The following is a 56,865-nucleotide window of genomic DNA, read 5'->3' as shown; positions in this document are numbered from 1 at the left end:
CCGACTCGGGCACAGGCGTCGCCTTCACCCGCGACCCCGCGACGGGGCAGCAGGGCGTCTACGGCGACTACCTGCAGAACGCCCAGGGCGAGGACGTCGTCGCGGGCATCCGCAACACGGTGCAGCTCGCGGAGCTGGAGCAGCTCGACAAGGCGTCCTACGACCAGCTCCTGCAGATCATGGAGACCCTGGAGACGCACTACAGGGACCTGTGCGACATCGAGTTCACCATCGAGCGCGGCAAGCTGTGGATGCTGCAGACGAGGGTCGGCAAGCGCACGGCCGCGGCCGCGTTCCGGATCGCCACGCAGCTGGTCGACCAGGGACTCATCGACGAGGCCGAGGCGCTGCAGCGCGTCAACGGAAACCAGCTCGCCCAGCTGATGTTCCCCCGCTTCGACAGCAACGGCGGTGTGCGCGACGCCGACCAGATCGGCTGGGGCATCGCCGCCTCGCCGGGCGCCGCCGTCGGCAAGGCGGTCTTCGACTCCTACACCGCGATCAAGTGGTCCCGCAGCGGCGAGAAGGTCATCCTCATCCGGCGGGAGACCAACCCCGACGACCTGGACGGGATGCTCGCCGCCGAGGGCATCCTCACCTCACGCGGCGGCAAGACCTCGCACGCCGCGGTCGTCGCCCGCGGCATGGGCAAGACCTGCGTGTGCGGGGCCGAGGAGCTGGAGGTCGACACGAAGCGGCGCTGCCTGAAGACGCTCGACGGGCGGGTCGTCGAGGAGGGCGACGTCGTCTCGATCGACGGCTCGACCGGCAAGGTGTACGCCGGTGAGGTGCCCGTCGTGCCCTCGCCCGTCGTCGAGTACTTCGAGGGCCGCATGCACGCCGGCGCGGACGACGCCGACGAACTCGTCAAGGCGGTGCACCGGATCATGGCGTACGCGGACCGCGTCCGCCGGCTGCGTGTCCGCGCCAACGCCGACAACGCCGAAGACGCGGCGCGCGCACGGCGGTTCGGGGCCCAGGGCATCGGCCTGTGCCGCACCGAGCACATGTTCCTCGGCGAGCGGCGCAGCCTCGTCGAGCGGCTCATCCTCGCCGACACGGAGGAGGAGCGGGACGAGGCGCTGGAGGCGCTGCTGCCGCTGCAGAAGGGCGACTTCGTCGAGCTGCTGGAGTCGATGGACGGGCTGCCGGTGACGGTCCGCCTGCTCGACCCGCCGCTGCACGAGTTCCTGCCGGACATCACCGAGCTCTCCGTGCGGGTGGCGCTCGCCGAGTCCCGCAAGGACGCGAACGAGAACGACCTGCGCCTCCTCCAGGCCGTGCACCGGCTGCACGAGCAGAACCCGATGCTGGGGCTGCGGGGCGTACGGCTGGGGCTCGTCGTGCCGGGGCTGTTCACCATGCAGGTGCGCGCCATCGCGGAGGCGGCCGCCGAACGCAAGGCGGGCGGCGGCGACCCCCGCGCGGAGATCATGATCCCCCTGGTCGGCACGGTTCAGGAGCTGGAGATCGTCCGCGAGGAGGCGGAAGCCGTCATCGCGGAGGTCGAGGAGCGGCACGAGGTGGAGCTCAAGCTCACGCTCGGCACGATGATCGAGCTGCCCCGCGCGGCACTGACGGCCGGCCAGATCGCGGAGTCGGCGGACTTCTTCTCCTTCGGCACCAACGACCTCACGCAGACCGTGTGGGCCTTCAGCCGGGACGACGTGGAGGCCAGCTTCTTCACCGCGTACCTGGAGAAGGGGATCTTCGGGGTGTCGCCGTTCGAGACGATCGACAAGGACGGCGTGGGCGAACTCGTACGGCGGGCCGTCGAGGACGGCCGCGCCACGCGGCCCGACCTCAAGCTCGGCGTCTGCGGCGAGCACGGCGGCGACCCCGAGTCGGTGCACTTCTTCCACGAGGTCGGCCTCGACTACGTGTCCTGCTCGCCGTTCCGCATCCCCGTCGCCCGTCTTGAGGCGGGACGCGCCGCGGCGGAGTCCTGACACGGCGGCTTCCGGGCGCGACAGGTCCCGGAAGCCCCCGGCCAGGCCGTTCGCGGGCCTGATCCCCCCAGCCGGCCACCGCCCGCCCACCCTCACCGGCGGCGCACGGCAGGGGACGCGAAAGGGGCGGCACCTGTGCGGAGGTGCCGCCCCTTCATCTGTGCGCGAGCCTGCGCGGCGGATGGGGCGGGCGGGCTTTGCTGGATTCCGGATGGGCGTCGTCGACGGACGGCTCCGGCGTGACGGGGTTACGCGAACGCGGGACGTGCTCAGCGTCCGGGTGTCGTCGGCGGGGTCGGCAGGGACTGGACGACCGTGCGCTCACCCGGGACCGCCCGCTCCCTGACCGTGGGACGGTCAGGGCCCGAAGGCCACTCGCGGAACCGCCGGAAGAGCATCGGCACACCCCGTGCGACTGACGGATCGGCACTGGTCATGGCCTGCATGTGGACATGCGGCTGGGTGGAGTTGCCCGAGTTGCCGCAGTCGCCGACGTACTGGCCCTCCGCGACCTTCTCGCCGGCGGACACGCTGATCGAGCCGGCCCGCAGATGTGCAAGGAGCAGGAAAGTGCCGCTGTCCCGGACCGAGATGACCACGTGGTTGCCCGCGATGGCGTTCACCCCCCGGCGGACCCGTGCGGCCTGGCCCAGTGCGTAGGGCACCAGCGCGGGCTGGGACCGGCGGGCTTCGTGATCGTGTTCGCCGTCGTGGACGGCGACGACGGTGCCGTCCCTGGGGGCCGAGACCGGCCGGCCGAACGCGTAGAAGAGGTCCGGCGGTTCCGTGGCCAGGAAGGTCCGCCAGCTGCGGCTGCCGGCTGTCCGGTGGCGTTCGTCGACACCGACGAAGTCGATGGCGTACCGCCCGCCGAACATGTCGGTCCCGTGGCTCGGTACGCGCCTGGCAGGGCTGTTCTCGACGCGCCACCGCCCGGTGAAGGGCAGGGAGACCTCGATCGCCCCGGCCCACGTGCTCGGTGACGCCAGTTCACCAGCCATGGCCACATCGTAGGCGGGTCCGCCGCCAACGGGGCCTCGTCCGTGGCAGAGAACCGGGCCAACCGGGCAGACGACGCTCCTGCTGCCCTTCCGTCAGGCCGCTGTCCTGCGTTCCTGACGGGCCGTCGCCGGCCTCTCCGTGCCGAATTCGTGGCGCGGCCCTCGCATGCGCAGCAGTACGAGTGCCGCCGTGGCGAGCAGGGCGCCCGCGCCGACCCACAGGGCGAGGTGGAGTCCGGCGACGAACGACTCCTCGACGGCTCGCTCCAGGCGGGCCGGAAGCGCGCCCGTACTGCCGAGGCCGGTGCCGCCGCCGGCGGTCACCGAGTGCGCGACGCCGTCCGCCGCGGGCCCGCCGGCGGGCAGTTCGCCGCGCAGGACGGCTGCGAACCGCGCGGTCAGCACGGCGCCCATCACCGCCACTCCGGCCACGCCGCCGACCTCGCGGAGCATGTTGACGGTGGCAGACGCCATTCCCGCCCGCTCCGGCGGCGCCCCCTCCAACACGGTGATCGACGTGGCGGCGACCGTCATGCCGAACCCGGTGCCGAGCACCGGCATGAGCCAGCCGAACTCGGCGAAGGCGGCGTCGGCGCCGTGGAACGTCAGCCCCGCGAGGCCCGTGCCGAGCAGCAGCAGTCCGCCGGCGAGGGGGAGCCGGGAGCCGAAGCGGGCGCAGATGCGGCCGGTCAGGAACGCCGTGAGGCCGGTGAAGACCGTCGCGGGGAGCATGGCCAGCCCGGCGGAGGTGGCGGACCAGCCCAGGACGTACTGCAGGTACATGGTGAGGAAGACCGTCAGGCCGAAGAAGCCGAAGCCGACGGTGAACCCGGACAGGGCGGCGGTCCCCGTGGTGCGGGACGTCAGCAGGCGAAGGTCCAGCATGGGTGCGCCGACGCGGAGTTCGAGGGCGACGAACGCGGCCAGGGCCACGACGCTGACCGCGAGGCCGCCGAGTACGAGCGGGTGGGTCCAGCCGTGCACGGGGCCCTCGATGAGGGTGAGGACGAGCGCGGCGAGCCCCGTCACGGCGGTGATCTGCCCGGCGAGATCGGGTTTCGCCGTGGAGCGCGGCACTTCCGGGAGGACCCGGGCGGCGACGATCAGTCCCGCGATCCCGACGGGCACGTTGATCCAGAAGGCGCTGGCCCAGCCGAAGTTGTCGACCAGCGGGCCGCCGAGCACCGGCCCGATGGCCAGCCCGGCGCCGGAGACTCCGCTGTTGACGCCGATCGCGCGGGCCCGTTCCCCGGGTTCGGTGAAGACGTGCCGCAGGATCGCCAGCGTCCCCGGCGTGAGAGCCGCGGCGCCGATCCCCTGCACGGCGCGCCCCGCGATCAGCACCTCCACGTCCTGCGCGAGCGCGCACAGGGCGGAGCCGGCGGTGAAGAGGGCGAGTCCGGCGAGGTAGACGCGACGCCGTCCGTAGCGGTCGCCGAGTGTTCCGCCGGTGAGGAGGAGCGCGGCGAAGACGACGCTGTAGGCCTCGACGACCCACTGCAGCCCGGACGTTCCGGACCGCAGAGCTGTGCCGATGCTGGGCAGAGCGGTGGTCACCACGAGGTTGTCGAGCATCGCCATGAACAGGCCGGTGCACAGGGTGATCAGTACGGTCCGCTTGCGGGCTGCCGAGTACGCCATGGCGGAACCCTCCACGAACTGCGCGGGGACGTCCAGCGGGGCCTCGCGGGGGCGGTGCGGCCGGGACGCGGCGGTGCCGTACTCCGGCGCACCCGTACGGCCGGTGGAGGCGGGCCGGTGCCCCCGCGTCCCCGGCTCCGGTGACGGACGCAGGGGTGCCCGTGCGCCGGCCACGCGGCGGAAGTGCCTGAGGCTGTCCCGGCGGTGGAGGCTGCCCCGGGCCGGGTGCTGCGCTGTGACCGCGTCCGGCCGGGGCGCGGTGAGCACGCTCAACGGCGGCCCGTCCGGCTCGGGTCGGGCGAGGGTGAGGTGGGGGCGAGCCGGCGGCGCGGCGGGATCCTCAGCCGCGGCGACAGGGAGACCGGACGTCGGGGACGTCCGGGACGGCTGCGCCGGCGACGCGGGCGCCCGCGCGGCCGACGCACGAGGGTGGCGGGCGTGTGCCGCGGGCCGTGCCCGGACGTCCGCCCCGGCTACAGCTCCGCGCCGATCCGTTCGGCGGTCTGCCGCAGCAGCGGGGCCAGTTCGGCGGCTCGGGCCACGTCCATCCGCGTGCTGGGCGCGGAGACCGTCACCGCGGCCACGCAGGTGCCGTAGCGGTCGTGGACGGGGACGCCCACGCCGTGTACGCCGGTGACGCTCTCGTCGATGTTGAGGGCGTAGCCGCGGGCGCGGGTGGCGATCAGGTCGTCCAGGAGCGCGTTCACGTCGGGGAGGGTGGCGGAGGTCAGGCGCCGCAGCCCGCGGCGGTAGCGCGTGCGTGAGGCCTCCGGGGGGAGTTCGGCCAGCAGTGCCTTGCCGCCCGCGGTCGCGTAGGCGGGGACGCGGTCCCCGGTGCGGGTACCCACGCGCAGCGGGTGGGGGCCTTCGACGCCGTCGGCGAAGCGTGAGTCCGGGCCGTCGAGGACGAGCAGGTTGGACGTCTCGGCCGCGGTGTCGCGCAGCCGGAAGAGGTGGGGACGCGCGACCCGGAGGAGCGAGGGCTCGTCGACGGGGCCCCTGGCGAGGCCGAGCAGGACGGGCCCCAGGCGGTAGCGGCGGCCGGCGGGTTCCTGCTCGACGAAGCCGTGGCCGCGGAGCGTCGTCAGCAGGCGGTGCGCGGTGGAGCGGGCGACTCCCAGGTGGTCGCTGATGTCGGTGAGCCGGGCGTCCTGACGGCCCCGCAGGAAGACGAGCGTCCGCAGCGCGTTGCCGACGGAGCTGGCGGCGTAGGCGTCATCGGAACCGTTCGACTCGTTCGGCATAGCAGAAAAGTCTAGCCCTCATGTTCCGCCAGCCACTGCGCGTGCCTAGCTTGGCTCCGCCTGCCGTCCCCCCACGTTCGCGGCCCGGGCGTCCGTCACAGCACCAACAGCCACGGAGAACCGGAGAACCCATGAAAGCCGTACCGGGAGACCCCTCTTCGGCCGAGCAGGGCACGGAGGGCGCGGAGACCAGCGAGACCACGGAGCCCGGAGGGCGCCGGCGGTGGCGCTCGTGGCACACCCTGTGGGTCCTGCTGCTGCTCGGCTGGACGGTCAGCGCCGCCGACCGCGCGGTCACGGGCCCCGTGGTGACGTGGATGATCGACAACGGGGTGGGGTTCCTCGCCGACGCGGAGAACCCCCACGCCCTCGGCGGCCTCGTCGGCGGCCTCTTCTTCGCGGGCTACATGCTCACGCAGTTCCCCGGCGGCTACCTCGGCGACCGCTACGGCCACCGGACGCTCATCGTCGTCAGCCTGCTGTGGGCGGGCGTGGCGACGCTGCTCACCGGCTTCATCGGCGGGCTCGTCGCGTTCATCGTCGTACGCGTCGTCACGGGGCTCGGTGAGGGAGCCTTCTACTCGAACGACCGGACGCTGATCACCGCGACGACGCCCGAGCGCGACCGCAGTCTGGCCATGGGCGTCGTCATCACGGGCCTGTCCATCGGCATCACGATCGCGATCGTCTTCACCCCCGAACTTGTGGAGTTCGGCGAGCTGTTCCTGGCGCACGTCGACGCGTGGCGCATGGTCTTCTGGGTGCTGGGCCTTGCGACCGTCGTGGTGGGCGTGGTCGTCGGGTGGTGGTTCCGCGCGCATCTGACGTTCTCCGGGCTGTCCCGGGCGACGCTGCACCTGGGCGCGTACGCCGCCGTCTCGCTCGGTCTCGTCATGGCCGTCTACTGGCTGGGGACGAGCGCGGGACTGTCGGAACTGTGGGTCGCGCTGCTCGAAGTCGCCCTCGCCGTCGGCCTGGTGCTCTTCGCGCTGGCCCGCAAGGGCACGGAGATCGGCCCGGTCATCAGGAACCGCGACCTGTTCCTCCTGTACGTCTGCAACATCGCGATCCTGTGGAACCTGTGGTTCTTCAGCTTCTGGTCCGTCTCCATCGTCGCGGGCGCGGCCGACTCCTCGTTCATGAACGCCGCGCTGACCGCCGGGTTCAACGCGGGCGCCGGCATCCTCGGCTTCCCCGCGGGCGGCTGGCTCTCGGACCACGGGCTGCGGCGCGGCTGGGGACGCAAGGGGATGATGCTGACCTTCACGGGCGTCCAGGCCGTGCTGACGGTGGCCTTCGCCTGGTATCTCAGTGCGGCTGCCCGGCCGTCCCTGTGGATCATGGGGCTGCTGCTGTTCACCGCGAGCCTCTTCTTCAACGCCCTCCAGCCGGTGGGCCACGCGCTGACGGCCGAACTGGCGCCGCCCCGGCTGCGCGGCTCGGCGTTCGGGATGGAGAACCTCATCGGTGAGATGGGCGCGGTGCTCTCCCCGGCGATCAGCGGTGTGCTCCGCGACAGGACCGGCGGGTGGGCCGCCGCGGTGTGGATGGACGCGGCCATCGTCGTCGTCGGCTTCTGCATCCTCACGCAGGTCCGATACCGGCCGCCTGCCGACGCCTGACCCACCCGCGACGTGCTCCCCGGCCCCGCCGTGGACGCGGACCGCAGCCGCACCATGAACCAGGAGACCCCGCTGCCATGCAGACCGTCCGTGAGGCCGCCCTGGAGGTCATGCGCCGGTACGGCCTGACCACCGTGTTCGCCAACCCCGGTTCCACGGAGGTGCCGTTCCTCGCCGGCCTCCCCGACGACATCCGGTTCGTCCTCGCGCTCCACGAGGGTTCCGTCGTGGGCGCGGCGACCGGATACGCCCTCGCACGGGACGCCCCCGCCCTCGCCCTGCTGCACACCACCGCCGGACTGGGCAACGCCGTGGGCGCCCTGTCCACCGCGCGCGTCAACAAGGCGCCGCTGGTGGTGATCGTGGGCCAGCAGGACCGGCGCCATCTGGTCCAGGAGCCTTTCCTCGCGGGGCACTTGGAGCAGCTCGCGGGCGACTACCCGGTGACGACGGAGACGCCGCCCCGCGCGCAGGACGTCCCCGGCGCCCTCGCCCGCGCTGTGCACGCCGCCCGGACGATGCGGGGCCCCGCCCTCGTCATCGTGCCCATGGACGACTGGGCGCAGCCCGCCGAGAGCCTGCCGCTCCCCGCCCCGGACGAGCTGCGCCTGCCGGCCGGCGCCGACGCCGCGGCGGCCGGTGAGATCGCCGCTCTCCTCGGCTCGGCGTCCGCCCCGGCCCTCGTCGTGGGGGCCGGGGCGGACCACCCCGTCACATGGGAGGCCCTGACGGCGCTGGCCGAACGGCTGGACTGCGACGTCTGGCAGGAGTCGTTCGGCGCGCGGGCGGGCTTCCCGCAGGACCATCCCTGCTTCGCCGGGCACCTGCCGGCCGACCGCCCGAGACTGCGGTCGGCGCTGGCCCCCTACGACCTGGTGCTGACGGTCGGCGCGCCCGTCTTCCGCCAGTACCCGTACGAGAGCGGGGCCCTGACCGGGCCGGGCACGCGACTGGCGCTCGTCACGGACGACCCGGCGGAGGCGCGCCGGGCCCCGGTGGAGGTGGCCGTCGTCGCCCCGCTGCCCGCGTTCTGCGAGGCGCTGGCGGCGAAGGCCGGTGAGCCGGCGGCCGCTGCGGGCGGCGCGCCGGGTACGTGCGACGGCGGGGCTTCCGCGGGCGATGGCCGTGCCGGGGCGGCCCCGCGGCGGCGGCCCCGGCGGGAGAGGCCCGTTCCGCCGACTCCGCCCGCGGAGGGTGAGCCGCTGCACGCCGCGCACGTCCTGGCAGAGCTGGCCCGGCTGCTCCCGCCGGAGACCGTGCTGGTCGAGGAGACGCCGTCGAGCCGGCCGGACCTGCACGCGCTGGTGCCCGCGCGCCGCCCGCTGGGCTTCCTCAGCGCGGCGATGGGTGCGCTCGGGTTCGCGCTGCCGGGCGCCGTGGGCGTGCGGATGGGGGCGCCGGAACGTCCCGTCGTGGCCGTGGCCGGGGACGGGTCGTCGCTCTACCAGATCCAGGCGCTGTGGACGGCGGCCCATTACCGGGTGGGCGTCCTCTTCGTCGTCCTCGCCAACGGGAGGTACGCGATCATGGACCGGCTCGCCGAGAAGGCCGGACGCTCCGCGCCCTGGCCCGCGTTCGAGGAGGTCGGCATCGCCGCCGCCGCCCGTTCCCTGGGCTGCCCCGCCCGCCGCGTGAGCGGCTACGACGCGCTCCGGACCGAACTGGAGGGGCTGCTGCCGGAGCTGGCGGACAGGAGCGGTCCGCTCGTGCTGGAGGTCGAGGTGGCGGCGGACGAGCACTTCCAGCCCTGACGCCGGGGCCGCGGGGCGGGCGGGAGCCGCCGGGCTGATGCCCGGGGGAGGGGCGCGGACAGGCCGCAGGGGCGGCACCGCACGCGTGACACGTGCGGGTGCCGCCCCTGCGGTGTGCGGTGCCGTCGAAGGCGCGCTCCGGGGTGCGTCCGGTGGCGTCAGAGACCGACGCCGTGCTGGCGCAGGTAGCCGACGGGGTCGACGTCCGAGCCGTACGCGGGGCCGTTGCGGACCTCGAAGTGCAGGTGCGGGCCCGTGGCGTTGCCGGTCGCGCCGACGGCGCCGATCTGCTCGCCCGCGGAGACCTCCTCGCCGGCACGGACGGACACCGAGGAAAGGTGCCCGTACTGGCTGTACTTGCCGTCGTCGTGCCTGATGACGATCTGGTTGCCGTACGAGCCGCCCCAGCCGGCCTGCACGACGATGCCGGGCGAGACCGCCTTCACGCCGGCCCCCGTGGAGGCCGAGAAGTCGACACCCGTGTGCTTGCCGCTGGACCAGCTGCCGCCGGACGCCCCGTACGGGGTGCTCGTGCCGCCGCTGACGGGAGCGGCGAAGCCGCCTGAGGAGTCCGAGTCCGCGGAGGACTCGGCGGCGCTGGACTTCTTCGCCGTGGCGCCGGAGTCCTGGGCGGGCTTGTCGGCGGAGGGCTTCGCCTTGCCGCCGCCCTTCAGGGTGAGCTTCTGGCCGGGCAGGATCAGGTCCGGGTCGGAGCCGACGGTCTCGCGGTTGGCGTCGTAGAGCTTCTTCCAGCCGCCGTCGACGTTCTCGTCGGTGGCGATCCGGTAGAGCGTGTCACCGCGGGAGACGGTGTGGAAGCGCGAGCCCTGCGGCTCGGACTCCGGCGCGTCCTCGGCCTTGTCCTTCTCGGGCTTCGGCTTCGGCTTCTGCTGTTCCTTCTGCGAGGACTGCGCACCGGACCCGCCGTCGGGCGAGATGTCCGGGGCCCCGCTGTTCTGGGTCAGGCCCGCCTTCGGACCGCACAGCGGCCAGGCCTTGGGGCCCTGCCCCTCGAGCACCTTCTCGGCGATGGCGATCTGCTGGTCCTTGGTCGCCTGGTCGGCGCGCGGCGCGTACTTGGTGCCGCCGAAGCTCGACCAGGTGCTCTGGGTGAACTGCAGGCCACCGTGGAAACCGTTGCCGTTGTTGATGGACCAGTTGCCCGACGACTCGCACTCGGCGACCTTGTCCCAGGTGCTCACCGAGGCGGCGTGGGCGCTGCCCGTGCCGACGAGTGGAAGGGCGATACCCGCGGCGCCGCCCGCGGTGATGGCGAGCGAGGCACGCGACATTCTCCGAGTGATGCGGCGATTGGACTGACGACGGTGACGACCGCGTCCGGACATAGGGCAGTTCCTCTCCTACGCCTGCGAGGTGAGCTGTCGGATTCGGGCTGGAGTTGCCCGGCCCACGCGAACACGAGGGGGCGTTCGCGTACGGCTTCACCCCTAGCCGTACGTGCGACCAGCCACGTACGGCACTTACCTGGTTCCCCCACTCCTGCCGCCGGGATTGCGTGATTGCCCGTGCCGGGCGGCAGGACTCGGCGTCCCGGCGGCGGGGCCACCGTTCCGGAGTCGCGGTGGCGACCGCACGTTAAGCAGAAGGAATTCGCGACCACAAGAAAACAGACAGACGTCTCAGAAGGAAAAGATCACTGAATAGGGCGCCTACCGGCGCATGAGCAGTCAAGTCACCTTGCTGAACAGGGGAATTGAGTAGAGCCCGCCTACGTCCGGGATATTCGTGTGACGCTGCTCACGAATTGTCTGTGGTGGGAATCACGCCGTCCCCCGCCGTCCGCCCGGAGCCGGAAACGGAACCCCGTTCCGCCGCTCCCAGGGGGTGGTAGCGGCGTTCGGGCCGTCCCGTCGTGCCGTACCGGAGGGTGACGCGCGCCGTTCCGGCCGTCACGAAGTGCTCGAGGTAGCGCCGGGCGCTGACCCGGGAGAGACCGGTGCCCGCGGCGCACTCGGAGGCGGAGACTCCCGTGCCGCGGACACCGGTCTCCAGGGCCGTCCGCACCAGTCGCGCCGTCTGCTCGGTCAGGCCCTTGGGGAGCCTGGCGGGGGCCGCCCCGCCTTCCGGGGCCCCGCGGCCGGACGAACCGGGAGCCGCGGCGGCCGCGCTGGCCGTGTCCGCGCCGCCCGGCGCCGTGCGGGCCGCCGGGCCGCTGCCTGCTCCCTCGTCGAACAGCCTGTCCACGTCGTCCTGTTGCGGCGCGTGCAGGGTCGCCAGCGCGGCACGGTGCTCGGCGTACCTGCGCAGGCGCTCCTTCAGGAGCTGCCCCTCGAAGGGCTTGATGATGTACTGCACGGCTCCGCCGCGCTTCGCCCCGCGCACCGTCTCGGCGTCCCGGGCGGCGGTGACGACCAGGACGTCGGGCCCCTCCTCGGGGTCGGCGCCGCCGCGCAGTTCGCGCAGGACCTGGAGGCCGGGCAGGTCGGGCAGGTACATGTCCAGCAGCACCAGGTCGGGGCGGAGTTCCCGTACGGCGGCGAGAGCGTCGGTTCCGCTGTGCACCGCTCCCGCGACCTCGAACCCGGGAACCTGCTCGACGAGCGCGCTGTGCAGCCGGGCGACCATGAAGTCGTCGTCGACGACGAGTACGCGGATCACCGCTCGCCTCCTCTCCCTGCGCCGTTCCCGCGCCTGGCCACGGGCGCCGCCCCGGGTGCTGCCGGCCGCGCGGTGCGGCATGGGCGCGTACGTACTGTGCTCGCCGGGGCGGTGCCGGGGTGAGCCGTCGATGCCACACCGCCACACCGCGCGCGGCCTCCGTCCGGGACGCAGGCCACTATGGCCGACAGCGCGGCCGCGGACCAAGGGCGGTCCCTCTCGCCCGCCTCTTGCCGTGCGTCCCGCCGCGCATCGTCCCGGGAGTCACAGACCGCGGTAGGTGACCCCCGTCAGACGCTCGGAAGCCGCCCACAGCTGGCCCGCGGCGATGTCGTTGCGCGCCCAGGGGGCCCGCCACGACGTCCCGGGGCCGCCGCGTACGCCGAGGATGCGGGGCCCGAAGAAGGAGTCGCCGTGCACGTACGGCGCGGTGGCGGCGTACAGCGAGGGCGCCGCGCCCTGGTCGGGGGAGGCGGCGAAGGCGCTGTTGCTGAGCCGCATGAGACGTTCGCGCAGCACGCTCCCGGCCAGCTGCGGACCCCTGACCTGGAGCTCGGTCGCGGCATAGCCGGGGTGGGCCGCGGCGGCCGTCAGATCGACTCCCTTGTGGGCCGCCCGGTGCGCGAGTTCGCGGACGAAGAGCAGGTTGGCCGTCTTCGACGCGGCGTAGGCGATCAGGGGGCGGTAGCGGCGTTCACTGCTGAGGTCGTTGATGTCGATGTTGGACAGCACGTGCACCATGCTCGACACGGTCACGACGCGGGCGCCGGGGGCGGCCAGCAGCCGCTCCAACAGCAGTCCCGTCAGGGCGAAGTGGCCGAGGTGGTTCACCCCGAACTGCGTCTCGACGCCGTCCGCTGTGCGCGCGAAGGGCACCGCCATCACGCCCGCGTTGTTGATCAGCAGGTCGATCCGCTCGTACGGCAGCGCGTCGGCGAAGCCCTGCACGGACGCGAGGTCCGCGAGATCCAGGAGCCGCAGCTCGGCCTGTGCCTCGGGGACCTGCGAGAGCAGCCTGTCGAGCGCGGCGGCGCCCCGCTGCTCGCTGCGGCACGCGAGCACCACGCGAGCCCCGCGCCGGGCCAGTTCGCGCGCAGTGACGTAGCCGATGCCGCTGTTGGCGCCGGTCACCACGGCGGTGCGGCCGCTCTGGTCGGGGATGCTGCGCGCAGTCCAGCTCATGCGAATCAGCGTATGGCGGGCAGCCCCTGAGCGCGAGGGAGCGTGGAGCACCCCGCAGCCCGGGTGGCCCGGCGCGCGGCGTTCCGCTGTTCCGCCGCCCGTCCGGTCAGTGGCCCGTCGCGTCAGCGGTCTGTGCGGTCGGCGGTCCATCCGGTCAGCCGTCGCGCACGGTGCACCTCGGCGGCCGGGCATCCGTCCGGTCAGCCGTCGCCAGGGTGCACGCCGTCCCGCTCGGTGGGATCAGCCGGTCACCACTGCGTCGCGCCCGGCAGGCAGTCGTGGTGGACGAGGAGCGCGGCCGTGACCGCGTCGGGGCGCTCGGCTGTGGCGAGATGGGCCGCGCCCGCGACCTCCACCAGGGCGGCACCGGGGACGCAGTCCGCGATCTCCCGGGCGTACGCGGGCGGTGTGGCCGGGTCCTGGCGCCCGGCGACGGCCAGCGTGGGAACCGTGACCTCGGCGAGCCGGTGCCGCAGGTCGAAGACGGCGAGGGCGTCGCAGCAGGCCGCGTAGCCGGCGGACTCGCACCATCGCAGATCCTCGACGAGCGCCGCGCCCCGCGGGGTGCTCTCGAAGCCGGGGGCGAACCACACGCCGGGACGTGAGGCGGTCATGGCCTCCGTGCCGTTCTCCCGTACGGCCGCCGCACGCTCCCGCCAGGCCTCCGGGTCGCCGAAGCGCGCCGCGGAGCAGACCATCGTCAGCGCGGTGAGCCGTTTCGGATGGTGCAACGCCAGGTGGAGCCCGACGGCTCCGCCCAGTGAGACGCCCGCGTACGCGAACTCGTCCCACCCCTGCGCGTCGGCGGCGCGCAGCACCAGTTCGGCGATGTCGGCGACTGTCGCGCTGCCGTCGGTCGGGATCAGCTCGCTGGAGGAGCCGGCCATGGGTTCCGCGGGCGAGGCGCCGTGTCCCGGCAGGTCCCAGCGCAGCACGCGGTGGGTGCGGATGAGGGAGGGGAGCTGCGGCTCCCACACGGCGAGCGAGGTGCCCAGCGAGGGGCCGAGGATCATCGGCAGGCCGTCGGCGGGCCCGTCCACGCGGTGATACGGGAGCGGACGGGACTCGAACTGGACGGGAGCGGGCACGGGGATGTCTCCGGGGATGCTGTGGATGGCTCTCACCGCTCTCCGGTGTCCGCCGCGCCGGCGGAACCGCCGGGGCGGCGGGTGTCGTGCGGTCTGTCCGGCTCGCCGTGCTGCCGGGTCTCTTCCATCCGCCGATTGTCCCCCGTCGCTCCGTCCGGCGGGACGCCCGCCGGGCCCCGGCGGAGAGCGCGGTCGGTGAGCGCGCCCGCCGAGCCGGTGTAGTGGGTGGGGTCGGTGAGGTCGCGCAGCCGTTCCCTGGAGAGCAGCTCCGGCAGTCCCGGCTCCTCCTCCTCCAGCGCCTCGTCGAGGGTGATTCCCTCGTCGACGGCCTTCCGCGAGGCGGCGTCGAGCAGCTTCCGTGCGCGTGCGCGGCCCAGCAGCGGGCCCAGGGCGACTGTGAAGCGCTCGCTGACGATCAACCCCTCGGTGAGCGCGAGGTGTTCGTGCATGCGGTAGGGGAAGACCTGCAGCCCTTCCGCCAGTTCGGCGGCCGCGTGCGCCGCGCCGCCCGTGAGCCGCAGCAGTTCGCGCACCGGCTGCCACTCGGCGTGCCACGCGCCCGCGGGGCGCTCGTCCTCGGCGGTGAGGCAGCCGAGCACCGTGGAGGCGAGACCGGGGGCCTGGCGTGCGGCGGCGGCGATGAGGGTGGCCCGTACGGGATTGGCCTTGTGGGGCATGGCGGAGGACGTCCCCCCGCCGCCCTCGCCGACTTCCCCGACCTCGCTGCGTGAGAGCACCAGCACGTCGGCGGCGAACTTGCCCAGGGCCGCGCAGGCGAAGCCGCAGGCGGACCCGAGGTCGGCGACGGGCGTGCGCAGGCTGTGCCACGGCAGGCGGGGCTCCGCCAGGCCGAGTTCACGCGCGAACGCGGCGAGGAGCCGCAAGCCGACGTCCCCGCCGTCGTGTTCGCCGGAGGCGTCCTCCACGTGTCCGCCGGACGCCTGCCCTCCGGACGCCGCCGGGCCCGGGGCGTCCGCCGCGCTCCGGCCGTCCGCCTCGCGCGAGCCGTCCGGTTCCGCCGCCGCGTCGCGCGCCACGCCTGCGTCCGCCTCGGCGTGCGCGGCGAAGGCCGCCAACGTGCCTGCGGCTCCGCCGAGTTGTACCGGCAGGTCCGCACGGGCGGCGGCGAGCCGGTCGTGCGCGTCGAGTACGAGGCTGCGCCAGCCCGCGACCTTCAGCCCGAAGGTGGTGGGGACGGCGTGCTGCGTGAGCGTCCGTCCTGGCAGGGGGGTGTCGCGGTGCTCCGCCGCGATCATGGCCAGCTCGCGTGCCGTGCGCTCCAGGTCGGGCAGCGCCTCGTCCAACGTGCGGGCCGCGACCAGCATGAGAGCCGTGTCGAGGATGTCCTGGCTGGTCGCGCCGCGGTGGACGTAGGCGCCGGCGTCCGGCCCGGCGGCGTCGGCGAGGTCCGCCGCGAGCGGGATCACCGGGTTGCCGCCGGAGCGTGCCCGCAGTGCCAGGCCGCGGACGTCGAAGCGCTCGGCCCGCGCCGCTGCGGAGACCGCCGACGCCGCCGAGGCGGGAGCCAGCCCCACAGCCGCCTGCGCCCTGGTCAGCGCTGCCTCGGCGTCCAGCATCGCCTGGAGCACCGCGGCGTCGCCGGAGGCGGACTCGGCGCCCGGGCCGGTCCGTACCGGAGCGAGCAGACCGACGTCGTCCGGGAGCGGCCCGGCGGCGGGCCGGGAGCCGGGGTCTGCGTCCGCGTCTGCGTCCGCGTCACTGGAAGTCAAGGAAGACCGTCTCCTTCTCACCCTGCAGCCGGATGTCGAAGCGGTACGAGCCGGTGACCCGGTCGGCCGTCGCCACCAGGGTCTCGCGCCGGTCGGGGTCGAGCGAGGCGAGGAGCGGGTCTGCGGCGTGTGCTTCGGCGTCCTGTGGAAAGTACACGCGCGTGAAGAGGTGGTGCAGCAGCCCGCGCGCGAAGACGCACACACTGATGTACGGGGCGTGACCCGGGCGGGCGCCGGGCGGCAGCGTGCGGATGCTCCACTGGCCGGCGGCGTCGGTCGCGACGCGGGCGAAGCCCGTGAAGTCGACGCCGTTGCGCCCGAGGAACCCGCCGTCGACGGGGTCGCGGCGCATGGAGCCGGGAGCGCCCGTGAGGTCGCCGTCCGGATCCGCCTGCCACATCTCGACCAGGGCGTCGGGGACGGGGGCTCCCGCCCCGTCGTACACGTGCCCGTGCAGGACGACGGCGTCCGTACGGTCCGCCGACGCGACCTCGCCGCCGCCGGGGAAGGGGAGGGCGTAGCCGTAGAAGGGCCCGACCGTGTGCGACGGGGTCGGCTGCGGGGAAGTCATCGGCGGCCCTCCTCGAACCAGGTGGCGGACGGTCCGTCGAGGACGATGTCCCAGCGGTAGCCCAGCGACCACTCCGGCTGGGACAGGCTGTGGTCGTACGTCGCGACGAGTGCCTGGCGTGCGGACTCGTCGGTCACGGACTGCAGGATCGGGTCGTAGTCGAACAGCGGGTCGTTGGGGAAGTACATCTGTGTGATCAGCCGCTGTGTGAAGGCGCTGCCGAACAGTGAGAAGTGGATGTGGGCGGGACGCCAGGCGTTCTCGTGGTTGCGCCACGGATACGCGCCGGGCTTGATCGTCGTGAAGTTGTAGCTGCCGTCGTCGCCGGTCAGGGTGCGTCCGACGCCGGTGAAGTTGGGGTCGAGCGGTGCGGGGTGCTGGTCGCGGAGGTGCGCGTAGCGCCCTGCCGAGTTGGCCTGCCACAGTTCGATCAGCTGACCGCGCACGGGCCGGCCGGTGCTGTCGAGGAGCCGCCCGGAGACGGTGATCCGTTCGCCCAGCGGCTCGCCGTGGTGCTGCCGGGTCAGGTCGTGGTCGATGTCGGTGACGTCTGTCGTGCCGAACACCGGCGTGTGCAGTTCGACGGTCTCGGGATCGCCGTGCACGGGCACCAGCGGCTGCCGGGGGTGGCGCAGCGCGCTGCTGCGGTAGGGCGCGTAGTTCCGGGCGGGGTGGCGCACGGCGGGTGCTCCGGCGGCACGCGACTTCTCGTACGCGTCGCGCAGCTCGGCGACTTCTCGGTCGATGTCCTGCTGGCTGAGAGGCATGGGACGTACTCCTGCCGGTCCTTGCGGACGGACACGGGGACGGGCACTCTGCGCGAGGAATTGCTCAGTGTGCTGAGTATTTCTGCGGGGTCTTGCTGACGTTGCCACTGTGGAACAGATGCGTCAATAGCAGCGGAAACGTGGGATGCCCTCGACACCCGGTGCCTTGCAGCGGGAGAATCGGTCAGTACACGATCAGTCGGTACGCCCATGGAACCCGCCGGGACGGGCCTCGGGCGTGAGGGAGAGCGGATGGCAGCGGTCGATCTGAGCACGCACCCGGGGCATCTGGCCCGGCGGCTCCAGCAGGCGCACTCGCTGCTGTGGGGGGCGATGGTCTCCGAGGAGACCACGTCGCCGCAGTTCGCCGTGTTGAACGCGCTGCTGGAGAAGCCTGGCATGGACCAGCGCACCCTCAGCGAACACGTGCACCTGGACCGTTCCACCATCGCGGACATCGTCGCCAGGCTGGCGGGGCGGGAGCTGGTCGAGCGGGTGCGCGACCCGGCGGACGGCCGCCGCAACGTGCTGAAGCTGACCGAGTACGGCAGGCGCGTGCACGGGAAGCTGGTCACCCGGACCGGCCGGATGAACCGGGTCTTCCTCGCGCCCCTCGACGGCGAGGAGCGGGAGACCCTGCTGCGGCTCATCGCCCGGGTCGCCGGAGCGGCGGAGGAGCTGCGGGGCTGAGGGCTCCCGTGACGGCCGGGCGGGGAGGAGCAGGCCGCAGCGGTCAGCGCGTGCGGGAGCGGAAGACCGGGACGGACGTCTCCGGGTCGTCCAGGCAGCGCCCCGTCCGCAGGTCGAAGCGGTGTTTCAGCAGCGGCGAGGACACGAACGGCATGCCGCCGGCGGAGCCGATCAGACCGCGCGAGAGGACGTACGCGCCGGTGAACGGATCGCGGTTGCCGATCACGTGGACGTGCCCGGCGCGGTCCCTGAAGACGGCGGCCTGCGTACCGCAGGGCAGCAGCGCGGCGACGCCCCGGCCGGGCACGAGCACGTCGAGACGGCACACCGCCGCCCAGCCGGCCCCGTCGTACACCTCGACCAGGTGCGCGACGCTGTCAGCGGGTCCGGTACGAGCGGACGGGCGGGCCGGCGTGCTGCCTTGGGCGGCTGTCCCGCTGCGCGGTGGACGGGCACCGGGTGACGGAGCGGCCTCGGCAGGCGGAGTGTCACAGGGAGCTGTCTGCGTCATCGTGCGGCTGTCCCTTCGAGAGCGGCGTCTGTGGTGCGTACGGGGATGTCGGGGCCCGACAGCAGGGTGAGGTCCGGCTTGACCTGTTCGCGCTCGGTGACGAACTGGACGGACGGATCCGGTACGCCCGGCGCGTTGACGAACGAGACGAACCGGGCGAGCTTCTCCGGGTCGGCGAGGGTCGCGGCCCACTCGTCCTGGTAGTTCGCCACGTGACCGGCCATCAGCGCCTCCAACTCGTCGCACAGGCCGAGCGAATCGTGCACGACGACGTCCCTGACGTGATCGAGCCCTCCCTCGATCCGCTCCAGCCAGGCTGACGTGCGCTCCAGCCGGTCCGCGGTGCGGATGTAGAACATCAGGAAGCGGTCCGTCAGACGCACGAGGTCGCCGTCGCTCAGGTCCTGCGCCAGCAGGTCGGCGTGGCGCGGGGTCGCGCCCCCGTTGCCGCCCACGTAGAGGTTCCAGCCGGACGCCGTGGCGATGACTCCGAAGTCCTTGCTCATCGCCTCGGCGCACTCGCGGGCACACCCCGACACGGCGGACTTCAGCTTGTGCGGGGCGCGCAGGCCCCGGTAGCGCAGCTCCAGTTCGACGGCCATGCGGACGCTGTCCAGCACGCCGTAGCGGCACCAGGTGCTGCCCACGCAGGACTTGACCGTCCGCAGCGCCTTTCCGTACGCATGGCCGGACTCGAAGCCCGCCTCGACCAGTCGCGCCCAGATGCCGGGCAGCTGGTCGACGCGCGCACCGAACATGTCGATGCGCTGCCCGCCGGTGATCTTCGTGTAGAGGCCGTAGTCGCGTGCGACCTCGCCCACGGTGATCAGTTTCTCGGGCGTGATCTCGCCGCCGGGCACGCGGGGCACGACCGAATACGAGCCGTTGCGCTGGAGGTTGGCGAGGAAGTGGTCGTTGGTGTCCTGCAGCGCTGCCTGCTCCCCGTCCAGGACATGGCCCTCGGCGCCGATGGCCGGGGCCAGTGAGGCGATGACCGAGGCGACCGCGGGTTTGCACACCTCGCATCCGTCGCCCTGCCGGGCTTCCTCGCGGCCGTGCGTGTCGAGCAGCGCGCCGAAGGTCGTCAGCCGCAGCGTCCGCACGATCTCGTACAGCTCGGCGCGCGTGTGGGCGAAGCAGCCGCACAGACCGGAGTCGACGGGGACGCCGTTGACCTCCAGCTCGGCGTCGACGACCTGTCCGAGGACCTTCAGGCAGCTGCCGCAGCCCGTGCCCGCCTTGGTGCACTTCTTCACGGCGGCCACGTCCGTGCAGCCGAGATCGCTCACGGCGGCCCGGACAGCTCCCTTGTCGACGTGGTGGCAGTTGCAGACGATCGTGCCGTCGGGCAGCGCAGCGGGGCCGAGGCCCTTCCCCGGGCCGTCCGCGCCGGCCGGCAGGATCAGCGACTCGGGCGGCACGGGCGGCACCGAGCCGGTGAGCGAACGCAGCGTTCCGTACTCTTCCGCGTCGCCGACGAGAACACCGCCGAGCAGCGTCCCGTCCGGCGCGACGACGAGCTTCTTGTACACGCCCGCGCGCGAGTCCGAGTAGACGACGTCCATGGAGCCCTCCGCCGTGCCGTGTGCGTCTCCGAAGGAGGCGACGCCGACACCGAGGAGTTTCAGCTTCGTCGAGGTGTCCGCGCCGCCGAACGTGCGCGGTGCGCCGTCCCGCGCCGACGGGCCGTTCCCCGCGAACCGTTCCGCCACCGCGTCGGCCGCGCACTCGGCCATCTCGTAGCCGGGTGCGACCAGCCCGTAGACGTTGCCGTCGGCCGCCCTGGCGCACTCGCCGATGGCGAAGACGTGCGGATCGCTGGTCCGGCAGCGTGCGTCGACGGTGATGCCGCCTCTCTCGCCCACGGACAGTCCGCATTCGCGGGCGAGCCGGTCGCGGGGCCGCACTCCGGCGGAGAAGACCACCAGATCGGTCTCGACGCGCGAACCGTCGGACAGCGCCATCGACTTCACCGCGCCGCGCTCGTCCGCGACTATCCGCTCGGCGGCCACGCCTGTGTGCACGCGGAGGCCCGTCTGCTCGACCGTCCGGCGCAGCACTCGTCCGCCGCCCGCGTCCACCTGCAGCGCCATGAGGCGGTCACTGAACTCGACGACGCGGGTGTCGAGCCCGAGGCCGCGCAGCGCTCCGGCCGCCTCCAGCCCCAGCAGCCCGCCGCCGACGACCGCGCCCGTGCGGCACGAGTTCCCGGCGTACTCCTCGATGGCGAGGACGTCCTCGATGGTGCGGTACACGAAGCACCCTGCGCTGTCCCGGCCGGGAACCGGAGGCACGAACGGGAACGAGCCCGTGGCCATGACCAGCGCGTCGTAGGCGAGGGTGCGGCCCGACCGGGAGGTGACCGTCCGCCGCTCCAGGTCGACGGCGGCCGCCGGATCGCCGAGGTGCAGTTCGATGCCGTGACGGCTGAGGAACTGCTCGTCGGCCAGGGCCAGTCCGTCAGGCGTCGTGCCGGAGAAGTACGAGGTGAGGCGGACGCGGTCGTAGGCGGGACGCGGCTCCTCGCACAGGACGACCACCCGTGCGCGCCGGGTGGTGCCCCGCTCGGCCAGCGCCTCCAGAAACCGCTGCCCGGCCATCCCGTGGCCGACCAGCACGATCGTGGGCGTGACCGCGCCGGGCGCGGGCGGGACCGGCGTCGTCGGCAGCGTCATCAGTGGGCCTCCGTCGGGAGCGGGGTGAGCAGGTGCAGCAGGGATGCGGCGGGCAGCGCTCCGCCGTCCTCCCAGGTGCGGGTGAGAGTGCCGACCGCGCTGAGATCGCCGAGGAGTACGGCACCGACGAGCCGGTCGTCGCGGACGACGGCCTTCCGGTAGATCCCGCGCGTGGCGTCCGTGAGGTGGACGACGTCGTCGTCCTCGCCGGGCTCCGGCTCGCCGAACGCCGCCAGATCGAGCGGCCGCTGAGCCGATCCGTCAGGTCCGGCCGCCGGTCCCTGCCGTACGACGCCGGGCGGTGCGCCGAGCGTGAGCCGGGTCGGAGCGCGCGTGCCGCGGTACTCGGGGAGGCCGCTGTCCCCGCGGTCGCGCGCCCCGCTGAGCGCGGCGCCGATCACGCGGGCCGCGGTGTCCGCCTGGTCCTGTGCGGGTCCGGCGAGGCCGTACAGGACACCCCGGTGCTCTGCGCAGTCGCCGACGGCGTAGACGTGCGGGTCGCTCGTGCGCAGCCGGTCGTCGACCACGACTCCGCGGGCGACCTCCAGCCCGGCGGCACGGGCGAGCCCGACGCGGGGACGTACTCCGCAGGTGAGCACCACTGACTCCGCGTCGAGGCGGTAGCCGTCGGACAGTTCGACCGAGCGCACAGTGCGCGTGCCGCTCCGGCCGTGCGGCTCCGCGTGCAGACCGCGCACGCGGCACTTCGTGTGCACCTCGACGCCCCGCCGCTCCAGGTGCCGCTCCAGCAGCGCGGCGGCGCCCGCGTCGAGCTGCCGCTCCATGAGCCGCTCGCCCTGGTGGGCCAGGACGACGCGGGCGCCTCGGCAGGCGAGCGCGCGTGCTGCGGAGACGCCGAGCAGACCGCCTCCGACGACCACAGCGCTCGACCCCGGCCGCACTTCGCCGCGGAGGGCCAGACAGTCGTCCATCGTCCTGAAGGCGCGGACCCCCTCAGGCAACTCTTTCGCGCCGGGCTCGAACAGGCCGCGCAGGGGCGGGAGTACGGGGGCGGAGCCCGTGGCGAGCACCAGGGCGTCGTAGGGGAGTTCGCTGCCTTCGTCGCACACCACGCGTCGCTCTGCCCGGTCGACGCGGACAGCGCGTACTCCGTGCATCCAGCGGACCGCCGCACGCGTCGGGAGTGCGACGACCTCCGGTCCGTACCGCCCGCCGAGCACTTCCGCGAGCAGCACCCTGTTGTAGGGGACGTGGGGCTCCTCGCCGACGACGGTGAGATCGAAGCGAGGGTCCAGTTGCTGAGCGATACGCGCACCGGCCATGCCGCTGCCGATCACCACCACGCGCTTCAGGAAGGTCATGCAGGGAGCGTGCTGTGCGGCTGTTACCCCGCCGCATCACGGTTGTTTCCCCGGCGGAACGCTGTGCTCATCGCACGGCCGGGCGGTCTGTGAGCGTCGCTCTGTCCGGACGCGTGCCGGGCCTCTGTCCGGACGTCGCCGCCCCGTCCGGACGCAGCAGTGGCAGCCGCGTGGGCCGCTCCCGCGGAGCCATGCTCGCTGAACCGTCGCCTGAAGAGCCGATACCGGACGAGCCGAAGCCGCAGCGGAAGGTCGGGCAGTGTCCCGTCCGGGTACGGCATCCTGAAGTCATGTACGTGGAGCGGCGCTCGCAACTGCGGGGCGCAGTCGTGTGGACGCACCGCGGCGCGCCTCACGGCGAGGGCCGCGTACTGCCCGACGGCTGCATGGACCTGCTGTGGTGGGACGGCGCGCTCGTCGTCGCAGGGCCTGACACGCGGGCGCACGTCCACTCGCCCCGGAACCTCTCCCGCATCACCGGACTGAGGTTCGCGCCCGGCACAGGGCCGGCGGTCTTCGGCCTGCCCGCGTACGAACTGCGCGATCAGCGTGTGCCGCTCGACGAGTTGTGGCCCGAGCGTGCCGTGCGGTCGCTCGAGGAGCGGGTCGCCGCCGCACCGTCGCCGGGAAGCGCGCTGGAGCTCGTCGCGCGCGACCGGCTGCCTCAGCGCTCGACGGCCAGGCCGCTGCCGTCGGCCGTCGTCGAACTGCTCGCGCGCGGCCGGGGCGTGGTGGACGTCGCACGTTCCGTGGGGCTGAGCGAGCGGCAGCTGCACCGCCGCTGCCTGGACGCCTTCGGCTACGGACCCAAGACGCTGACGCGCGTGCTGAGGCTGCAGCGCGCCCTCACCATGGCGGACCGCGCCGTGCCGCTGGCGGAGGTCGCTGCCGCCTCGGGCTACGCCGACCAGGCTCATCTCTCCCGCGAGTTCAGGGCGCTGACCGGGGTGCCGCCGAAGCGGCTGCTGGGCCTCCGCGGCGGATAGCGGCCCGCGGGCGGGGCCGGCGGGAGGGGCCTGGGGGATATGGGCAGGCGGCGTGGCAGGGCGGGTTCAGGCCAGCGGCGCGAACAGGTCGACCTCGTTGCCGTCCGGGTCCGCCACGACGGCGTACCGCTGGCCCCAGAAGGCGTCCCAGGGCGCCTTGTGCCCCTCGTGGCCGGCGCCGGTCAGGGCCGCGTACTGCGCGTCGACGTCGCCGGGGGAGTCGCAGAGGAAGGCCAGGCCGACGCGTCCGCTGCCACGCGGGCCGGCATGCCAGCCGGAGTTGAACGAGCGGACCGTCTCCTCGGTGTCCCAGGCGATGCGCAGCCCGCCCGGCAGCGCCGCCTCGACGTGCGGCTCGCCGTCCGAGCCGTCCGGCACGTCCAGTCCGAGAAGGCGGTAGAAGGCGAGGGAGGCGGCCATGTCCGCCGTGACGATGCCGATGAGGTCGAAGCGTGGAGTCATGCCCGCACGCTAGGCCGCCCCGCGCGTCCCGGTCTTGAACGAATCGGACGCGCCGCCCCGGAAACGTGCCGCTCGGAGACGGGCACCGCGAGAGGTGCCGCTCCGGGGACCTGCCGCTGCGGAGGGCGGACGCCGCGGTCCGGGAGAGGAGCGCCGCAATGGGCAGCCGCCCCACAGCTGCGGCCTGAGCAGTGGGTTCCGCCGCCAGGTTGCTTCCGGTTCTGCAACGTTGCGGCTCCGGACGGCAGGCGGACTCTTCCCTTCCGGCCCGCTGCTCGTCACTATTCGCCGCACGATCCGGGACGGGCAGAGCCGTAAGGCGCGGCCCTGCGGGAACCGGCGGCACGGAGAGCGAGCGAGGTGGACATGGCCAGCAATGCGGACACCGGTCCGGGCACCGGGCAGGAGGCGGAAGCGGACCACGGGAAGGACCCGGGCCGGGACGAGGGCGCGGCGAGCCAGGACGAGACGCTCCTCGCGCGGACGGCGCTGCGCTTCACCGCCTTCACCGAGAAGTGGCTCCCGGACGCCTTCGGGTTCGTACTCGTCGGCACGTTCCTGATCTTCGCGCTGGGGCTGTCGACGGGGGAGCGTCCCACTGCCCTCGTCGACGCGTGGGGCAAGGGCTTCTGGTCGCTGATCGAATTCACCCTGCAGATGGCGATGATCATCATCGGGGGGTACGCGGTCGCGGTCTCCGCCCCCGTGGCGCGGCTGATCACGCGGCTGGCCCGGATACCTAAGTCACCGCGGGCCGCCATCGCCTTCACCGCCGGTGTGGCGATGGTCAGCTCCTACCTCAACTGGGCGTTCAGCCTCGTGTTCACCGCCATCCTGGCCAAGGAGATCGCCCGCGTCGTCCGCGGCGTCGACTACAGGGCGGTGGGCGCCATGGCGTTCCTGGGGCTCGGGACGGTCTGGGCGCAGGGTCTGTCCGGTTCGGCGGCCCTCCAGGTGGCGAGCACCGTCTCCAGCCCCGCTCCCGTGCAGGACGTCATCGCCGAAGGACGCGACGGGGAGAAGGTCATACCGCTCACCGACACGATCTTCACCTGGCAGAGCCTCACCGCGACAGCCGTCGTCTTCGTCGTCGCTCTGGCCATGGCCTGGTTCCTCGCCCCGACGCCCGCACGCGCGAAGACCGCACAGGACCTCGGCATCGAACTCCGTCCCCTCGTGGACGAACACGCGCAGGAGGTGCGGCGGTCGAGGCCGGGGGACTGGCTGGAGAGCAGTCCCGTCTTCACCGTCCTGATCGGACTGCTCGGACTCTGGTACCTCGTGCGGCACTTCGCCTCCGCGGAGGGGAACCCGGTCGCGGCGCTCGACCTCAACACCGTCAACCTGATCCTGCTGCTGCTCGCGCTGTGCCTCCACTGGCGTCCCATACGGATGGTCGACGCGGTCCGGCGCGGCGCTCCCGCCGCGTCCGGTGTCCTGCTGCAGTTCCCGCTCTACGGCGGCATCTTCGGCATGATCGCGTTCACCGGGGTCTCGAAGCAGGTGGCGAGCTGGCTGGTCAGCGTCTCCAACGAGGTGCTCTTCGCGCCGCTCATCGCGGTGTACTCGGCCGTACTGGGCGTCTTCGTGCCCAGCGGCGGAAGCAAGTGGGTCATCGAAGCGCCCTACGTGATCGACGCGGCGAACCAACTGCACGTCAACCAGGGGTGGATGGTCGTCGTCTACGACCTGGGCGAGGCGTCGGCGAACCTGCTGCAGCCGTTCTGGATGCTGCCGACGCTGGCCATCCTGGGACTCAAGGCGCGGGACATCATGGGGTACACGTTCGCGATGTTCCTGGCCTGCTTCCCGGCGGTCCTCGTGGTCGTGACCGTCTTCGCGGGGACGCTGCCCTTCCCGTGACGGCGGACGCGGAGATGCCGCCCGCGCGCGCATGCCAGGGTGTGTCCATGAGCGACGAAGCCCGCATCCTGACCGTGCTGACCACGACCGACGACGAGGTGAAGGCACGTGAACTCGCCGCCGGCGCCATCCGGCAGCGCGTGGCCGCGTGCGCGCAGATCAGCGCGCCCGTCACCTCCGTCTACCGGTGGGAGGGCGAGGTGCAGAGCGATCCCGAGTGGCAGGTGCTGTTCAAGACGAGCGAGGCCCGCTACGACGACCTGGAGGCGTACATCCGCCAGGCGCACGACTACGACGTGCCCGAGATCATCGCGACGCGCGTGGTGCGCGGCGGGGCCGACTACCTGGCGTGGGTCGCGGAGGAGACGTCCGCCCCCGGTACGTGACCGCGGGGCGGACGTCGCGCTCGGGCGGGGAGTCCCGGCAGCACCGCTCGCGCGGATGCTGCGGCGTCTCTCCGCCGGGGCGCCTCAGCTCTGCTGTGCGGCGGCCTCGAGGTCCATCCACACGACCTCCCAGTGGTGCTCGTCGAGGTCGTAGAAGCTCCGGGAGTACATGAACCCGTAGTCCTGCGGGTCCCCGGCGGGGCGGCCGCCCGCGGCGAGCGCCTTGTCCGCCTGCTCGTCCACCTCGGCTCTGGAATCGGCGCTGAGCGCGATCATCGTCTCCGTACTCGTCCGCGCGTCGGCGACCTCCTTCTTCGTGAACGACTTGAAGAAGGGCTCCAGGAGCAGCATGGCGAAGATGTCGTCACTGATCACGAGGCAGATCGCGTTGTCGTCGCTGAACTGCGGGTTGAAGGAGTAGCCGAGCTGCGTGAAGAAGTCCCTGGACTTCGCGAGGTCCTGCACCGGGAGGTTCACGAAGATCTTCGTCGACATGGCTGGTGTGCCTTTCTCGAGTGACGCCGCTTCTGCCGGACGGCCCCGGTCGCCGTGCTTCTCGCCGTGCTCCGAGGTTCATCTGCTGAGAAGTGAGACCGTCACGCGGGCGGTAACTCATCGGTCCTGCCGGAGAACCGGGGATCCGCAGCGGGCCGCTCCGGTGCAGCGGCCCGCTGCGGGTCCCGTCCGTTCGTCTCTCAGGCCTCCGGCGTACGGCGCAGCAGCAGCGTGACGAAGCCGAGTACGCCCCTGTAGCCGCGCAGCCAGCCGTCCCGGTGCGCTGCCGCCGCCTCGTGCGCTGCGGTGCTTCCGGGGTCGCCGGGGTGGTCCAGGGCCCAGCGGGAGAGCGAACCCGTCCACGACCACTCGTAGTCGTCCCACTCTCCGGCCGTGCTGACGTGCCCGTAGACGGGCGTCCACCCGGCTGCCGTGACGCGGTCGACTGTCGTGGCGAGGTCGTCGAACTCCTCGGGAGAGGCGTCCAGCGCGGCGAGTGCCGCGGGGGTGGGCTCCGTCTCCCAGAAGCCCTCGCCGACGAGGGCGCAGCCGTCCGCGGCCAGGTGCTCCCGCGCGGCCCCGAGGGCGGGCAGCAGACCTCCGAGCGCGTGCGTGGAACCGACGCAGAGAACCAGGTCGAAGCCGTGCCGCGCGGTGAACTGTGCGGCGTCCCGCTCGTGCAGCACCAGCCGGTCACCGAGCGAAGCAGCAGCTGAGGCCTCGCGGGCCTTGGCGAGTGCGGACGGCGAGAGATCGACGCCTTCGCCCTGTGTCTCGGGACGTCCGGACAGTGCGCGGACCAGCCATTCACCTTCGCCGCATCCGAGGTCGAGCAACCGCTCGTCCCCGCGCGGCAGGGCACGCTCCAGGATGCGTTGCACTGTCGTGTCGCTGAGCGGGGCAGCGACGGGGTGGTTCTGGTGGGCGAGAGTGCTGAGTTGCCGACGGTCCATGGCGTGCAGTCTGTCTGGGGCGATGCCGTGCGTCGCGTGAATTTCGGCGTGCCCGTGCAGGCGAACCGACCGCCGGACGCAGGGGCCGGACGCGGTCGCTGTTGTGCAGGTCCGGCCTCCCGTCCCGTCGGCCCCCGCCGCCCTGGTCCCGTCGTCCCGCATACCCTTCGTGCGCCGCTGTCGTCCTCGGCTCGGTCACCGACCGCCGCTGCCCGGCGCCGCACGGCGCGCCTCGGCCAACGCCCGCTCCACGCCCGGCTCGTGCGGGCCGAGGAAGTGCGGATCGGGTGTCAGCGCGGCGTCGAAGGCGGCCTTCGCGGCGCCCGGAATCTCGCGTACTCCGCCCGCGTACCAGGTGACGTCGCGCGGTTCCGGCACCGCGACGCCGTACGGATCGATCCCCGCCGCGGCACACAGGGCGACGGCACGCCTGATGTGGAAGTCCTGGCTGACCAGCAGCGCCTTCCGGACGCCGAAGACGCGGGCTGCACGCGTGCACGAGTCCCATGTGTCGAATCCCGCGTAGTCGGCCACGACGCGGTCGGCGGGCACACCGCGTGCCGAGAGGTATCGGCGCATCGCGTCCGGCTCGTCGTACTCCTCCCGGCTGTTGTCACCCGAGACGAGCACTGCCTGGACCTTGCCGCGCTCGTACAGTTCGACGGCGCTGTCGAGTCTGTGCGCGAGATACGGCGAGGGCTCTCCGTCCCAGAGACCGGCGCCGAAGACGAGCGCCACGGGAGCGCGGGGCGCGTGTGACACGTCCGCGTCCGGCGCGTCGGTGGAGACGTGCAGCCACGTGCTGGGCAGCAGGGCGAGAGCGCAGCACAGCATCAGCGCCTGCACAGTGCGCCGGCGAGTGATCCGGCGTCTGAATGCGCGTCCCTGCGTGCGTCCGCGCAGTGCGACTCGGCTGCGGTCGAGCGTTCCCTCGGGCATGACTGCTGCGACGCCCGGACGCCGTCCCGCGGTTGCGCTCCGACTACGGGCGGCCCGTCAGCCTGCCGGTGCCCGCAGCCTCCCGGGGAAGGTCACGAGGCCGCCCTCTCCAACCGCACAGCGCACACCTTGAACTCCGGCATCCGTGAGGCCGGATCGAGAGCGGGATTGGTGAGCGTGTTGGCCCGTCCTTCGCCGTGCCAGTGGAACGGCATGAAGACGGTGTCCGGCCGGATGTCCCGTGTGACGCGTGCCGGTGCCACCGCGCGTCCACGCCGGGAGACCACCGCGACCCGGTCTCCGTCCAAGACACCCAGCTGTCCGGCCAGTTGCGGATGCAGTTCGACGAACGGACCGGGAGCGGCGGCATTCAGTTCCGCCACCCGGCGCGTCTGTGCACCCGACTGGTACTGGGCCAGCACCCGGCCGGTCGTCAGGAGCAGCGGGTACTGCGCGTCCGTCTCCTCCGCTGCCGGACGGTGGAGTGCGGTGAAGAAGCGGGCCCGGCCGTCAGGCGTCGCGAAACGGTCGAGGAAGAGCCGGGGTGTGCCGGGATGACGTACACCCGCGGAGCCGCGCTCGCCGTCTCCCGTGCCGGATCGGCGCTTCGGGGCGGGGCCCTGGACACCGGTGCCGGTGTCCTCGCTGCCGCGGCCGATGCCGTCGGGGCGGGTGTCCGGCTCTTGCGGGCAAGGCCAGAAGACGCCGTCCTCCTCGGCCAGGCGGGCGTAGGTGATGCCCGAGTAGTCGGCCGGACCGCCGGCCGAGGCGCGGCACAGCTCGCTGAAGACCTCTTCCGCCTCGGACGGGAAACCCTTCTCCCAACCGAGGCGTGCCGCCAGCCCGTTGAGCACCTCCAGGTCGCTGCGGACGCCCTCCGGCGGCTCGCACGCCTTGCGGCGCAGCAGAACCCGGCCCTCCAGGCTGGTCGTGGTGCCCGTCTCCTCCGCCCACTGCGCGACCGGCAGGACGACGTCGGCGAGCTGAGCGGTCTCCGAGAGCACCACGTCGCACACGGCGAGGAAGTCCAGTGCGCGCAGCCGTTCCTCCACGTGCGCGGCGTGCGGCGCGGACACGGCGGGGTTCGAACCCGTCAGCAGCAGCGCGCGGACGTCGCCGCCGAGCGCGTCCAGCAACTCGTACGCGCTGCGCCCGGGGAGGGGGAGCACACCGGGGTCGACGCCCCACACCTGAGCCACGTGTGCGCGGTCCGCGGGATCGTCCAGCTTGCGGTAGCCGGGCAGTTGGTCGGCCTTCTGCCCGTGTTCGCGTCCGCCCTGGCCGTTGCCCTGCCCGGTCAGGCAGCCGTACCCGGACAGTGGCCGCCCGGCGCGGCCTGTGGCCAGGCACAGGTTGATCCACGCACTGACCGTGTCGGTGCCCTTCGACTGCTGTTCCGGGCCGCGGGCAGTGAGCACCATCGCGCTGGGCGCGTCGCCGAACATCCGCACCGCCTCGCGCAGTTCCGGGACGGAGACGCCGGTGATGCGCTCGACCTGTTCCGGCCAGTGCGCCATCGCCGTGCGACGTGCCTCCTCCCATCCACTGGTGCGCGTGCTGATGAACTCCTCGTCCAGCCTCCCCTCGGCGACGACCAGATGGAGCATGCCGAGTGCCAGCGCCAGATCGGTGCCCGGGCGGAGAGCGAGATGGAGGTCGGCCTGCTGTGCGGTACGGGTCCGCCGCGGATCGACGACGATCAATCTGCCGCCGTTCTCTTTCAGTTCTGTCAGATACCGCAGGGCGGGCGGCATGGTCTCCGCCAGGTTCGAGCCGACGAGCACGACGCAGCGGGTACGCGCGACGTCCGAGAGGGGGAAGGGCAGGCCCCGGTCGAGACCGAACGCCCTGGTCCCGGCCGCAGCCGCGGAGGACATGCAGAAGCGCCCGTTGTAGTCGATCTGGGAGGTGCCCAGCACCAGCCGGGCGAACTTGCCCAGGGAGTACGCCTTCTCGTTGGTCAGCCCGCCGCCCCCGAAGACGCCCACCGCGTCGCTGCCCCGTGCGTTGCGCACGCGCTCCAGCGCCGAAGCGGTCGCATCGAGGGCCTCGTCCCAGGTGGCGGGCTCCAGTAGCCCGGAGGAGGCACTGCGCACGAGCGGCTCGGTCAGTCGCACGCCCGGCTCCAGGAGGGCATGCGCTGTGCGGCCCTTGCCGCACAGGGCGCCGCGGTTCACGGGGAAGCCGGGCCGTTCGACGACCTCGACGGGTGTCCTCGCCGCGCGCGTGCCAGGTCCCGCCCCGATGCCCCCGGCGGCCTCGCTCCCGTCCTCCCGCACCGGGGGCCCGCCCGGAACGGGGCGCAGGGACATGCCGCACTGGAGCGCGCAGTACGGGCAGTGCGTTTCGGTCGCGGTCGCGGTCGCGGTCTCGGTCTGGGCACCGGCTGCCGTGGGGACGCCTGCGGAGGTCACGTGCATGGGCTCAGCGTCGTGCGCGTCTGTTACGCGCGGCCTCCGCCCGCGTTACACAGCGGGCAAGCAGCCCTCAGCGCGGCCTCCGCCCGCCGGTGAGGTGCCCGGTGTGAGCCGGAAGCAACGAGATGTGGCGACGGAGGCAACGCCACGGCAACACCCCGTCGCCAGACTCCAGCCATGACGGTGTCGCTCCCCGAACCACGTCCCTTTCCCGCCCCCGCCCGTACGGCGGCGTCATGACGCTCGGCAGCTCGGCGCAGCTCATGGTCCGTCTCACCGCGCAGCTCCGCACGCAGCTCCTGTCCGTCCGCGCACCCCACCAGGCGCGGATGACGCCGCCGCCGTCCGGAGCCCCCGTCCTGGTGGCCGCCGCCCACGGCTCCCGCGACCCCGAGGCGGCACGCACTGTCGAGGCGCTGCTCGCTTCCGTACGCGCGATGCGTCCCGAACTGCGCGTCGTCCCCGGGTACATCGAGCTGAACGAACCGTCGCTCTCCGGCGCGCTCGCGGCTCTCCCCGCAGGTCAGCCGGCTGTCGTCGTTCCGTTGCTCTTCGGACGCGGGCACCACGTCGACCACGACCTTCCACGGGCGCTGGCGGACGCGCCCCACGTACGCGCGTGTGTCGCACGGCCGCTCGGTCCCCATCCGCTGCTGGCGGCCGCCCTGCGCGACAGGCTGCTGGAGGCGGGATGGCCGGGCCCGGCGGCCGCCGCTCCGCACGGCACGCAGCGGCACGGCCGCCTCTCCCCTCGCGACCGGGAGCGGCCCGCCGTCGTACTGGCCGCAGCGGGGTCCCGGCGTCCCGCCGCTGCGGAGGCCACCGAGCGCACCGCGTGGCAGCTGCGGCAGTGCCTCGGCGGTGAGGTGCCCGTGGTCGCGGCGTACGCCTCCGCCGCGCGTCCCTCGGTGGGCGAGGCCGTACGGGCGCTGCAGGCGGGCGGGCACCCGCGGGTCGCCGTCGCGTCGTGCTTCGTCGCTCCCGGGCACTTCGCCGCCGCATGCGCGTCCCGGTCCGGCTGGATCAGCTCCGCACCCATCGGCGACCACCCCGCGCTGGCGAGGCTCGTACTGCACCGCTACGACGAGGCGCGTGCGGCTCTCCCCGCCGGCACTGCCGGAGGTGCGCTCTCCCGGGCTCCGCACGGTGCTCCGTCCGCTAGGGCTGGTGCCGTGGCACCCGCGGAGTGAACGGTGGCCACCCACTGCGGAGACGGAGCGGTGGCGATTCCGGTGCCTGGCCCGGCTCCAGTGGTTCCGCTCATACGCTCATAGGGCCACAGCGCCCTGGTGCCGTTACGGTCGGCGTATGCACGGCACGTACGAAGCAGAAGCCCCCGGCGGCGGCACAGGCCCCTACACGATGTCCGACATCGAACGCTGGGCCCCGGAACCCGACAAGCGGCCTGGGCGCACCGCCTTCCAGCGTGACCGCGCACGGGTCCTGCACTCCGCCGCGCTGCGCCGGCTGGCGGGCAAGACCCAGGTGGTGGCCCCCGGGTCCAGCGCTCAGGCCTGGGACGCGAGCCCCCGCACCCGGCTCACCCACTCCCTCGAATGCGCCCAGGTGGGACGGGAGTTGGGAGCCGCCCTGGGGTGCGACCCCGACCTGGTGGAGACCGCGTGCCTGGCGCACGACCTGGGGCATCCGCCGTTCGGGCACAACGGCGAACGCGTGCTCAGCGAGATCGCCGAGCCGTGCGGAGGGTTCGAGGGCAACGCGCAGTCCCTGCGTCTGCTCGCACGGCTCGAACCCAAGCGTTTCCTGGAGGCCGGCCCAGGCTCCGAGAGCGATCCGGGAAGCAGCCCGCAGCCCGTCTCCGTGGGCCTCAACCTCACCCGGGCGGCACTGGACGCGGCGACGAAGTACCCGTGGACGCGCGGCGGCCACCCCACCGACTCCGCGTCGCCGAAGTTCGGCGTCTACCCGGACGACCTGCCTGTCTTCCAGTGGTTCCGCGAAGGCGCACCGGCGGAACGCAAGTGCTTCGAGGCGCAGGTCATGGACTGGTCGGACGACGTCGCGTACTCCGTACACGACGTGGAGGACGGACTGCACGCCGGTCACCTGGACCCGAACATGCTGCTCGCCGAGCCCGAGAGGCGCGAGGTCTTCGCCGTCGCGGCGACCCGCTACGCGCCCGACGCCGACCACGGTGAACTGGCCGAGGCCCTGGACCGGTTGCTGGAGCAGGAGTGGTGGCCGCACGGCTACGACGGATCGGCCGTCGCACAGGCCAGGCTCAAGGACGCGACGAGCCAGCTGATCGGCCGGTTCTGCCTCGCCGCGGAGGGCGCCACCCGGACCGCATACGGATCGGGGAGGCTGACCCGCTACGCCGCGGAACTCGTCGTCCCCCGTGCCGTCCGGCTGGAGTGCGCGGTGCTCAAGGCGGTCGCCGACTGCTACGTCCTGCAGCGCCCCGACCTGGAACGTCTGCGGGCCGACCAGCGCGTCGTGCTGAACGAACTCGCCACGGCACTGATCGCCCGTGCGCCCGACGGGCTCGACCCGCAGTTCCGTGCACTGTTCGGGGACGCCGACAGTGACACCGCACGTCTGCGCGTGGTCGTCGACCAGATCGCCGCACTGACCGATGTCTCGGCCCGTTCACTGCACGCGCGCCTGACCCGCGACCAGTAGAACCGGAGGCGCGGTCCCGGAGCGCTCCGCCTGAAGCGCGCACGGGCAGAAACGGCAGGTGCCTCCGGGTGCCGCGCCACGCCGCCGTCCGGGGGCCTCTTCCCGCTGCACCTCCGATGCGGGACGCTCACTCAGGACGTTATCTGTCGGGGGGTCAGCGAGGAGGATCCAAGTGGTCGACGCACACCGGACGTTCGTCATCGTCGGTGGAGGGCTTGCCGGTTCGAAGGCGGCTGCGGCCCTGCGAGCGGAAGGGTTCACCGGCCGGGTGATCCTGATCGGCGACGAGCGTGATCACCCCTACGAGCGTCCGCCGCTCTCGAAGGGCTATCTCACCGGTTCCGACGACCGGAACAGTGTCTTCGTACACGCTCCGGCCTGGTACGCGGGCGCGGACATCGAACTCCACCTCGGGCAGACAGTCGTCGGGCTCGACCGGGCCGGAAAGAGCCTGCGACTGGGCGACGGCACGCGCGTGCAGTACGACTCCCTGCTGCTCGCGACCGGCGCGGAGCCCCGCCGGCTGGAGGTACCGGGCACCGGCCTCGCCGGCGTCCACCACCTGCGCAGGCTCGCCCACGCGGACCGGCTCCGGGGGAGGCTCGCTGCGCTCGGACAGGAGAACGGCCACCTCGTCATCGCCGGAGCCGGGTGGGTCGGGCTCGAAGTCGCCGCGGCCGCACGTTCGTACGGCGCCGAGGTCACCGTCGTCGAACCGGAGGCAACGCCGCTGCACAGTGCCGTCGGCCCCGAGATGGGCGCGGTCTTCGCCGACCTGCACCAGGAGCACGGCGTGCGGTTCCACTTCGGCGCCCGGCTCACGGAGATCGTCGGACAGGACGGCATGGTGCACAGCGTGCGGACGGACGACGCCGACGAGCACCCCGCACACGACGTGCTGGCCGCTGTCGGTGCCGCGCCGCGCACCGCCCTCGCGGAGTCGGCGGGGCTGGAGCTGGCGCCGGGCCCGGGCGGGGGCATCGCCGTGGACGCGGCGCTGCGCACCTCCGACCCCGACATCTACGCCGCCGGCGACGTCGCCGCGGTGACGTACGAGTCGGCCGCCTGGGCCGCTGCCACGCTCGCGGGCGGAGAGGACGGCGCGGCGGGGCAGAGGCCGCTGCGGGTCGAGCACTGGGCGAACGCCCTCAACAGCGGTCCCGCCGCCGCTCGTTCGATGCTCGGCGGGGACGTCAACTACGACCGCGTGCCCTACTTCTTCTCCGACCAGTACGACGTGGGCATGGAGTACTCCGGTTACGCGCCTCCCGGCACGTACGACCAGGTGGTGTGCCGGGGAGACATGGCGAAGCGGGAGTTCGTCGCGTTCTGGCTGCGGGACGGCCGCGTGCTGGCCGGCATGAACGTCAACATCTGGGACGTCGCCGCTCCGCTGCAGGAGCTGATCCGCTCGGACCTGCGCGTCGACCCGGAGGCCCTCGCCGACCCGGCCGTGCCGCTGTCCTCGCTCACCGGCTCGGCCGAAGGCGCCGGGAAGCCCTGAGCCCGCGGTTGTGCGCATGGCGTCCCCCGCCGGACGCGGCCGGCTCCGCGACGGCTCCCGCCGCGGACCGGTGTCGGCCGCCGGCCGTACAATTCCCTGGTGGCCGGAAGGATCAATGACGACGACGTGAGGGCGGTTCGGGACGCGGTCCCGATCGACGCCGTCGTCTCCGAATACCTTCAGCTGCGCCCCGCCGGCGGTGGCAACCTCAAGGGCCTGTGCCCTTTTCACGACGAGAAGTCGCCCTCGTTCCACGTGAGTTCGAGCAAGGGCGTCTTCCACTGCTTCGGCTGCCAGGAAGGCGGGGACACCCTCGACTTCGTGATGAAGGTCGACCACCTCTCCTTCTCCGAGGCCGTCGAGCGGCTGGCGGCCCAGGCCGGCATCACCCTGCGGTACGAGGAGGGCGGGTACGGGCGGGCCTCTCAGCAGGGAGAGCGCACCCGCCTGGTCGAGGCGCACAAGGTCGCCGCCCAGTTCTACGCGGAGCAACTGCAGGGCGCGGAGGCGGAGATCGGCCGCCGGTTCCTCGACGAACGCGGGTTCGGCCCGGAGGCGGCCGAGCACTTCGGCGTCGGATACTCGCCGGCCGGCTGGGACCACTTGGTGCGCTTCCTGCGCGGCAAGGGCTTCTCCGACAAGGAGCTGATCCTCTCCGGGCTGGCCCAGGAGGCCCGCAACGGCCGCCCCATCGACCGGTTCCGCGGCAGGCTGATGTGGCCCATCAGGGACATCACCGGCGACGTCGTCGGGTTCGGCGCCCGCAAGCTGCGGGAGGACGACAACGGTCCCAAGTACCTCAACACCCCCGAGACGCCGATCTACCACAAGTCGCAGGTCCTCTACGGCATCGACCTCGCGAAGAGGGACATCGCCAAGGGCAACCGCGCCGTCGTCGTCGAGGGCTACACGGACGTCATGGCCTGCCATCTGGCGGGGGTCACCACGGCCGTCGCCACCAGCGGCACGTCCTTCGGCGAGGGGCACATCAAGATCCTCCGGCGGCTGCTGATGGACAACTCGCAGTCGGAGGTCGTCTTCACCTTCGACGGTGACGCGGCGGGGCAGAAGGCCGCTCTGCGCGCCTTCGAGGACGACCAGAAGTTCGCGGCCCGCACGTCCATCGCGATCACGCCAGAGGGCATGGACCCGTGCGAGCTGCGGCTCGCGGAGGGCGACGAGGCGGTCGCCAAGGTCGTCGAGAGCCGCTCGCCGCTCTTCGAGTTCGCCATCCGCTCCATCGTCGACCAGCACAACCTCGACACGGCGGAAGGCCGCTCGGCGGCGCTCGAACAGGCCGCGCCCGTCGTCGCGCAGATCAAGGACCCCTCGATCCAGCACGAGTACGCGGTGCGCCTCGCGGGCCTGATCGGCATCCTGGACACGCAGTTCGTGGTGCGCCGCCTCGGGCAGCTCGCCCGCCGCCGGCAGGCCGCGCCCGCCTCCCGGGGACGCGGCTCCCAGGCGCCGGCAGCCGCTCAGTCGTCCGGCGCGGCTCCGTCCGAGGCCGCCGGCCGCCCCCATGGGCCCGGCGGGCCCGCCCTCAACCTGCGCAGCCCGGCACACCGCGTGGAGCGTGAGCTGCTCAAACTCGCCCTGCAGCGACCGGAGCTGGTGGCTCCCGCGTTCGACGCCTACGGCGCCGACGAGTTCACGGCCCCCCCGTACGCGGTCGTCCGCAGGGCCGTCGAGGCAGCCGGCGGAGTGAGCAGCGCGGACGCCGAGTTCATCGGCCGGGTACGGTCCGCCGCCCCCGACGACGCCGTGCGCTCCCTCGTCAACGAGCTCGTCGTGGAGCCGCTGCGCAGCGCACGCGGACGCGACCCGGACGAGCTGTACGCGGGAATGCAGCTCGTCGCCGTCCGTCTCGCCGCGGTCAACTCCCGTATCGCCGACCTGGAGAGCACCGCCCGCCGCCTGGAGGCGCAGCGGGACGACGAGCGTGCCGTGTCGGTACGGCAGGAGATCTGGACTCTCCAGCAGTACGGGCGGGCCCTGCGGGAGCGCGGCGCCGCAGCCCTCTGAGGAGCCCGCCGAAGCCCGCTGAACAGGCACGCGGCAGCACTACGGGGAATCGGCGGAGGGGCTTCGGGAGCACCGCGGTGTAGCGGTGCGTATGCGCCAGGTCACCCTCCATCTCAGAAACTGGGCGCACGACCCTCGTGGGGGAAGTGTGTCGTACCCCACACTGGTGTGCGGTGCCTGAGTCCTCGGAGCGGGGCGGCGTCGCGGCCGGAGGGCCGGAGTCCCCCGCGGATCCGCACAGCATGTACGCCGCCCCCCGACCGGCAGCGAGCACACTGGAGGTCGCCCCCGTGCAGACCCGGACCCTGACCAGCGCGGCTCCCCCCGCCCCGACGATCGCGGAAGTCGCCCCCGTGGCGCCTGCGGGGGCCGCGCCCGCAGGGGCGCTTCCACCGCTGCTGCCCGACGGCCCCGCACCGTCCGAACCTCGGCCGCCGGCCTTGGACCCGGACGGGCCCGACGCCGAAGCGCCGCCTGTACGTGCGTCCCGGGAGGGCGGGACGGACCGGGCGAAACCCGCCAGGCAGGAGACGGGCAGCGGCCCTTCGGCCGATCTCTTCCGGCAGTACCTGCGCGAGATCGGGCGCATTCCGCTCCTGACCGCGGCCGAGGAGGTCGACCTCGCACGCCGCGTCGAGGCGGGCCTCTTCGCGGAGGAGAAGCTCGCGAACACCGCTGCCATCGACACCGAACTCGCCCACGAACTCGACCAGTTGGTCGTCATGGGCAGGATCGCCAAGCGCCGCCTCATCGAGGCGAACCTCCGCCTCGTCGTCTCCGTCGCGAAACGCTACGTCGGCCGCGGGCTGACCATGCTCGACCTGGTCCAGGAGGGCAACCTCGGACTGATACGGGCGGTGGAGAAGTTCGACTACGCCCGCGGGTACAAGTTCTCCACCTACGCGACCTGGTGGATCCGCCAGGCGATGTCCCGCGCCCTCGCCGACCAGGCCCGGACGATACGGGTGCCCGTGCACGTCGTCGAGCTGATCAACCGGGTCGTACGCGTCCAGCGGCGCCTGCTGCAGGAGCGGGGGTACGAGCCGGCTCACGAGGAGGTCGCCGCGCAGCTCGACCTCACGGAGGAGCGCGTCAGCGAGGTACTGCGCCTCGCCCAGGAACCGGTGTCCCTGCACGCGCCCGTCGGGGACGAGGAGGACGTCAACCTCGGCGACCTCATCGAGGACGGCGACGCGCCCTCACCGGTGGAGTCGGCCGCGTTCCTGCTGCTGCGGGAGCACTTGGAAGCCGTCCTGTCCACGCTGGGAGAGCGCGAACGCAAGGTCGTCCAGCTGCGCTACGGGCTCGTCGACGGACGTCCGCGGACGCTGGAGGAGATCGGCACCCTCTTCAACGTGACCCGCGAGCGCATCCGGCAGATCGAGTCCAAGACCCTCGGCAAGCTCCGCGACCACGCCTTCGCCGACCAGCTGCGCGGCTACCTCGACTGACCGGCGGCGCCACGGAGACGGCGGCGAAGACGCGGCAGAGACGGCGGCAGAGACGGCGGCCGGGGGTCTGTCGGACAGGCCCCCGGTCACGTCCTGAAGAGCCCACCCCTCAGTCCACCTCCACGGCCGCCGCCGCGAACTGCGACGTGTACAGGCGGGCGTAGGCGCCGTCCGCCTCCAACAGTTCGCTGTGCGAGCCCTGCTCCACGATGGAGCCCTCCTCCATCACGAGGATCACGTCGGCGTCCCTCACGGTGGAGAGCCGGTGCGCGATGACGAAGCTGGTACGGCCGTGCGACAGCCGCGCCATCGCCTTCTGTATGAGGACCTCCGTGCGGGTGTCGACGGAGCTGGTCGCCTCGTCGAGCACGAGGATGACCGGGTCCGAGAGGAACGCCCGCGCGATGGTGAGCAGTTGCTTCTCACCGGCGCTCACACCCGTACCGTCCTCGTCGAGCACTGTGTCGTAGCCGTCCGGCAGCGTGCGGATGAACCGGTCGGCGTGTGCGGCCCGCGCGGCCTCCTCGATCTGCGCGCGTGTCGCGTCCTGCGCCCCGTAGGCGATGTTCTCGGCGATGGTGCCGCCGAAGAGCCACGTGTCCTGCAGCACCATCCCGATGTGGGAGCGGAGCTCCTCGCGGTCCATGGCCGCCATGTCGGTGCCGTCGAGCAGTATCCGGCCGCCGCGGGTCTCGTAGAACCGCAGCAGCAGGTTGACCAGGGTGGTCTTGCCCGCGCCCGTCGGCCCCACGATCGCGACCGTGCGGCCCGGTTCGACTGCCAGCGAAAGGTTCTCGATCAGGGGACGGTCCGGTTCGTAACGGAAGCAGACCTCCTCGAACTCCACGCGCCCGTGCACCGGCTGGGGCCGCTGCGGGTTCTCCGGCTCCGGCGACTGCTCCTCGGCGTCCAGGATCTCGAAGACGCGCTCCGCGGAGGCGACTCCCGACTGCACCAGGTTCGCCATGGAGGCGACCTGCGTGAGGGGCTGCGAGAACTGCCGCGAGTACTGCACGAAAGCCTGCACGTCGCCGATGGACAGGGCTCCCGAAGCGACCCGCAGTCCGCCGACGACCGCCACCAGCACGTAGTTGATGTTCGCGATGAACATCATGGCGGGCTGCATGATCCCGCTGACGAACTGCGCCTTGAAGCCCGCGCGGCACAGTGCCTCGTTGTGCTCGCGGAACGTCTCCGCGGACTCCTTCTGCCGCCCGAAGACCTTCACCAGGGCGTGTCCCGTGTACATCTCCTCGATGTGCGCGTTCAGCCGGCCCGTCGACGCCCACTGCTCGACGAACTCCGGCTGCGCCCGCTTGCCCAGCCGGGTGGCGACCGTCAGGGACACCGGGACGGTCACCATCGCGACCAGAGCCAGCAGCGGCGAGATCCAGAACATCATCACCAGGACACCGGCGATGGTGAGCAGCGAGTTGATGATCTGCCCCAATGTCTGCTGCAGGGTCTGCCCGACGTTGTCGATGTCGTTCGTGACCCGGCTGAGCACCTCGCCGCGCGTCTGCTTGTCGAAGTACGACAGCGGCAGCCGCGCGAGTTTCGCCTCCACCTGCTCCCGCAGCCGGAAGACTGTCTGGTTGATCGCCCGGACGGACAGACGGCCGCTCAGGAGCATCATGAGACCCGCGAGCGCGTAGATCACGAGGACGACGGCGAGCACCCGCGCGACCGCACCGAAGTCGATGCCCTGACCGGGGGTGAAGTGCATGCCGGAGAGCATGTCGGCGACCTTCCCGTCGCCCTCGGCGCGCATCCGCTCGAGGACCTGCTCCCTGGTCGCGCCGTCCGGGAGCTCCTTGCCGACGAAGCCGGCGAAGATCAGGTCGGTCGCATGCCCCAGTATCTTCGGCCCGAGCACGCTCATGCTGACGCTGACCATGACGAGCAGGCCCATGCCCGCGAGCGTCAACCGCTCCGGGGCGAACTGCCGGAGCAGCCGCTTCGCCGATCCCTTGAAGTCCGTGGAGCGCTGCGGCGGAGCGCCGCCGCCGAGAATCCGCGCCGGCCCGCTCACGCTGCCTCCTGCTCGGTCAGCTGGGAGAGCACGATCTCCCGGTAGGTCTCGTTCCCGGCCATCAGCTCCTCGTGCCGGCCCGCTCCCACGACGCGGCCCTCCTCCAGCACGACGATCCGGTCGGCGTCGCGGATGGTGGACACCCGCTGGGCGACGATGACGACTGTCGCGTCCGCCGTCGTACGGGCGAGCGCCGCCCGCAGCGCCGCGTCCGTCGCGTAGTCGAGCGCGGAGAACGAGTCGTCGAAGAGGTAGACCGCCGGACGGTGCACCAGCACCCTCGCTATGGCGAGCCGTTGCCGCTGCCCGCCGGAGACGTTGTTGCCGCCCTGGCCTATCTCAGCCTCCAGCCCGCCCTCCATGGCGGCCACGAACTCCCGTGCCTGCGCCGTCTCCAGAGCCTCCCAGAGCTCGTCGTCCGTCGCGTCCGGCCGCCCGTAGCGGAGGTTCGAGGCCACGGTGCCGGAGAACAGGTACGGCTGCTGCGGTACCAGTCCCACCGTCCGTGCCACGAGCTGCGGATCGAGCTCCCGCACGTCCTTCCCGCCGAGCAGGACGCTGCCCTCCGTGGTGTCGAACAGCCGGGGCACCAGGCCGATCAGCGTCGACTTCCCGCTGCCCGTCGAACCGATCACGGCAGTCGTCTCACCGGGACGGGCCAGCAGATCGATGTCCCGCAGCACGGGAGCCTCCGCGCCCGGATAGCGGAATCCGGCACCCCGCAGCTCCAGCGTCGCGGGGCCGTGCAGCGTCAGCACCGGGCGCGCGGGCGGTACGACGCTGGAGTCGGTGTCCAGCACCTCGGTGATGCGCTCGGCGCACACCTCAGCACGTGGCACGAGCATGAACATGAAGGTGGCCATCATCACGGACATCACGATCTGCATCAGATACGCGAGGAAGGCCGTCAGCGCGCCGATCTGCATCTCCCCGTCGTCCACCCGGTGCGCCCCGAACCACACCACGACGACGCTGGAGGCGTTCACCACGGTCATGACGGTGGGGAACATCAGCGCCATCAGCCGTCCGCTGCGCAACTGCACGTCCGTCAGCGCGGAGTTGTGCTCGGAGAAACGCCGCTGCTCGTACTCGTCCCTGACGAAGGCGCGGATGACGCGGGTGCCGGTGATCTGCTCCCGCAGCACCCTGTTCACGCCGTCGAGCCGTTCCTGCATCGTCCGGAACAGAGGCCGCATCCGGCGCACGATCAGGCCGACGGAGACCGCGAGGACGGGGACGACCCCAAGCAGCACGGACGAGAGCGGTACGTCCAGTCCGAGCGCCATGACCAGCCCGCCGACGCACATGATCGGTGCCGAGACCATCAGCGTGAAGGTCATCAGCACCAGCGTCTGCACCTGCTGGACGTCGTTCGTCGTGCGCGTGATCAGCGACGGCGCCCCGAACCGGGCGAGTTCGCGCGCGGAGAACGTCTGCACCCGGCCGAAGACCGTCGCCCGCATGTCCCTGCCGAGCGCCGCGGCGGTCCGTGCGCCGATCAGGACGGCGCCTATGTTGCACCCGATCTGCGCGACGGAGACGGCGGCCATCACGCCGCCGACCCGGAGGATGTAGCCGGTGTCCCCGCGCACGACACCGTTGTCGATGACGTCGGCGTTGAGCGTGGGCAGGTAGAGCGTGGCGGACGTCTGCACCAGCTGCAGCAGGACGAGCAGGAGCGCCGCCCGTCTGTACGGGCGCACGTGGTCGCGGAGCAGACGGATCAGCACATTGGTCCCCGTGGTGGAAAAGATGAGCGAAAGCGGTCTCGTCCATCTTCGGCCAGCTAACGGGCCGGTGACGTCAACTCCCGGCAACAACTCCCGGCAGAGAGGCCTTGATCGCTCTGGGCTGAACAACTGCCCGCCCGTCAAACGCCTGTGCCGCGCGCAGCACCCGTGCCCGCCCGCGCAGCGCGTCGGCGCCCGGTCAGTGCTTGAAGGCCCCCGGGTGCGTCTCTTCCCGCACGGCCACGTACTGCTGGCGCACCGCCTGCCCGGCGGCGAACTCCTCGCCCGCGTCGAAGACCTGGCACTCGGCGGCAGGCCAGCGCGGCGGCTGCCCCGTGCCGCTCAGCGCCCAGGCCGCCTGCCGGGCGGCGCCCGTGGCGGTGTAGTCGGCGGGCCTCGGCACGACGACCTGCGCCCCGAACAGCGCGGGTGCGACCGCCTGCACCGCGGGAAGGCCCGCGGCCTGCCCCAGCAGGAACAGCCGCCGCACCTGCACGCCCCGCCCGCGCAGTACGTCGAGGGCGTCGGCGAGGCCGCACAGCATCCCCTCGACAGCCGCCCGGGCCATGTGCTCCGGCTTCATGCTCTCGCGTCTCAGCCCGTGCAGGGAGCCGGCCGTGTGCGGGAGGTCCGGGGTGTGCTCACCCTCCAGGTACGGCAGCAGCACCAGCCCGTACGCGCCGGGGGAGGACTTCAGGGCCAGGTCGGAGAGCCCGTCGAGGTCGGTGCCGAGCAGCTCGGCGGTGCCGCGGAGCACGCGCGTCGCGTTGAGCGTCCGGACGGCCGGCAGATGCATGCCGGTGGCGTCCGCGTACGAGGTGATCGTGCCCGTCGGGTCGGCGAGCGCCTCGTGGTGGACGGCGAAGACGGAACCGGACGCGCCGAGGGAGATCACGGCGTCGCCGAGGCCGAGGCCCAGGCCGAACGCGGCGGCCATCGTCTCGCCCGTCCCGGCGGAGATCAGCAGCCCCTCCGGCGTGCGCCCCGCGGGCTCCGCCGGGGCCAGGACGTCGGGCATCGCCGCCTGGTGCCCGAGCGCCAGCTCCACGAGGTCGGGCCGGTACATCTCCAGCGACGCCGACCAGTAGCCCGTGCCGGAGGCGTCGCCCCGGTCGGTGGTACGGCGCAGGGGACGGCCCAGCAGCTGCCACACCAGCCAGTCGTGCGGCTGGAGCACGCCGGCCACCCTGGCGGCGTTGTCGGGCTCGTTCCGGGCGAGCCAGCGCAGCTTGGAGACGGGGTGGGCGGCCTGGGGGACCGCGCCGACGGCCTGCGCCCACGCCTCCCGTCCGCCCAGCGCGTCGACGAGGTCGGCCGCGGCGGGCTGGACCCGCCTGTCGTTGCCCAGCAGCGCCGGACGCAGGGCCACCCCGGCGGAGTCGGTCACGATCAGGCCCTGCTGCTGCGCGGCCACCCCGATCGCCTCGACGTCCGCGAACTGACCGCCGCTGGCCGCACGGCCCAGCGACATCAGCCACGACTGCGGGTCCTCTCGCGGGTCGGGGTGCTCGGCGTAGCCGTGCCTGACGACGGCACCGGAGTCCGTGTCGCAGACGACGATGCGTGTGTACTCCGCTGAGCTTTCCAGACCGGCGACTATCCCCATGGAGCGGAATGATGCCCTACCCGCCCCGCGAGTGGCCCGCCCCCCTCTGCACCGCGTCCCTCGCGGTCTGATGCGGCGGCGCGTGACGGCCTAGCGTGGTCCGGGTGGACACATATACGAGCAACCCGCTGAAGCAGTGTTCCCTGGACGAGCTGCGACGCCGTACGAGCGCGAAGTGGCGCGTCCACCCCGGTGACGTGCTGCCTCTGTGGATCGCGGAGATGGACGTGCAGCTGGCCGGGCCCGTCGTCGAGGCGCTGCGCACCGCGATCGAGGCGGGCGACACCGGTTACGCGATGGGGGAGGACTACGTCGCGGCCCTGGACGCGTTCGCCGCGGAGCGCTGGGGCTGGCGCGTTCACTCCGAGCGTGCGGCGATCGTGCCCGACGTGATGATGGGCGTCGTCGAGGTGCTGAAGCTGATCACCTCGCCGGGCGACGCGGTCGTGGTCAACCCGCCCGTCTACCCGCCCTTCTACCAGTTCGTCTCCCACATGGGCCGCCGCGTCGTGGAGGCGCCGCTCGACGAGGAGGGCCGCCTCGACCCGGACACGCTGGCCTCGGCGTTCCGCACCGCCACCGCGCCCGGCCCGTCCGGGGAGCCGCGGGGTGAGGACCGCCGCGCCGCCTACCTGCTGTGCAGTCCCCACAACCCCACGGGCACCGTCCACACGGCCGGGGAGCTGGCCGCCGCGACGGAGCTGGCGGCGCAATGGGGTGTGCGTGTCGTCGCCGACGAGATCCACGCCCCCCTGGTGCTGTCCGGCGCCCGGCACGTGCCGTACCTGTCGCTGCCGGGTACGGAGCGTGCCTTCTCCCTGATGTCGGCGTCGAAGGCGTGGAACCTGGCCGGACTGAAGGCAGCGGTGGCCGTCGCGGGCAGTGAGTCGGCGGCGGAGCTGAAACTGATGCCGGAGGAGGTCAGCCACGGCCCGAGCCACCTCGGCGTGATCGGTCACGTCGCGGGCCTGCGGCACGGGACCGGCTGGCTGGACGCGCTGCTGGCCGGGCTGGACGAGAACAGGAAGCTGCTCGACCGGCTGTTGCGGGAGCACCTTCCGGACGTGCGCTACAGGCAGCAGCAGGGCACGTTCCTCGCCTGGCTCGACTGCCGCGCGCTGGGCCTCGCCGATCCCGCCGCCGCGTTCCTGGAGCGGGGCGGCGTCGCCCTGGTGCCCGGGCCCGCCTTCGGAACGGGCGGCGAGGGCTTCGTACGGCTCAACACGGCGACGTCACCGGAGATCCTCGAAGAGGCGGTGCGGCGGATGGCGTCCGCCGTCTGACTTCCCCGCATTCCCGTTCGTCCGCCTCCCGGCCCGGCCTGCCTGCCGCTCCGCCGGCCCGTCACCGGTCGTTCCGTGGTGCGGGCCGCGCGGACGCGGCGGCAGTTGCGGCGGAGGGGTCAGGCGGGCTTGCGGGCGACGCCCGCGTAACCCGGGGCGCTCGGTTCGTCTGCCTCAGAACGCCACTCGCCGATGGGGACCAGGCCGGGGTCGATCAGCTCCAGCCCGTCGAAGAAGAGGGCGATCTCGCTCTTGGGCCGCATCTGCAGGGGAGTGCCCTCCGCCCGGTAGATCTCCTCGACCTTCTTCATCGAGGGGTCCAGCTCCGCGCTGCCGTAGGTGAGCACCAGGAAGCTGCCGGGCGCGAGCCTGCCGACCATCGAGCGGACGAGTTCGTACGGCCCGTACTCGTCGGGGATGAAGTGGAGCAGCGCGTTGAGGGAGAGCGCGACGGGCTGGTCCAGGTCGAGGGTGTCCCGTACGTTCCGGGTCTCCAGGACGTCGTCGTGGCGGACGTCCGCCTGCACGTACGTCGTGCGGCCCTCGGGGGTGCCTGCCAGGAGTGCGTCGGCGTACTCGAGGACCACCGGGTCGTGGTCGACGTAGACCACGCGGCAGTGCGGGTCGACGCCCTGCGCGACCTGATGCAGGTTCGGCTCGGTGGGGATGCCGGAGCCGATGTCGATGAACTGGCGGATCCCGTGCTCCCCGGCGAGGCACTTGGTGACCCGGTGCATGAAGCTGCGGTTGCCCCGGGCGCTCGACTTGGCGGTGGGCATGACCTTGAGCACCTTCTCGGCGGCCTCCTGGTCCACCGGGTACCAGTCCTTGCCGCCGAGGTAGTAGTCGTACATCCGGGCGGAGTGCGGCCTGCTGGTGTCTATCTCGGTGGTTCCCTCGGCGGTCATCGCGCCACCTCGGAGGAGTGGGGAGCTGCGGGGACCGGCGGGAGCGAGCTGAGGCCCGGGCTGTACACGGGCGACCTCCAGGGGCGGGCGAAGTGCGCACTGACGGACGGGAATCGTACGGTCTTCGAGGGCAACTGCGTTGTGCTGCCGTCAAGTTGAAACTATCAGGCGGTGCGGTGGAGATCACACGACGTGACGTCCCGGCCACGGGCGGACGTGCGCCGGACGTGCACCGGGCCGACCGCGCGGGGCTGCTCCGCGCGGTCGGCCGCGACACGCCGAGGCTCCCCGCGCGGCGTCGGCGCCCGCGCGGGGAGCCTCAGCCCCCTGCCGTCAGTCCCGCAGGGTCAGCAACGCTTCGACGAGGCCGCGTTGTTGGGAGTCGGGTCCCCCGCCTTGCGCACGGAGCCCACGGCCGCGGTGCACTCCTGCACGGTGGCCGTGCCGTACGACCAGAACTCCTGCTTGGTGGTGTCCGTCCACGCCTTGCGGCCGAGGACCTTGTCCTGCGAGTAGCTGTAGACGCCGGTGGTCACGTCGTAGTCCCCGGCCGTGCCGTGGAAGCTGTCCCACACCCAGACGTAGCCGTAGTTCTCCTGGCACTCCGGCGAGTAGAACTGCTTGACCGAGGCGATCGTGGTGCCGTTCCGCTTGACGTACCCAGTGGTGCCGATCTGGTACGCGTCGTCGCAGACCCCGGCGGCCTCGGCGGCCTTGCTCGACGGATTGCCCTTCGCCGAGGGCGCGGTGGACTTCGAGACGCTCCGCTCCGACGGCTTCGGAGCCGGCCCGCTGCCCGCGTAGGCGGCCCCCGCGGGGAGCACCACCGCGGCGCAAGTCAGCGCGGCGATCAGAGATTTGGCATGGCGAATGCGCATTTTTCCCCCTCATGGTCAGAAAGCATGACTGCCGAATCTTGCGGCTCTTGCCCGTATAGTTCCGGCGTCCAAGAAGACACGCGTCTGCGCTGAGAGGTTGTACGGGGAAGTGGACGTTTCTGACGAGGTGTCCGGTTCGAGGGCCAACGCGCCCCGACCGCCCAGGATTTGCTGCGCCGTCTCAGGCTGCCGGACGCAGGTCCGCCACCACGAGGTCCCGCATGTCGCCCGGGGAGACGCCGAGTTGCTGGAAGAGGCCGGCCGAGATTTTGTCGTCCCCGCGCAGCAGGGCGAGCACGATGTGCTCGACGCCGATGTGCCTGTCCTTGCGGGCGATCGCCTCGCGCAGCGACAACTCCAGTGCTTTTTTGGCCCGTTGGGTGAAGCGGAGGTGCCCCGACGGCGTCTCGGCCTCCGAGGGCACCCCGAGGCTTCCCTTGCTCCGGGGGAGCAGGAGACGCAGGAAACGCGGCCGCCTGCGGCCCACGTCACTACCCGGCTGCGGCCGGGGCGCGTCCAACGCTCCGTCGCCGAAGGCGTTCTCGGCCCGCCGCCGGATCTCGTCCAGGTCGATGCCGAGCGCCTTGAGCGCCTCGGCGTCCTCGGGGCCCAGCGAGCCGCTGTCGCTGCTGACCACGTTCGCGACCGCGGCGCGGCAGTTTCCGGCGGTGACTCCGAGTCGTACCAGGGTCGCGGCGCCGGGCGCCTCCGCGTGGCGTGCCACAGCGGCGAGCAGCAGATGCTCCGTGCCCACCCAGTCGTGGCCCAGGCTCCGGGCTTCCTCCTGCGCCCCGACGACGACCAGCCGGGCCGGCTTCGTGAATCGCTCGAACATCCTCGCCTACCTCCTCGCGTGCTTCTTGTGTACGGCCTGCCTGCTCACACCGAGGGCCGCCCCGATCTCGTCCCAGGACCATCCCTGCGCGCGGGCGCTGTCGACCTGCAGCGCCTCCAGGCGCTCGGTCAGCCGCCGCAGCGCGGCGACGGCTCTGAGTCCCACACGGGGGTCGCTGTCGAGAGCGGCCTCGGCGGTGTCCACTGCTTCTCGTGCGTCCGATGCGGCCATGTTGTCAACTTAGGATGACAAGCGGATCCTGTCAACCAACATTGACAGGCGGAGTGAGGTGGCCCGGGGGTGGGCAAAAAAAGAGGCCACAGGACGCTGGTTGCGCCTGTGGCCGGCCCGCGACGGGCCTGTTCGCCGGCGGTCGGACTGCCGGACCGCTGTGCACGGTGGGGCGGGTGGGACTCGAACCCACGGCCGACGGATTATGAGTCCGTTGCTCTAACCGGCTGAGCTACCGCCCCGTACGACGGGCAACGTACATCTGTGCGCGCCGCGTCTGCCGCAGCATAGCTGCTCATACGATCTCCCGCCCGTGCCGGGTGGAGACGTACGGGATGGAGGACTCCGAGTACGGGGTGCTCGGTTCCCACACTTCCCAACAGACTTGTCCGGCAAAGGAAAAGAGCCCCCTCAGGGGCTCTTTCAGGTGCTCCCGCGACTGGACTCGAACCAGTAACCTGCCGGTTAACAGCCGGCTGCTCTGCCGATTGAGCTACACGGGACTGCTCTGCTCGGACGCGCCCACATGGAGTCGGCGGCGTTCCCTCGCTGCGGGCAATACATTAGCGCATGCCAGGGGGTACTCCGAAATCGGTATCGGTGCGGCCCCGTCCCCACCGAGAAGCCGAACGATCCGAGAGAACCGAGAGAAGGGTGGAGCCATGCGGTATCGGCTCACGTTCGTCGCCGGAGTGGCCGTCGGGTACGTGTTCGGCACCCGTGCCGGGCGTGAACGCTACGAACGTCTCCGGCAGTCCGCGCAGCGGTTCGCCGAGAACCCCGCCGTGCGCAACGCCACCGAGAGTGCCGCGCAGTCCGGCCGGGAGGCCGCATCGAAGGCGGCCGGCCTGGTCACCGAGAAGATCGGGCACCGGCTGCCCGAGTCGGTGAACGACAGGGTGCGCGCGCTGCGCGACCACAGGACGCCGATGGACGACGGCTGGGGCACCAGCAACTCGTAGTCCAACGTGCTCCGGCGCGGTGTCCGCGGCGGTGTGCGGCCGGATCCGCTCCGGCCGCACACCGCCGTTCTCGTGTGCGGCGGCGTGCGTCTCCGTACGGGACGGCAGCTGCCCCGCCCCGGCTGACGGACCTGCCGCCGGATCAGGTGCCGGGAAGCGGGCGTGCGAGGCCGGGGTCGAGCAGCGGCTCCAGCAGGTCTCCGGTGTGCCGCACCCGGTCGGGGAACCCCGGCGCGGAGAAGACCAGCTCGTCGGGGTGGCGGGCGGCGACGAGCTCGTCCCAGGTGAGAGGGGCGGAGACGCTGGGCTGCTGCTTCGCGCGGAGGGTGTAGGGCGCGGCGGTGGTCTTGGCGGCCGCGTTCTGCGAGTGGTCGACGAAGACCTTTCCGGGGCGCAGGGCCTTGGCCATCCTGCTGAGCGCGAGGTCCGGCATCTCCCTCTCCGCCTCCTGTGCCGTCCTCTTCGCGTAGGCGGAGACCGCCGAGGAGGGCGTGACCTCGATCGGGGCGAGCAGGTGCAGCCCCTTGCCCCCGGAGGTCTTCGGGAGCAGGGTGATGTCGTCGGCCGCGAGACGTTCGCGCAGCCACAGCGCCACGGTCCGGCACTCGAGAACTCCGGCGCCGGGGCCCGGGTCGAGATCGAAGACGAGACGGTCCGCGTGCACCTCGTGCTCGACGCGCCACTGCGGAGTGTGCAGCTCCAGTGCGGCGAGGTTGGCCGCCCAGACGAGAGTGGCGAGGTCGTGGATCAGCACCTGCCGCAGCGGGGTGCTGCTGACCTCGGTGATCTCGTGGACGGTCACCCAGTCGGGGGCGCCGGGCGGCACATTCTTGGCGAAGAAGGCGGTGGAGTCGACGCCGTCCGGATAGCGCAGGAAGGAGATCGGGCGACCGCGGAGATGCGGCAGCAGCACCTCGGCGACGCTCACGTAGTAGTGCAGAGCTTCACCCTTGGTGAACCCGGTGGCCGGATACAGCACCTTGTCGAGATTGCTGAGGGCCAGACGGCGGCCCTCGACCTCCGTGAACGGCATACCCTGAGAGTCCCATAGAAGGGACGAACCATGCGATCCATCTGGAAAGGGTCCATTTCCTTCGGGCTGGTCTCCATACCCATCAAGGTGGTTTCGGCCACCGAGAGCCACAGCGTCTCCTTCCACCAGGTGCACACGGCCGACGGCGGACGCATCCGCTACCGGAAGGTGTGCGAGCTGGAGGAGAAGGAGGTTCCGCGTGAGGAGATCGGCAAGGGATTCGAGACCGGGGACGGTACGACCGTCCAGCTCACGGACGCGGACCTCTCCGCCCTGCCGCTGCCCACCGCGAAGACGGTGGAGATCCTGGGCTTCGTCCCGGCCGAGGACATCGATCCGATCCAGCTGGACCGCTCGTACTACCTGGCGGGCGACGGCAGGTCCGCCGCCAAGCCGTACGCGCTGCTGCGGGAGGCGCTGAAGCGCTCCGGGAAGGTGGCGGTCGGGAAGCTGGCCATGCGGGGGCGGGAGAGCCTGGGGCTGCTGCGGGTCTACGAGGACGTCCTCGCCCTCCACACCATGCTCTGGCCGGAGGAGATCCGGTCCGCGAGCGGTGTCGCGCCCGAGGAGGACGTCGCGATCCGGGACGCGGAGCTGGACCTCGCGGACACCCTGATGGAGACGCTCGGGGAGCTGGACTGGTCGGAGCTGCACGACGAGTACAGGGAGGCCGTCGAGCAGCTCGTGACGGCCAAGATGGAGGGCGTCGACACGTCCGGCGCCGGGAGGGAAGCGGCGGCCGCCACCGGGAAGGGCCAGGTCGTGGACCTCATGGCCGTACTGGAGAGCAGTGTGCAGGCGGCACGGGAGTCCCGCGGGGAAGAGGGCGCGCCCGCCGCGGAGGACGCGACGGTGCACCAGCTGCGGGGCGGGAAGAAGACGGCGCAGAAGACCAAGCCCGGTGCAGCGAAGAAGGCTTCGGGTGCGGGGGCGAAGTCCGCGGGCGGCGGTGGCCGGGCCGCGGCGAAGAAGACGGCCGCGAAGCCGGGTGCCAAGAAGGCGGCCGCGGAGAAGAAGAGCACCGCGAAGACCGCTGCGAGGAAGAGCTCAGGGGGCGGGAAGACGGCCGCGGCGAAGAAGTCCGCCGCGAAGAAGACGGCGCAGAAGACGGCAGCGCAGAAGACCGCGGCCAAGAAGACCGCCCGCCCCCGCAAGACCGCGTAAGCCTGCCTTCCGGATCTCCGCGGGTCCGGCGCCCGTGCACACGGCGCACTGCCCGGGCCGGTGCCGGGCATTGTCGACGGGGCGACCCCGTGGCTAGGCTGTTCGCCATACCGACCAAGTGCCGGTATTTCGAACCATTGGCGTCCGCGCAGTCCCGAGTCCGGTGCAGCGTGTCGCGGCGAGTGAGGGGAGGGGCGGGGATGGGCCGACTCGTACCGGCCGTGACCAGGGCCTTGGACATCCTGGAGCTCTTCCTCGAGACCGACGGGACCCTCTCCGCACCCGAGATCACCCGCAGGCTGGGGCTGCCCCGCACCACTGTGCACGAGCTCGTGACCACGCTCACCGCGCGCAACTATCTGGTGCAGCCCGCCGACCAGCCCGGCCGCTACCGGCTGGGCGTCCGCGGCTACCAGCTCGGAAGCCGTTACGCCGAGCAGCTCGACCTTGCCGCGGAGGGGCGCCAGGTGGCGCGAGGCATCGCGGAGACCTGCGACGAGACCGTCCACGTGGCCGTCCTCGAGGGCCGGGACGTGATCTACATCGCCAAGGTCGACAGCACGCACGCGGTGCGCATGGTCTCCGCGACCGGGCGCCGGCTGCCCGCGCACTGCACGTCCGTCGGGAAGATGCTGCTCGCCTCGCTGAGCGAGGACGAGCTGGAGGCCAGGCTCGGCGGTCCGGAGCCCCTCGCGGCCCTGACGCCGCACTCGATCACCTCACCCGACGTGCTGCGTGCCGAGCTCGGTGAGATCCGCGGGCGGGGCGTCGCGGTGGAGGAGCGCGAGTCGAACCCGGACGTGAGCTGCGTCGCCGCGCCGGTACGCGACTCCTCGGGGGAGGTGGTCGCCGCGCTCAGCGTCTCGGTGCCCATGATCCGGTGGAGTGAGGAGCGGCGGGCCGGGCTCGAGGCGCTGGTGGTCAAGGGAGCGGCCGACCTGTCGGACAGGCTCGGGCACCGCCGGAGGCCGTGACATGGCCGCGCGTCCGGAGGGTCGTCCGTACATGCGGGGCGTCCGGGGCTGGCCGCGGGGAGCGCCGGCGCCCCTGGTCCGGCGGGGACGGCGGGGGCCACGACGAGGAGTGCGCGACCGGGCGGCGGTGCTGACCGCGCGGCGCGATACGTGACGAGATGAGGCGGGAGTGAGCGGTGTGCTGAGGGCGGAAGTGGCCGTAGCGGCCGGGGCCCGGCTCGGCGAGGGCCCCACGTGGGACGGCGGCAGGCAGGCGCTGGTCTGGGTGGACATCCTCAACTCCCGCGTCCACACCCACGATCCGTCCACCGGCGTCCGAACGGTCATGGACACCGGCCAGCACGTGGGCGCGGCGAAGCCCAGGGAGGGCGGCGGTCTCGTCGTCAACCTGCGGGACGGCGTGGGGCTCTACGGCGCAGACGGGGCCTTCTCGTGGCTGCACCGGGAAGCGGTGCCCGGCCGCCGCGGCAACGACGCGGCCGTCGCCCCGGACGGCGCGTTGTGGGCAGGGACGATGGCCTACGACGAGCGTTCCGGCGGCGGCGACCTCAAGCGCCTCACGGGCGCCGGGGCGGCGGCGACGGTGCTGCCGGAGGTGACGGTCAGCAACGGAATCGGCTGGAGCCCCGACGGGCGGTTCATGTACTACAACGACACGCCGACCCGCCGCATCGACGTCTTCGACGTGCCCTCTCCGGAGGACGGAGACGGCGCCGCGGTGTCGGGCCGCAGGCCGCTGGCGGAGATCGAGGAGGGCGCCGGCTTCCCGGACGGCCTGACCGTGGACGCCGACGGCTGCGTGTGGGTCGCGCTCTGGGACGGTGCCGCCCTCCGCCGCTATACGCCGGACGGCAGGCTGGACCTCACTGTGCCCGTGCCGGTGCCCCGTCCGACTGCCTGCGCCTTCGGCGGGGCGGAGCTGCGGGACCTGTACGTCACCACCGCGAGCGTCGGCACGGACGTTTCCGCTCATCCGCTGGCCGGTTCCGTGCTGGTGCTGCCGGACGCGGGGCAGGGACTCCCGCAGCCCGCCTTCGCCGGCTGACCTGGGAGGTTCCCGCCCGCGGCGGCCCGCACCGGCAAGCGGCGTCCCGCACCGTCACAGCGTGCCTCCGCGCATCACGCCGTCACGCACCCACACCGTCACGCACCCGCGCCAGCGGTGCACCACGCCGCCAGGTCCCGCGCTGTCAGCGTGCCTCGCGGCCGCTCACGTTCACCTCGCGTCTTCCGGCGGCTCCTCACCGAGCATGCGCTGCAACAGGTCGCGCAGGACTGTCCGTTCGTCGGGCGTCAGCCCCGCCAGCGGCTCTCGCGCGAAGCCGAGCCCCGCACGCAGCCGCGACGCGGTCTCGGCGCCCTCGTCCGTCGCGGCTGCCAGCTTCACCCGCCGGTCCGCGGGGTCTGCCCGGCGTTCCACGAGGCCGCGTGACTCCAGGCGGTCCACGATCCCCGTCACGTTCGACGGCTCGCACTTGAGCTTGCGCGCGACCTTGCGCATCGGGGACGGCTCCTGCGCCAGCAGCGCCAGTACGCGGGCCTGAGCGCCGGTCAACGAGTGGTCGGCGGCGACGAGTTCGTACTCGGCGTGGTAGCGGGCGACGACCGTGCCGATCAGGTCGACCACCTCGCGGGTCACGGGATCGGGGTCGGGTTCTGATTCGCGGGTACCCCGGGAGGGGCCGGTGGAAGAGCGGGTCGCCATGTGCCGAGTCTAGCGCCTTGCTTGACAACATGAAATATCAAGGAACACTATTGTTTCAGCACCTGAAGCACTTGCCCATCTGAGAGGCCCAGACCATGAGCTCGCCCGAAGACCTCCCCACGACCGGCCGTGAATGGCACCTGGTCTCCCGGCCGGAGGGCTTTCCGGTCCCGGAGAACTTCGCGCTGCGGGAAGGCCCGGTGGCGGCCCCCGCGGAAGGCGAGATCCTCGTGCGGAACCTCCACCTGTCCGTCGACCCGTACATGCGCGGGCGGATGAACGACGTGAAGTCCTACGTCCCGCCCTTCAAGCTCGACGAGCCCATGACGGGCGGCGCCGTCGGCATCGTCGTGGCCTCCGGGGCGGAGGGCTTCGCGCCGGGCGACCACGTCCTGCACGACCTCGGCTGGCGGGAGTTCGCGACGCTCAAGGCGCGCCACGCGACCAAGATCTCACCCGAACTGGCGCCGCTGAGCAGCTACCTCGGCGTCCTGGGCATGCCTGGGCTCACGGCGTACGCGGGGCTGCTGGAGGTGGCGTCCTTCCGGAAGGGCGACGCCGTCTTCGTGTCCGGTGCCGCCGGAGCCGTGGGCAGCGAGGTCGGCCAGATCGCCAGGCTCAAGGGCGCTTCGCGCGTGATCGGCAGCGCCGGTTCGGACGAGAAGGTCCGCCTCCTCACCGAGGAGTACGGCTTCGACACGGCCTTCAACTACAAGTCCGCCCCGGTCACGGAGCAGTTGAAGGAGGCGGCGCCCAACGGCATCGACGTCTACTTCGACAACGTCGGAGGCGACCACCTCGAAGCCGCCATCTCCGCGCTCAACGTCCACGGCCGTGTCGCCGTGTGCGGGATGATCTCGCAGTACAACGCGACGGAGCCGCCGGCCGCACCCCGCAACCTCGCGATGGTCATCGGCAAGCGGCTGCGCCTGCAGGGTCTGCTCGTCATGGACCACGCGGACCTCATGCCGAAGTTCTTCGAAGAGGTCTCCGCCTGGATCCGCTCCGGTGAGCTGCAGTACCGGGAGACGGTCGTCGAGGGCGTCGAGTACGCCGCCGACGCCTTCCTCGGCCTGCTCAAGGGCGAGAACACCGGCAAGATGATCGTCTCTCTCGGCGACTGACGACGCACCACCACGGCCGCCGGGCGCTCGTGCCCGGCGGCCGCCGTCCTGGCCGCACGGGAGGCCCAGACGGCCCCGGCTCGAAACGTCCCATCGAACAGGAGAATCCATGTCCATCCAGTCCGTCGACGTCAAGTACACCGCCGTCGCCACCGCGGAGAACGGCCGGGACGGCCGCGTCTCCTCCGACGACGGCAAGCTCGACGTCGTCGTCAACGCGCCCAAGGAGCTGGGCGGAAGCGGCGAGGGCACCAACCCGGAGCAGCTCTTCGCCGCGGGCTACAGCGCCTGCTTCCAGAGCGCCCTGGGCGTGGTGGCCCGCAAGGAGAAGGCGGACATCACCGGTTCGACGGTGACGGCCCGCGTCGGCATCGGCGCCCTCGCGAACGGCGGTTTCGGCCTCAAGGTGGCGCTGGAGGCCCGCATACCGGGCGTCGACGAGGCGACCGCCAAGGAGCTGCTGGAGAAGGCGCACCAGGTGTGCCCGTACTCCAACGCCACGCGCGGCAACATCGAGGTCGACCTGGCCGTCGTCTGAGCGGAAGGCGCGGCCCCAGCCGTTTCGTACGGGCCGCGCAGCGAGGGGCCGTCCCGGCAGGAGACCGTCGGGACGGCCCTTCGCCAACTCCCTGCGGTGTGGGCCGGCGGCTGCGACAGACGCGGGCCGGCGGGCCCGGCGCCGTCAGTGCGTGCCGAAGGCGTGGACAGTGGTGCTGCGGTACGTCTCGCCCGGCCGCAGAACCGTCGAGGGGAAGTCCGGCTGGTTGGGCGAGTCGGGGAAGTGCTGGGTCTCCAGCGCGAATCCGTCGCCCTGCCGGTAGACGGCACCGGACGTGCCCGCGAGGCTGCCGTCGAGCTGGTTGCCGCTGTAGAACTGCACGCCGGGTTCGGTCGTGGCGATGCGCATCGTCCGTCCGCTCAGCGGATCGGAGACGGCGACCGCGTGTTCCGGTTCCGGGGTCACGCCCTTGTCCAGTACGAAGTTGTGGTCGTAACCCAGCCCGTACAGGAGCTGCTGGTCAGGTACCCGGAGGTCCTCACCGATGGGCTTCGCCAGCCGGAAGTCGAAGGGCCCGCCCTCCACTCCGGCGAGCTTCCCGGTGGGGATCAGCGTCCCGCCGACCGGCGTGTAGCGGGACGCGGCGATCTCCAGCAGGTGTCCGTAGACGTCCCCCGAGCCCTCGCCCGCGAGGTTGAAGTACGTGTGGTTCGTGAGGTTGACGACGGTCGGTGCGTCCGTGGCCGCCTCGTAGTCGACGCGGAACTCGCCGCGGGCGGTGAGGGTGTAGTCGACGCGCAGGGCGAGCTCGCCCGGGTAACCCTCCTCGCCGCTCTCGCTGGTACGGGTGAGGGCGAGCCCGCAGGCATCGCCCCGCCGGAACGGTTCGACCCGCCACACCCGCTTGTCGAAGCCCCTCTCCCCGCCGTGCAGGCTGTTGGGCCCGTCGTTGACGGGGAGGGCGTACTCCGTGCCGTCGAGCGTGAACCGGCCGTCCGCGACACGGTTGCCGTAGCGGCCGACGAGCGCGCCGAAATAGGGGGAGTCGGCGACGTAGGAGCCGAGGTCGCCGAAGCCGAGCGCGATGTTCGCGCGCTCCCCGCGGCGGTCGGGCACTTCCAGCGCCTGCACGATCCCGCCGTAGGACAGGACGCGGAGCAGCACGCCGCCGTTCTCGACAGTCCACCGGTCGACGGCGGTTCCGTCCTCCAGCTTCCCGAAGTCCTCCTTGCGCGGGTCCCTCATGCAGTCCACTTTCCTGTCGTACCGGTCCGGGCGTGCGGCGGGTCCGGCCTGCGCCGTCCGCCCCGACGCACGTGGCCGAACGCCGAGCCCGCCGGGCCGCACATCGCCGCAGGCATGTGCGTTGCCACAGGCCATGATGGCTTACGGCTTCTTCTGTTCGGAAATGTTG

General features: G+C 72.3%; 47 protein-coding genes, 2 tRNA genes and 1 riboswitch (1 of these 50 running past the window's edge). Of the genes, 19 read left to right on the top strand and 30 right to left on the bottom strand.

All coding sequences use genetic code 11. The features are described 5' to 3' along the window. A protein-coding gene (gene ppdK / locus IEY56_RS19160; protein ID WP_189038449.1) for a pyruvate, phosphate dikinase crosses the window boundary here: on the top strand, positions 1-1,949 show its 3' portion. 757 nt of this gene lie to the left of the window's left edge; 1,949 of the gene's 2,706 nt are visible here — the last part of the coding sequence; its start codon lies beyond the left edge, outside the window; its stop codon occupies positions 1,947-1,949. A gap of 269 nt (positions 1,950-2,218) precedes the next feature. Here ppdK and IEY56_RS19155 read toward each other — a convergent pair whose 3' ends face one another. The 3 genes from IEY56_RS19155 to IEY56_RS19145 all read right to left on the bottom strand — a co-directional run bounded on the left by IEY56_RS19155 (position 2,219) and on the right by IEY56_RS19145 (position 5,835). Next, positions 2,219-2,950: a M23 family metallopeptidase gene (locus IEY56_RS19155; protein WP_189038448.1), complete on the bottom strand. Its 732-nt coding sequence runs from the start codon at positions 2,948-2,950 to the stop codon at positions 2,219-2,221. Between the two features lie 93 nt (positions 2,951-3,043). Next, positions 3,044-4,765, bottom strand: coding sequence for an MFS transporter (locus IEY56_RS19150; protein WP_229712021.1), 1,722 nt, complete (start codon positions 4,763-4,765; stop codon positions 3,044-3,046). A 299-nt stretch (positions 4,766-5,064) separates the two neighbouring features. Beyond that, a complete protein-coding gene (locus IEY56_RS19145) occupies positions 5,065-5,835 on the bottom strand; it encodes an IclR family transcriptional regulator (RefSeq protein WP_189038447.1) in 771 nt (256 codons plus the stop codon). 131 nt (positions 5,836-5,966) lie between these two features. On the opposite strand from IEY56_RS19145, the gene IEY56_RS19140 reads away from it, so the two are divergent. Then, entirely contained in the window at positions 5,967-7,457 is a 1,491-nt protein-coding gene (locus IEY56_RS19140) for an MFS transporter (RefSeq protein ID WP_189038446.1), read from the top strand. Between the two features lie 77 nt (positions 7,458-7,534). Next, positions 7,535-9,208, top strand: coding sequence for a thiamine pyrophosphate-dependent enzyme (locus IEY56_RS19135; protein WP_189038445.1), 1,674 nt, complete (start codon positions 7,535-7,537; stop codon positions 9,206-9,208). Positions 9,209-9,366: 158 nt separating this feature from the next. Here the strand turns inward: IEY56_RS19135 and IEY56_RS19130 are convergent, their stop codons facing one another. From IEY56_RS19130 to pcaH, 7 genes are all read right to left on the bottom strand, one after another. Next, positions 9,367-10,554, bottom strand: a complete 1,188-nt coding sequence (locus IEY56_RS19130) for a transglycosylase family protein (RefSeq protein ID WP_189038444.1) — start codon at positions 10,552-10,554, stop codon at positions 9,367-9,369. 3 nt (positions 10,555-10,557) lie between these two features. Further along, a riboswitch (cyclic di-AMP (ydaO/yuaA leader) is annotated at positions 10,558-10,737 on the bottom strand. A gap of 229 nt (positions 10,738-10,966) precedes the next feature. After that, complete coding sequence (locus IEY56_RS19125) at positions 10,967-11,827, bottom strand: response regulator (RefSeq protein WP_189038443.1); 861 nt, start codon at positions 11,825-11,827, stop codon at positions 10,967-10,969. Positions 11,828-12,091: 264 nt separating this feature from the next. Further along, positions 12,092-13,009: an oxidoreductase gene (locus IEY56_RS19120; RefSeq protein ID WP_189038442.1), complete on the bottom strand. Its 918-nt coding sequence runs from the start codon at positions 13,007-13,009 to the stop codon at positions 12,092-12,094. A gap of 248 nt (positions 13,010-13,257) precedes the next feature. Next, complete coding sequence (locus tag IEY56_RS19115; RefSeq protein ID WP_229712020.1) at positions 13,258-14,133, bottom strand: alpha/beta fold hydrolase; 876 nt, start codon at positions 14,131-14,133, stop codon at positions 13,258-13,260. After that, complete coding sequence (locus IEY56_RS19110) at positions 14,130-15,827, bottom strand: lyase family protein (RefSeq protein WP_373292129.1); 1,698 nt, start codon at positions 15,825-15,827, stop codon at positions 14,130-14,132. Before IEY56_RS19110 ends, IEY56_RS19115 begins: the two co-directional genes overlap by 4 nt. Further along, positions 15,814-16,398: a protocatechuate 3,4-dioxygenase subunit alpha gene (gene pcaG / locus IEY56_RS19105; protein WP_189038441.1), complete on the bottom strand. Its 585-nt coding sequence runs from the start codon at positions 16,396-16,398 to the stop codon at positions 15,814-15,816. Before pcaG ends, IEY56_RS19110 begins: the two co-directional genes overlap by 14 nt. Then, positions 16,395-17,165: a protocatechuate 3,4-dioxygenase subunit beta gene (gene pcaH, locus IEY56_RS19100; RefSeq protein ID WP_189038440.1), complete on the bottom strand. Its 771-nt coding sequence runs from the start codon at positions 17,163-17,165 to the stop codon at positions 16,395-16,397. Before pcaH ends, pcaG begins: the two co-directional genes overlap by 4 nt. Positions 17,166-17,417: 252 nt before the next feature. On the opposite strand from pcaH, the gene IEY56_RS19095 reads away from it, so the two are divergent. Then, the gene (locus IEY56_RS19095; RefSeq protein ID WP_189038439.1) at positions 17,418-17,855 is read left to right on the top strand and encodes a MarR family winged helix-turn-helix transcriptional regulator; all 438 of its coding nucleotides are present in this window, start codon (positions 17,418-17,420) and stop codon (positions 17,853-17,855) included. A gap of 43 nt (positions 17,856-17,898) precedes the next feature. Here the strand turns inward: IEY56_RS19095 and nirD are convergent, their stop codons facing one another. From nirD to IEY56_RS19080, 3 genes are all read right to left on the bottom strand, one after another. After that, positions 17,899-18,219 (bottom strand): nitrite reductase small subunit NirD, encoded by a 321-nt coding sequence (gene nirD, locus IEY56_RS19090; RefSeq protein ID WP_229712038.1) that lies wholly within the window; start codon positions 18,217-18,219, stop codon positions 17,899-17,901. 143 nt (positions 18,220-18,362) lie between these two features. Beyond that, positions 18,363-21,041: a nitrite reductase large subunit NirB gene (gene nirB / locus IEY56_RS19085; protein WP_189038437.1), complete on the bottom strand. Its 2,679-nt coding sequence runs from the start codon at positions 21,039-21,041 to the stop codon at positions 18,363-18,365. Then, entirely contained in the window at positions 21,041-22,363 is a 1,323-nt protein-coding gene (locus tag IEY56_RS19080; RefSeq protein ID WP_189038436.1) for an NAD(P)/FAD-dependent oxidoreductase, read from the bottom strand. Before IEY56_RS19080 ends, nirB begins: the two co-directional genes overlap by 1 nt. Before the next feature lie 290 nt (positions 22,364-22,653). Here IEY56_RS19080 and IEY56_RS19075 point away from each other — a divergent pair, with 290 nt between their 5' ends. Further along, positions 22,654-23,349 (top strand): helix-turn-helix transcriptional regulator, encoded by a 696-nt coding sequence (locus tag IEY56_RS19075; RefSeq protein ID WP_189038498.1) that lies wholly within the window; start codon positions 22,654-22,656, stop codon positions 23,347-23,349. Between the two features lie 66 nt (positions 23,350-23,415). Here IEY56_RS19075 and IEY56_RS19070 read toward each other — a convergent pair whose 3' ends face one another. Then, positions 23,416-23,811 carry a VOC family protein gene (locus tag IEY56_RS19070; RefSeq protein WP_189038435.1) on the bottom strand — a complete coding sequence of 132 codons (396 nt, stop codon included), beginning with the start codon at positions 23,809-23,811 and terminating at the stop codon, positions 23,416-23,418. Positions 23,812-24,177: 366 nt separating this feature from the next. Here IEY56_RS19070 and IEY56_RS19065 point away from each other — a divergent pair, with 366 nt between their 5' ends. Further along, the gene (locus tag IEY56_RS19065; protein ID WP_189038434.1) at positions 24,178-25,674 is read left to right on the top strand and encodes a short-chain fatty acid transporter; all 1,497 of its coding nucleotides are present in this window, start codon (positions 24,178-24,180) and stop codon (positions 25,672-25,674) included. A 47-nt stretch (positions 25,675-25,721) separates the two neighbouring features. Then, the gene (cutA, locus tag IEY56_RS19060; protein ID WP_229712019.1) at positions 25,722-26,060 is read left to right on the top strand and encodes a divalent-cation tolerance protein CutA; all 339 of its coding nucleotides are present in this window, start codon (positions 25,722-25,724) and stop codon (positions 26,058-26,060) included. 84 nt (positions 26,061-26,144) lie between these two features. Here the strand turns inward: cutA and IEY56_RS19055 are convergent, their stop codons facing one another. The 4 genes from IEY56_RS19055 to IEY56_RS19040 form a co-directional block, all read right to left on the bottom strand. Continuing rightward, positions 26,145-26,555 (bottom strand): VOC family protein, encoded by a 411-nt coding sequence (locus IEY56_RS19055; protein ID WP_189038433.1) that lies wholly within the window; start codon positions 26,553-26,555, stop codon positions 26,145-26,147. A gap of 200 nt (positions 26,556-26,755) precedes the next feature. Beyond that, positions 26,756-27,508 carry an SAM-dependent methyltransferase gene (locus tag IEY56_RS19050; protein WP_189038432.1) on the bottom strand — a complete coding sequence of 251 codons (753 nt, stop codon included), beginning with the start codon at positions 27,506-27,508 and terminating at the stop codon, positions 26,756-26,758. A 195-nt stretch (positions 27,509-27,703) separates the two neighbouring features. Then, complete coding sequence (locus IEY56_RS19045) at positions 27,704-28,447, bottom strand: SanA/YdcF family protein (RefSeq protein WP_189038431.1); 744 nt, start codon at positions 28,445-28,447, stop codon at positions 27,704-27,706. Positions 28,448-28,539: 92 nt separating this feature from the next. Continuing rightward, complete coding sequence (locus tag IEY56_RS19040; protein ID WP_189038430.1) at positions 28,540-30,867, bottom strand: molybdopterin oxidoreductase family protein; 2,328 nt, start codon at positions 30,865-30,867, stop codon at positions 28,540-28,542. Between the two features lie 233 nt (positions 30,868-31,100). Here IEY56_RS19040 and IEY56_RS19035 point away from each other — a divergent pair, with 233 nt between their 5' ends. The 5 genes from IEY56_RS19035 to IEY56_RS19015 all read left to right on the top strand — a co-directional run bounded on the left by IEY56_RS19035 (position 31,101) and on the right by IEY56_RS19015 (position 38,487). Next, positions 31,101-32,054, top strand: a complete 954-nt coding sequence (locus IEY56_RS19035) for a sirohydrochlorin chelatase (protein WP_229712018.1) — start codon at positions 31,101-31,103, stop codon at positions 32,052-32,054. Between the two features lie 118 nt (positions 32,055-32,172). Further along, positions 32,173-33,507 carry a deoxyguanosinetriphosphate triphosphohydrolase gene (locus tag IEY56_RS19030; RefSeq protein WP_189038429.1) on the top strand — a complete coding sequence of 445 codons (1,335 nt, stop codon included), beginning with the start codon at positions 32,173-32,175 and terminating at the stop codon, positions 33,505-33,507. A 172-nt stretch (positions 33,508-33,679) separates the two neighbouring features. After that, entirely contained in the window at positions 33,680-35,011 is a 1,332-nt protein-coding gene (locus IEY56_RS19025) for an NAD(P)/FAD-dependent oxidoreductase (protein ID WP_189038428.1), read from the top strand. 99 nt (positions 35,012-35,110) lie between these two features. After that, complete coding sequence (gene dnaG, locus IEY56_RS19020) at positions 35,111-37,036, top strand: DNA primase (RefSeq protein WP_189038427.1); 1,926 nt, start codon at positions 35,111-35,113, stop codon at positions 37,034-37,036. A 173-nt stretch (positions 37,037-37,209) separates the two neighbouring features. Beyond that, positions 37,210-38,487: an RNA polymerase sigma factor gene (locus tag IEY56_RS19015; protein ID WP_373292128.1), complete on the top strand. Its 1,278-nt coding sequence runs from the start codon at positions 37,210-37,212 to the stop codon at positions 38,485-38,487. A 109-nt stretch (positions 38,488-38,596) separates the two neighbouring features. On the opposite strand, the gene IEY56_RS19010 is transcribed toward IEY56_RS19015, so the two are convergent. From IEY56_RS19010 to IEY56_RS19000, 3 genes are all read right to left on the bottom strand, one after another. Further along, entirely contained in the window at positions 38,597-40,519 is a 1,923-nt protein-coding gene (locus IEY56_RS19010) for an ABC transporter ATP-binding protein (protein WP_189038426.1), read from the bottom strand. Beyond that, entirely contained in the window at positions 40,516-42,249 is a 1,734-nt protein-coding gene (locus IEY56_RS19005) for an ABC transporter ATP-binding protein (RefSeq protein WP_189038425.1), read from the bottom strand. Before IEY56_RS19005 ends, IEY56_RS19010 begins: the two co-directional genes overlap by 4 nt. A gap of 199 nt (positions 42,250-42,448) precedes the next feature. After that, positions 42,449-43,855 (bottom strand): FGGY family carbohydrate kinase, encoded by a 1,407-nt coding sequence (locus tag IEY56_RS19000; RefSeq protein ID WP_189038424.1) that lies wholly within the window; start codon positions 43,853-43,855, stop codon positions 42,449-42,451. A 95-nt stretch (positions 43,856-43,950) separates the two neighbouring features. Between IEY56_RS19000 and IEY56_RS18995 the strand changes: the two genes are divergently transcribed. Continuing rightward, positions 43,951-45,138 (top strand): MalY/PatB family protein, encoded by a 1,188-nt coding sequence (locus tag IEY56_RS18995; protein WP_189038423.1) that lies wholly within the window; start codon positions 43,951-43,953, stop codon positions 45,136-45,138. A gap of 119 nt (positions 45,139-45,257) precedes the next feature. Here IEY56_RS18995 and IEY56_RS18990 read toward each other — a convergent pair whose 3' ends face one another. From IEY56_RS18990 to IEY56_RS18965, 6 genes are all read right to left on the bottom strand, one after another. Beyond that, positions 45,258-46,046: an SAM-dependent methyltransferase gene (locus IEY56_RS18990; protein ID WP_189038422.1), complete on the bottom strand. Its 789-nt coding sequence runs from the start codon at positions 46,044-46,046 to the stop codon at positions 45,258-45,260. A gap of 347 nt (positions 46,047-46,393) precedes the next feature. Continuing rightward, positions 46,394-46,924 (bottom strand): hypothetical protein, encoded by a 531-nt coding sequence (locus IEY56_RS18985; protein WP_189038421.1) that lies wholly within the window; start codon positions 46,922-46,924, stop codon positions 46,394-46,396. Between the two features lie 181 nt (positions 46,925-47,105). After that, the gene (locus tag IEY56_RS29100) at positions 47,106-47,759 is read right to left on the bottom strand and encodes a Clp protease N-terminal domain-containing protein (RefSeq protein ID WP_189038420.1); all 654 of its coding nucleotides are present in this window, start codon (positions 47,757-47,759) and stop codon (positions 47,106-47,108) included. 6 nt (positions 47,760-47,765) lie between these two features. After that, positions 47,766-47,990, bottom strand: a complete 225-nt coding sequence (locus IEY56_RS18975; protein WP_189038419.1) for a hypothetical protein — start codon at positions 47,988-47,990, stop codon at positions 47,766-47,768. A 168-nt stretch (positions 47,991-48,158) separates the two neighbouring features. Next, positions 48,159-48,232, bottom strand: a tRNA-Ile gene (locus IEY56_RS18970). A gap of 188 nt (positions 48,233-48,420) precedes the next feature. Next, positions 48,421-48,493, bottom strand: a tRNA-Asn gene (locus tag IEY56_RS18965). 159 nt (positions 48,494-48,652) lie between these two features. Here IEY56_RS18965 and IEY56_RS18960 point away from each other — a divergent pair. Then, positions 48,653-48,952, top strand: coding sequence for a YtxH domain-containing protein (locus IEY56_RS18960; RefSeq protein ID WP_189038418.1), 300 nt, complete (start codon positions 48,653-48,655; stop codon positions 48,950-48,952). Between the two features lie 142 nt (positions 48,953-49,094). Here the strand turns inward: IEY56_RS18960 and ligD are convergent, their stop codons facing one another. Next, positions 49,095-49,985, bottom strand: a complete 891-nt coding sequence (gene ligD, locus IEY56_RS18955; RefSeq protein WP_189038417.1) for a non-homologous end-joining DNA ligase — start codon at positions 49,983-49,985, stop codon at positions 49,095-49,097. Between the two features lie 30 nt (positions 49,986-50,015). Between ligD and ku the strand changes: the two genes are divergently transcribed. The 3 genes from ku to IEY56_RS18940 all read left to right on the top strand — a co-directional run bounded on the left by ku (position 50,016) and on the right by IEY56_RS18940 (position 53,168). Beyond that, on the top strand, positions 50,016-51,149 hold the full coding sequence (gene ku / locus IEY56_RS18950) for a non-homologous end joining protein Ku (RefSeq protein ID WP_189038416.1): 1,134 nt from the start codon (positions 50,016-50,018) through the stop codon (positions 51,147-51,149). A 200-nt stretch (positions 51,150-51,349) separates the two neighbouring features. Continuing rightward, the gene (locus IEY56_RS18945) at positions 51,350-52,123 is read left to right on the top strand and encodes an IclR family transcriptional regulator (RefSeq protein WP_189038415.1); all 774 of its coding nucleotides are present in this window, start codon (positions 51,350-51,352) and stop codon (positions 52,121-52,123) included. 169 nt (positions 52,124-52,292) lie between these two features. Further along, positions 52,293-53,168, top strand: a complete 876-nt coding sequence (locus IEY56_RS18940; RefSeq protein ID WP_373292127.1) for an SMP-30/gluconolactonase/LRE family protein — start codon at positions 52,293-52,295, stop codon at positions 53,166-53,168. Positions 53,169-53,339: 171 nt separating this feature from the next. Here the strand turns inward: IEY56_RS18940 and IEY56_RS18935 are convergent, their stop codons facing one another. Continuing rightward, positions 53,340-53,828, bottom strand: coding sequence for a MarR family winged helix-turn-helix transcriptional regulator (locus IEY56_RS18935; RefSeq protein WP_189038414.1), 489 nt, complete (start codon positions 53,826-53,828; stop codon positions 53,340-53,342). A 95-nt stretch (positions 53,829-53,923) separates the two neighbouring features. On the opposite strand from IEY56_RS18935, the gene IEY56_RS18930 reads away from it, so the two are divergent. Continuing rightward, entirely contained in the window at positions 53,924-54,952 is a 1,029-nt protein-coding gene (locus tag IEY56_RS18930) for an NADP-dependent oxidoreductase (RefSeq protein WP_189038413.1), read from the top strand. A 109-nt stretch (positions 54,953-55,061) separates the two neighbouring features. Next, positions 55,062-55,490 carry an organic hydroperoxide resistance protein gene (locus IEY56_RS18925; protein WP_189038412.1) on the top strand — a complete coding sequence of 143 codons (429 nt, stop codon included), beginning with the start codon at positions 55,062-55,064 and terminating at the stop codon, positions 55,488-55,490. 144 nt (positions 55,491-55,634) lie between these two features. On the opposite strand, the gene IEY56_RS18920 is transcribed toward IEY56_RS18925, so the two are convergent. Beyond that, positions 55,635-56,696, bottom strand: a complete 1,062-nt coding sequence (locus IEY56_RS18920) for an aldose epimerase family protein (RefSeq protein ID WP_189038411.1) — start codon at positions 56,694-56,696, stop codon at positions 55,635-55,637. Positions 56,697-56,865 lie beyond the last annotated feature (169 nt).

It is taken from the genome of Streptomyces daqingensis (assembly GCF_014645895.1).
In the GTDB taxonomy this organism is placed as follows: Bacteria; Actinomycetota; Actinomycetes; order Streptomycetales; family Streptomycetaceae; genus Streptomyces; species Streptomyces daqingensis.
The sequence above is the reverse complement of the archived record's forward strand: the minus strand, read 5'-3'. Positions and strand labels throughout refer to the sequence as shown.

Bases quoted from the DNA above. Each gene is read 5' to 3' on its own strand.
- IEY56_RS19095 (WP_189038439.1), top strand. From the start codon at position 17,418: ATGGCAGCGGTCGATCTGAGCACGCACCCGGGGCATCTGGCCCGGCGG.
- IEY56_RS18990 (WP_189038422.1), bottom strand. From the start codon at position 46,046: ATGACCGCCGAGGGAACCACCGAGATAGACACCAGCAGGCCGCACTCC.
- IEY56_RS19135 (WP_189038445.1), top strand. From the start codon at position 7,535: ATGCAGACCGTCCGTGAGGCCGCCCTGGAGGTCATGCGCCGGTACGGC.
- cutA (WP_229712019.1), top strand. From the start codon at position 25,722: ATGAGCGACGAAGCCCGCATCCTGACCGTGCTGACCACGACCGACGAC.
- IEY56_RS18920 (WP_189038411.1), bottom strand. From the start codon at position 56,696: ATGAGGGACCCGCGCAAGGAGGACTTCGGGAAGCTGGAGGACGGAACC.
- IEY56_RS19055 (WP_189038433.1), bottom strand. From the start codon at position 26,555: ATGTCGACGAAGATCTTCGTGAACCTCCCGGTGCAGGACCTCGCGAAG.
- IEY56_RS18975 (WP_189038419.1), bottom strand. From the start codon at position 47,990: ATGGCCGCATCGGACGCACGAGAAGCAGTGGACACCGCCGAGGCCGCT.
- IEY56_RS19145 (WP_189038447.1), bottom strand. From the start codon at position 5,835: ATGCCGAACGAGTCGAACGGTTCCGATGACGCCTACGCCGCCAGCTCC.
- IEY56_RS19030 (WP_189038429.1), top strand. From the start codon at position 32,173: ATGCACGGCACGTACGAAGCAGAAGCCCCCGGCGGCGGCACAGGCCCC.
- IEY56_RS19075 (WP_189038498.1), top strand. From the start codon at position 22,654: ATGTACGTGGAGCGGCGCTCGCAACTGCGGGGCGCAGTCGTGTGGACG.
- IEY56_RS19155 (WP_189038448.1), bottom strand. From the start codon at position 2,950: ATGGCTGGTGAACTGGCGTCACCGAGCACGTGGGCCGGGGCGATCGAG.
- pcaG (WP_189038441.1), bottom strand. From the start codon at position 16,398: ATGACTTCCCCGCAGCCGACCCCGTCGCACACGGTCGGGCCCTTCTAC.
- IEY56_RS19035 (WP_229712018.1), top strand. From the start codon at position 31,101: ATGACGCTCGGCAGCTCGGCGCAGCTCATGGTCCGTCTCACCGCGCAG.
- IEY56_RS19070 (WP_189038435.1), bottom strand. From the start codon at position 23,811: ATGACTCCACGCTTCGACCTCATCGGCATCGTCACGGCGGACATGGCC.
- IEY56_RS29100 (WP_189038420.1), bottom strand. From the start codon at position 47,759: ATGTTCGAGCGATTCACGAAGCCGGCCCGGCTGGTCGTCGTCGGGGCG.
- IEY56_RS19065 (WP_189038434.1), top strand. From the start codon at position 24,178: ATGGCCAGCAATGCGGACACCGGTCCGGGCACCGGGCAGGAGGCGGAA.
- IEY56_RS18960 (WP_189038418.1), top strand. From the start codon at position 48,653: ATGCGGTATCGGCTCACGTTCGTCGCCGGAGTGGCCGTCGGGTACGTG.
- IEY56_RS19080 (WP_189038436.1), bottom strand. From the start codon at position 22,363: ATGACCTTCCTGAAGCGCGTGGTGGTGATCGGCAGCGGCATGGCCGGT.
- pcaH (WP_189038440.1), bottom strand. From the start codon at position 17,165: ATGCCTCTCAGCCAGCAGGACATCGACCGAGAAGTCGCCGAGCTGCGC.
- IEY56_RS19045 (WP_189038431.1), bottom strand. From the start codon at position 28,447: ATGCCCGAGGGAACGCTCGACCGCAGCCGAGTCGCACTGCGCGGACGC.
- IEY56_RS19040 (WP_189038430.1), bottom strand. From the start codon at position 30,867: ATGCACGTGACCTCCGCAGGCGTCCCCACGGCAGCCGGTGCCCAGACC.
- IEY56_RS18925 (WP_189038412.1), top strand. From the start codon at position 55,062: ATGTCCATCCAGTCCGTCGACGTCAAGTACACCGCCGTCGCCACCGCG.
- IEY56_RS19140 (WP_189038446.1), top strand. From the start codon at position 5,967: ATGAAAGCCGTACCGGGAGACCCCTCTTCGGCCGAGCAGGGCACGGAG.
- IEY56_RS18945 (WP_189038415.1), top strand. From the start codon at position 51,350: ATGGGCCGACTCGTACCGGCCGTGACCAGGGCCTTGGACATCCTGGAG.
- IEY56_RS19050 (WP_189038432.1), bottom strand. From the start codon at position 27,508: ATGGACCGTCGGCAACTCAGCACTCTCGCCCACCAGAACCACCCCGTC.
- ku (WP_189038416.1), top strand. From the start codon at position 50,016: ATGCGATCCATCTGGAAAGGGTCCATTTCCTTCGGGCTGGTCTCCATA.
- IEY56_RS19120 (WP_189038442.1), bottom strand. From the start codon at position 13,009: ATGAGCTGGACTGCGCGCAGCATCCCCGACCAGAGCGGCCGCACCGCC.
- IEY56_RS19130 (WP_189038444.1), bottom strand. From the start codon at position 10,554: ATGTCCGGACGCGGTCGTCACCGTCGTCAGTCCAATCGCCGCATCACT.
- IEY56_RS19000 (WP_189038424.1), bottom strand. From the start codon at position 43,855: ATGGGGATAGTCGCCGGTCTGGAAAGCTCAGCGGAGTACACACGCATC.
- IEY56_RS18930 (WP_189038413.1), top strand. From the start codon at position 53,924: ATGAGCTCGCCCGAAGACCTCCCCACGACCGGCCGTGAATGGCACCTG.
- IEY56_RS18935 (WP_189038414.1), bottom strand. From the start codon at position 53,828: ATGGCGACCCGCTCTTCCACCGGCCCCTCCCGGGGTACCCGCGAATCA.
- IEY56_RS18985 (WP_189038421.1), bottom strand. From the start codon at position 46,924: ATGCGCATTCGCCATGCCAAATCTCTGATCGCCGCGCTGACTTGCGCC.
- ligD (WP_189038417.1), bottom strand. From the start codon at position 49,985: ATGCCGTTCACGGAGGTCGAGGGCCGCCGTCTGGCCCTCAGCAATCTC.
- nirB (WP_189038437.1), bottom strand. From the start codon at position 21,041: ATGACGCTGCCGACGACGCCGGTCCCGCCCGCGCCCGGCGCGGTCACG.